General features: G+C 63.4%; 37 protein-coding genes and 1 tRNA gene (1 of these 38 running past the window's edge). 7 read left to right on the top strand and 31 right to left on the bottom strand.

Going from position 1 to position 45,717, the window contains the following annotated elements; translation table 11 throughout:
* Nucleotides 1-256: 256 nt before the first annotated feature.
* Complete coding sequence (locus tag DOM56_RS15415) at nt 257-1,045, top strand: GntR family transcriptional regulator (RefSeq protein WP_110601221.1); 789 nt, start codon at nt 257-259, stop codon at nt 1,043-1,045.
* Between the two features lie 16 nt (nt 1,046-1,061).
* On the opposite strand, the gene DOM56_RS15410 is transcribed toward DOM56_RS15415, so the two are convergent.
* Both DOM56_RS15410 and DOM56_RS15405 read right to left on the bottom strand, forming a co-directional pair.
* A complete protein-coding gene (locus tag DOM56_RS15410) occupies nt 1,062-1,595 on the bottom strand; it encodes a gamma carbonic anhydrase family protein (RefSeq protein ID WP_110601222.1) in 534 nt (177 codons plus the stop codon).
* 51 nt (nt 1,596-1,646) lie between these two features.
* Nucleotides 1,647-2,987: a sodium-dependent transporter gene (locus tag DOM56_RS15405; RefSeq protein WP_110601223.1), complete on the bottom strand. Its 1,341-nt coding sequence runs from the start codon at nt 2,985-2,987 to the stop codon at nt 1,647-1,649.
* 219 nt (nt 2,988-3,206) lie between these two features.
* Here DOM56_RS15405 and prlC point away from each other — a divergent pair, with 219 nt between their 5' ends.
* On the top strand, nt 3,207-5,258 hold the full coding sequence (gene prlC / locus DOM56_RS15400; protein WP_110709964.1) for an oligopeptidase A: 2,052 nt from the start codon (nt 3,207-3,209) through the stop codon (nt 5,256-5,258).
* A gap of 76 nt (nt 5,259-5,334) precedes the next feature.
* Nucleotides 5,335-5,592 carry a YheV family putative zinc ribbon protein gene (locus DOM56_RS15395; RefSeq protein WP_110601225.1) on the top strand — a complete coding sequence of 86 codons (258 nt, stop codon included), beginning with the start codon at nt 5,335-5,337 and terminating at the stop codon, nt 5,590-5,592.
* A gap of 18 nt (nt 5,593-5,610) precedes the next feature.
* Here DOM56_RS15395 and DOM56_RS15390 read toward each other — a convergent pair whose 3' ends face one another.
* The 5 genes from DOM56_RS15390 to DOM56_RS15370 form a co-directional block, all read right to left on the bottom strand.
* Nucleotides 5,611-6,273 carry a haloacid dehalogenase type II gene (locus DOM56_RS15390; RefSeq protein WP_157958251.1) on the bottom strand — a complete coding sequence of 221 codons (663 nt, stop codon included), beginning with the start codon at nt 6,271-6,273 and terminating at the stop codon, nt 5,611-5,613.
* A gap of 128 nt (nt 6,274-6,401) precedes the next feature.
* Entirely contained in the window at nt 6,402-7,073 is a 672-nt protein-coding gene (locus tag DOM56_RS15385; RefSeq protein WP_110709951.1) for a metal-dependent hydrolase, read from the bottom strand.
* Nucleotides 7,074-7,235: 162 nt separating this feature from the next.
* Nucleotides 7,236-7,769 (bottom strand): superoxide dismutase family protein, encoded by a 534-nt coding sequence (gene sodC, locus DOM56_RS15380; RefSeq protein WP_110709950.1) that lies wholly within the window; start codon nt 7,767-7,769, stop codon nt 7,236-7,238.
* Between the two features lie 130 nt (nt 7,770-7,899).
* Nucleotides 7,900-8,736, bottom strand: coding sequence for a methylenetetrahydrofolate reductase [NAD(P)H] (metF, locus tag DOM56_RS15375; protein WP_110709963.1), 837 nt, complete (start codon nt 8,734-8,736; stop codon nt 7,900-7,902).
* A 209-nt stretch (nt 8,737-8,945) separates the two neighbouring features.
* Entirely contained in the window at nt 8,946-9,935 is a 990-nt protein-coding gene (locus DOM56_RS15370) for a cation diffusion facilitator family transporter (RefSeq protein ID WP_110709949.1), read from the bottom strand.
* 204 nt (nt 9,936-10,139) lie between these two features.
* Here DOM56_RS15370 and DOM56_RS15365 point away from each other — a divergent pair, with 204 nt between their 5' ends.
* A complete protein-coding gene (locus DOM56_RS15365) occupies nt 10,140-10,685 on the top strand; it encodes a ferritin-like domain-containing protein (RefSeq protein WP_110709962.1) in 546 nt (181 codons plus the stop codon).
* A 52-nt stretch (nt 10,686-10,737) separates the two neighbouring features.
* Here DOM56_RS15365 and DOM56_RS19765 read toward each other — a convergent pair whose 3' ends face one another.
* From DOM56_RS19765 to DOM56_RS15290, 16 genes are all read right to left on the bottom strand, one after another.
* Nucleotides 10,738-10,878 (bottom strand): hypothetical protein, encoded by a 141-nt coding sequence (locus DOM56_RS19765; RefSeq protein ID WP_157958250.1) that lies wholly within the window; start codon nt 10,876-10,878, stop codon nt 10,738-10,740.
* Between the two features lie 523 nt (nt 10,879-11,401).
* A tRNA-Sec gene (locus DOM56_RS19760) sits at nt 11,402-11,497 on the bottom strand.
* A gap of 80 nt (nt 11,498-11,577) precedes the next feature.
* Entirely contained in the window at nt 11,578-13,533 is a 1,956-nt protein-coding gene (gene selB, locus DOM56_RS15360) for a selenocysteine-specific translation elongation factor (RefSeq protein ID WP_110709948.1), read from the bottom strand.
* The gene (selA, locus tag DOM56_RS15355) at nt 13,530-14,969 is read right to left on the bottom strand and encodes an L-seryl-tRNA(Sec) selenium transferase (RefSeq protein ID WP_110709947.1); all 1,440 of its coding nucleotides are present in this window, start codon (nt 14,967-14,969) and stop codon (nt 13,530-13,532) included. Before selA ends, selB begins: the two co-directional genes overlap by 4 nt.
* A gap of 152 nt (nt 14,970-15,121) precedes the next feature.
* The gene (gene fdhE / locus DOM56_RS15350; protein WP_232822322.1) at nt 15,122-16,081 is read right to left on the bottom strand and encodes a formate dehydrogenase accessory protein FdhE; all 960 of its coding nucleotides are present in this window, start codon (nt 16,079-16,081) and stop codon (nt 15,122-15,124) included.
* A complete protein-coding gene (locus DOM56_RS15345; protein ID WP_110601236.1) occupies nt 16,065-16,712 on the bottom strand; it encodes a formate dehydrogenase subunit gamma in 648 nt (215 codons plus the stop codon). The genes fdhE and DOM56_RS15345 overlap by 17 nt, the downstream gene beginning before the upstream one ends.
* Nucleotides 16,709-17,695 (bottom strand): formate dehydrogenase subunit beta, encoded by a 987-nt coding sequence (gene fdxH / locus DOM56_RS15340; protein ID WP_198655810.1) that lies wholly within the window; start codon nt 17,693-17,695, stop codon nt 16,709-16,711. The genes DOM56_RS15345 and fdxH overlap by 4 nt, the downstream gene beginning before the upstream one ends.
* 10 nt (nt 17,696-17,705) lie before the next feature.
* On the bottom strand, nt 17,706-20,780 hold the full coding sequence (fdnG, locus tag DOM56_RS15335) for a formate dehydrogenase-N subunit alpha (RefSeq protein WP_280951296.1): 3,075 nt from the start codon (nt 20,778-20,780) through the stop codon (nt 17,706-17,708).
* Nucleotides 20,781-21,028: 248 nt separating this feature from the next.
* Entirely contained in the window at nt 21,029-23,218 is a 2,190-nt protein-coding gene (locus tag DOM56_RS15325) for a TRAP transporter permease (RefSeq protein ID WP_110709945.1), read from the bottom strand.
* Between the two features lie 24 nt (nt 23,219-23,242).
* Nucleotides 23,243-23,737, bottom strand: coding sequence for a DUF1850 domain-containing protein (locus DOM56_RS15320; RefSeq protein ID WP_110709944.1), 495 nt, complete (start codon nt 23,735-23,737; stop codon nt 23,243-23,245).
* A gap of 47 nt (nt 23,738-23,784) precedes the next feature.
* Nucleotides 23,785-25,107 carry a TAXI family TRAP transporter solute-binding subunit gene (locus DOM56_RS15315; protein ID WP_110601243.1) on the bottom strand — a complete coding sequence of 441 codons (1,323 nt, stop codon included), beginning with the start codon at nt 25,105-25,107 and terminating at the stop codon, nt 23,785-23,787.
* A gap of 126 nt (nt 25,108-25,233) precedes the next feature.
* The gene (locus tag DOM56_RS15310; protein WP_110709943.1) at nt 25,234-26,481 is read right to left on the bottom strand and encodes a sodium:proton antiporter; all 1,248 of its coding nucleotides are present in this window, start codon (nt 26,479-26,481) and stop codon (nt 25,234-25,236) included.
* A gap of 91 nt (nt 26,482-26,572) precedes the next feature.
* A complete protein-coding gene (metK, locus tag DOM56_RS15305) occupies nt 26,573-27,793 on the bottom strand; it encodes a methionine adenosyltransferase (RefSeq protein ID WP_110709942.1) in 1,221 nt (406 codons plus the stop codon).
* 165 nt (nt 27,794-27,958) lie between these two features.
* Nucleotides 27,959-28,810, bottom strand: coding sequence for a hypothetical protein (locus tag DOM56_RS15300; RefSeq protein ID WP_110709941.1), 852 nt, complete (start codon nt 28,808-28,810; stop codon nt 27,959-27,961).
* A complete protein-coding gene (locus DOM56_RS15295; protein ID WP_110709940.1) occupies nt 28,807-30,633 on the bottom strand; it encodes a glycerol-3-phosphate dehydrogenase/oxidase in 1,827 nt (608 codons plus the stop codon). The genes DOM56_RS15300 and DOM56_RS15295 overlap by 4 nt, the downstream gene beginning before the upstream one ends.
* Nucleotides 30,630-32,192, bottom strand: coding sequence for an FGGY-family carbohydrate kinase (locus DOM56_RS15290; protein ID WP_110709939.1), 1,563 nt, complete (start codon nt 32,190-32,192; stop codon nt 30,630-30,632). The genes DOM56_RS15295 and DOM56_RS15290 overlap by 4 nt, the downstream gene beginning before the upstream one ends.
* A gap of 311 nt (nt 32,193-32,503) precedes the next feature.
* On the opposite strand from DOM56_RS15290, the gene DOM56_RS15285 reads away from it, so the two are divergent.
* From DOM56_RS15285 to DOM56_RS15275, 3 genes are all read left to right on the top strand, one after another.
* The gene (locus DOM56_RS15285; RefSeq protein WP_198655808.1) at nt 32,504-33,628 is read left to right on the top strand and encodes an alcohol dehydrogenase catalytic domain-containing protein; all 1,125 of its coding nucleotides are present in this window, start codon (nt 32,504-32,506) and stop codon (nt 33,626-33,628) included.
* On the top strand, nt 33,625-34,428 hold the full coding sequence (locus tag DOM56_RS15280) for a DeoR/GlpR family DNA-binding transcription regulator (RefSeq protein ID WP_198655807.1): 804 nt from the start codon (nt 33,625-33,627) through the stop codon (nt 34,426-34,428). Before DOM56_RS15285 ends, DOM56_RS15280 begins: the two co-directional genes overlap by 4 nt.
* A gap of 500 nt (nt 34,429-34,928) precedes the next feature.
* Nucleotides 34,929-35,366 carry an Lrp/AsnC family transcriptional regulator gene (locus DOM56_RS15275; RefSeq protein ID WP_198655806.1) on the top strand — a complete coding sequence of 146 codons (438 nt, stop codon included), beginning with the start codon at nt 34,929-34,931 and terminating at the stop codon, nt 35,364-35,366.
* Between the two features lie 20 nt (nt 35,367-35,386).
* Here DOM56_RS15275 and DOM56_RS15270 read toward each other — a convergent pair whose 3' ends face one another.
* The 8 genes from DOM56_RS15270 to DOM56_RS15235 all read right to left on the bottom strand — a co-directional run.
* Nucleotides 35,387-36,637, bottom strand: coding sequence for an amino acid permease (locus DOM56_RS15270; protein WP_110709936.1), 1,251 nt, complete (start codon nt 36,635-36,637; stop codon nt 35,387-35,389).
* Nucleotides 36,638-37,296: 659 nt separating this feature from the next.
* A complete protein-coding gene (locus tag DOM56_RS15265; RefSeq protein ID WP_110601258.1) occupies nt 37,297-38,253 on the bottom strand; it encodes a D-ribose ABC transporter substrate-binding protein in 957 nt (318 codons plus the stop codon).
* A gap of 51 nt (nt 38,254-38,304) precedes the next feature.
* On the bottom strand, nt 38,305-39,459 hold the full coding sequence (locus DOM56_RS15260) for an ABC transporter permease (protein WP_110709935.1): 1,155 nt from the start codon (nt 39,457-39,459) through the stop codon (nt 38,305-38,307).
* 28 nt (nt 39,460-39,487) lie between these two features.
* On the bottom strand, nt 39,488-41,044 hold the full coding sequence (locus tag DOM56_RS15255; protein ID WP_110709934.1) for a sugar ABC transporter ATP-binding protein: 1,557 nt from the start codon (nt 41,042-41,044) through the stop codon (nt 39,488-39,490).
* Nucleotides 41,044-41,694, bottom strand: a complete 651-nt coding sequence (locus tag DOM56_RS15250; protein WP_110709933.1) for a DUF2291 domain-containing protein — start codon at nt 41,692-41,694, stop codon at nt 41,044-41,046. The genes DOM56_RS15255 and DOM56_RS15250 overlap by 1 nt, the downstream gene beginning before the upstream one ends.
* Nucleotides 41,695-41,770: 76 nt before the next feature.
* Nucleotides 41,771-42,883, bottom strand: a complete 1,113-nt coding sequence (locus tag DOM56_RS15245; RefSeq protein WP_110709932.1) for an alcohol dehydrogenase catalytic domain-containing protein — start codon at nt 42,881-42,883, stop codon at nt 41,771-41,773.
* A gap of 438 nt (nt 42,884-43,321) precedes the next feature.
* Nucleotides 43,322-44,281 carry an ABC transporter permease gene (locus tag DOM56_RS15240; protein ID WP_110709931.1) on the bottom strand — a complete coding sequence of 320 codons (960 nt, stop codon included), beginning with the start codon at nt 44,279-44,281 and terminating at the stop codon, nt 43,322-43,324.
* Nucleotides 44,271-45,717, bottom strand: the 3' portion of a protein-coding gene (locus DOM56_RS15235; RefSeq protein WP_110709930.1) for a sugar ABC transporter ATP-binding protein. It continues 53 nt past the right edge of the window; the window shows 1,447 of its 1,500 coding nt (coding positions 54-1,500); its start codon lies beyond the right edge, outside the window — the gene reads right to left on this strand; its stop codon occupies nt 44,271-44,273. Before DOM56_RS15235 ends, DOM56_RS15240 begins: the two co-directional genes overlap by 11 nt.

Raw genomic sequence — 45,717 nt, 5'->3', positions numbered from 1 at the left:
GCCGCGTTGGCAAGCCCTCGAGTCAAAAAAACTGAAATCGATGACGTCCGACATCGGAGGTCCGATACATCTCAGGACAATCCGGGCCGATTGTCAGCGTCGTCCCTGGCGTGGCAGCGCACGATTGAAGCCTGGCCGCTTCATACTTTGGTCCGAATCGAGGCCCGTCAACCGCTACCACGGCAGGCAGCGCTTTGAGCGATGCCAGAACATTGGTAAAACCAATGACTGCAATCGTTATCGGGAGCTTCATCGCGTGAACTACCCAACCGTCAGGCAGCCTCGTCTTGCCGATGTCATCACCGAACGCCTCGAGACGATGATCCTCGAGGGCAGCCTCAAACCGGGCCACCGCCTGCCGGCCGAGAGGCAACTGGCCGAACGCTTTGGCGTGTCGCGCCCCTCGCTACGTGAAGCCATTCAAAAGCTGGCCGCTCGAGGCCTGTTGATCAGCCGGCAGGGTGGTGGCACCTACGTCAGTGAGCGTCTCGCCGCCAGCTACGGCGATCCCATGCTGGAGATGCTGTCGCGTCACGACGAGTTTCACCTGGATGTGCTGGAGTTCCGCGATGCAATGGAGGGGATCACGGCCTACCACGCGGCGATGCGGGCAACCCCGGCCGACAAGGAGATGCTGCAGCAACGGTTCGAGGCGCTGGACAGAAGTTATCGGGATCCCGTTCAGCAGGGCGACCCACTACGCGAGGCCAAGGCCGATGCCGCCTTTCATCTCGCCATTGCCGAGGCCGCCCACAATGTCCTGATGCTGCATACCATTCGCGGCCTCTTCCATTTGCTGGAGAAGAGTATCGTCGGCAACCTGGCACATCTGTTCGAGCGTCCCAATGCCCGCCAGCGTCTGATGGCACAGCACCGCGCGCTGCTCGAGGCGATTCAGGAAGGGAGAGCCGAGGATGCTCGCACGTTGGCCCACGAGCATCTCGACTACGTCAAGGCGGGGCTGATCGACATGCAGCGTGCCGAATCGAGGGCCCGGCGCGCCGAAAGGCGCTCGCAGCTGCTGAGCGACCGCCTCGAGCCCTGAGCGCGCCAGCCTCCGATCATTCACCGCTCAGGTGCTGGTCCTTCAGCTTGACGTAATTTCCCGCGGAGTAACTGAAAAACGTCCGCTCGGCGGCCTTGAGCTCGCGTAGCGGCTTGGCCGGGTTACCGGCGTAGACATGGCCGCTCTCCAGCACTTTGCCCGGCGGAACCATGGCGCCCGCGGCGACGATCACCTCATCTTCGATCACGACCCCGTCCAGCACCACGGCGCCCATCCCGATGAGAACCCGATCTCCGATCCGGCAGCCGTGCAGCGTGGCCTGGTGGCCGATCGTGACCTCGTCCCCGATGATCAAGGGATGGCCGCCGGGGTTGTAGTCGCTTGCGTGGGTACAATGCAGCACGCAGCCATCCTGCACACTGGTGCGCGCGCCGATGCGAATGCGATGGACATCACCCCGAATGACCGCCATCGGCCATACCGAGCAGTCGTCACCCAGCGCCACGTCCCCCAGCACGACGCTGGTATCATCGATGAACACTCGTTGACCGAGGCTGGGCGTCACACCCTGAAATGTTCGAATTGCCATGAGTTCTACTCCTGTCGCTATCCAGAATCGGCTTGTCCCTCGCAGCACGGCCTAGAGAAGGCTGGACGCCAGCACCACCACCGTCAGCGGGATCGACACGTAACGCACCAGCCATTGCCATAGTCGGAAGCTGCCGGCGCCGACGCCCAGCGCCGCCACGGCGGCCTCCCTCGACATCACCCAGGCCGCGAAGATGGCGATCAGCAGACCACCGACCGGCAGGAATATATCGGGCGGAATGGTCGACACCAGCGTGAAGAAGTTCATCTCGCCGACCCAGTGCACGTCTGCCAGGGTGGAGAACGAGAGCACCGATAACAGCCCCACCAGCCACACCAGCGACCCGATCAGAATAGCAGCGCGGCTGCGACGCCACCCGGAACCGACCAGCATCGACACCATCGGCTCGGCAAGATTGATCGACGACGTCCAGGTCGCCACCAGCAGCAGCAGAAAGAAGGCGCCCAGCCAGACCTGTCCGCCCGGCAAATCGCTGAAGGCGATCGGCAGCGTGACGAACATCAGCCCGGGCCCTTCGCTGGGATCGAGACCATGGGTGAAGACCACGGAGAAGATGGCGATACCGGAGAGCAGCGCCACCGTGATATCGAGCAGAGCCACGGCGAAGACGGCCTTGGGCAAGCTCTGCTCCTCGGGCATGTAGGCGCCATAGGCCATCAGGGCACACGCCCCCACCGCCAGAGTAAAGAAGGCGTGTCCCATGGCATTGAGCACGACACTCCACGTAATGGCAGCGACGTTCGGCGTGAACAGCCAGTGCATGGCGGCCCCGAAGCCCGGGGTGGTCACGGCGTAGCCCGCGAGAACGATCAGGATGCCGTAAAGCAGCGGCATCATCACGTTGTTGAGCTTTTCGATCCCGTTGACGATACCGGCCGCCACCACCGACATGGTCAGCAGCATGAACAGGGTATGGTTGAAGGTCATGCGCAACGGGTCTGCCAGGAAGGCATTGAAGCTCGCACCGACCTGCTGGGGAGAGAGACCGACGAAGTTGCCATTCACGGCACTGACCAGGTACTCGATCGACCAGCCGGAGACAACCGAGTAGAACGACAGGATGAAGAAGACCGTGATCGCGCCGAACAGCCCCAGCCATTTCCAGTGACGACTGACATCGGCCTCGTCGGCCAGGAACGCCAGCGCCTGCATCGGGCTGCGCCGACCGGCGCGACCGATCATGATCTCGGCCATCATCATCGGCAGCCCCAGCAGCAGTACGAAGACGATGTAGAGCAGCAGGAACGCCGAGCCGCCGTTCTCGCCCGTCATGTAGGGGAAGCGCCAGATGTTGCCCAGCCCCACGGCGGCGCCGGTGACCGCCAGGATAAAGGCACGGCGGGACTGCCAGCGCTCCAGAGTTTCACTCATCATTCGGGACCTTTAGCGAACGGATTGCGGCCGCGGACGACCCACCCGGGACAGGCAGGGCTGGCGCGAAAACGCGAAGAGCCTATCAGCACCGGGGCGGCTCGCCAATCTGGCCCGGGCCAGCGTCCAACAGCGGGCGCTACCAACTGGAGCCCGGATTGAAAGCTGCCTCGGCTTCCCCCATATAGAATGACACTGATTCCATCGTCCGAGGTGACCATGTCGAATAACCCGCTGCTCGAGCATCATACTCTGCCACCGTTCGAGGCGATCCGTCCCGAACACGTCGTACCGGCCATCGAAAAGATCATTGCCGACAACCGGCAGGCCACCGAGACCCTGGCCCGGCAGCAGGACGTGAGCTGGCAGACCCTCGCCGCGCCGCTGGAATCGCTCGACGACCGCCTGTCCCAGGCATGGTCTCCGGTGTCCCATCTCAATTCGACGATGAACAGCGACGCGCTGCGCGACGCCTATCAGCAGTGCCTGGCCATGCTTTCCGAGTACGGTACCTGGGTCGGCCAGCACACCGCGCTTTTCCAGGCATTCGAACGTCTGCGGCAGAGCGACGAGTTCGCCTCACTCGAGACCGCTCAGCGCAAGGCGATCGACAACACCCTGCGTAACTTTCGCCTTGCCGGCGTCGATCTACCAGCCGAGGACAAGAAGCGCTACGGCGAAATCCAGGCTCGCCTATCGGAACTCGGCAACACCTTCTCCAACCAGTTGCTGGATGCGACCCAATCCTGGCATCTCGATCTTGCCGACGCCGACCGCCTGGGCGGCCTGCCCGAGAGCGCCCTGGAGACATTGAAGGCCAATGCCGAAGCCAAGGGCGTTACCGGTTACCGGATTACCCTGGACGTGCCCAGCTTCCTGCCGGTCATGACTTTCGCCGAAGATCGCGAGCTGCGCCGGGAGGTCTATACCGCCTATGTCACGCGAGCTTCCGACCAGGGCCCCAAGGCCGGCGAGAACGACAATGCACCGGTGATAGAGGAGACGCTGCGGCTGCGTCAGGAGCTGGCCCGCCTGCTCGGTTTCGACACCTACGCCGACTACTCGCTGGCCACCAAGATGGCCGAAACGCCCGAACAGGTGCTCGGCTTCCTTGACGACCTCGCCGAACGCGCACATCCGCAGGCGCAGCGCGAATTCAACGAGCTCGAAGCCTTCGCCAAGGAGACCCTCGGCCTCGATGCATTGAAGCCGTGGGACACCGGCTTCGCCAGCGAGAAGCTGCGCCAGGCGCGCTACGATATTTCTCAGGAGCAGTTGCGGCCCTACTTCCCCGCGCCGCGTGCCATCGAGGGCCTATTCCGCGTCACCAACAAGCTCTACGGCATCCGGATGGCGGAGAATCCGGAAGCGCCCTGCTATCACCCGGACGTGAAATACTTCGACGTGCTCGATGGCGATCGCCCCATCGCCGGCTTCTACCTGGACCTGTACGCCCGAGAAGGCAAGCGTGGCGGCGCCTGGATGGACGTCTGCCGCACGCGTCTCCAGCGCGAGAATGGCGAACTGCAGCTGCCGGTGGCCTATCTCACCTGCAACTTCACGCCCCCGGTGGCAGGCAAGCCGGCACTGCTGACCCACGAGGAGGTGCTGACGCTGTTCCACGAGTTCGGCCATGGCCTGCACCACATGCTGACGCAGCAGACGGTCGCCGACGTTTCCGGCATCAGCGGCGTCGCCTGGGATGCCGTCGAGCTGCCGAGCCAGTTCATGGAGAATTTCTGCTGGGAGCGCGAGGGTCTCGACCTGATCGCCGGCCACGTCGACACCGGCGACAAATTGCCGGACGAGCTGCTGGACAAGCTGCAGGCGGCGCGCAATTTCCAGTCGGCGATGCAGATGATGCGCCAGCTCGAGTTCTCGCTATTCGACTTCCGTCTCCATCACGAACTCGAGAAGCCGAGCGCCAGTGACGTCCAGCATCTGCTCGATGACGTGAGAGCCAAGGTCTCGGTCGTGCCGACCGTCGACTTCAACCGCTTCCAGAACGGTTTCGCACACATTTTCGCCGGTGGCTACGCTGCTGGTTACTACAGCTATAAATGGGCCGAAGTACTGTCGGCGGATGCCTACAGCGCCTTCGAGGAAGCCGGGATTTTCGATCACGAGACCGGCCGACGCTTCCGCGAGACGATTCTCGAACAGGGTGGCTCACGGGAAGCGGCAGAACTGTTCGAAGCCTTCCGTGGCCGTGAACCGAGCATCGATGCGCTATTGCGCCACTCCGGTATCGACGCCAAGGACGCTGCCTGATCCTGGGCGGTGTCTGATCCCACAGTGAACCGGGCGGGCGCCAGTCAGCGCCCGCCCACTGCTTTCGAGGTAATGCATGTCCCAGACGCCGAAACGCTTCATTGCCGGCGCAATCTGCCCTCGCTGTGCCGCCATGGACCGCATACGTTCGTGGGAGCAGAACGGCATTCGCTACCGCGACTGCGTCAGCTGCGACTTCTTCGAGCAATTACCGATCGAGGACGACACGCCGCAGGAAATTCCGACTCGCGTCAATCAACCGCGTGACAAACAGCGGCCAGCCAGCGACGAGGTCCGCCCGGTGCGGATCATCGACCCCGGCAAACTGCATTGACGTCACCGGCAAGAGTCGTCACTGCGCGACAGCGCGCTGAACCAGACGGGCAAGGTCGTCATCCTGCCAGTCAGGCACGCTGCCGAGCTGTGGGTCCATTGCCTTGCCTGGCCGTGCGATGAACCCGGTTCGCAGCCCGGCCGCATTGGCACCGATCAAATCCCACCCGTGAGCGGCGATCATGATCAGCTCGGCGGTGGCGACGCCCCAGTGGCTCGCCGCATGCCGATAAGGCTCTGGAGACGGCTTGTATCGCCCCACGCTCTCGACACTTAGAATGGCATCGAAATAACCGCTCAGTCCGGCGTTGTCGAGCTGCCGATGCGCTGCCTTCAGCGCGCTATTGGTCAGCGCCGTCAGCGTATGCCCCTGCTCGCGCAACTGCGCCAGCGCCGGCGCCGAATCGGCGTGGGCCGGCATCGAGAGAATCGCCTCGACCAGTGCCTGCTCGTCACCCACAGCGATCGCGACGCCATGTTTGGCACCGAGTTGGCGCAGCGCACTTCTGGCGAGATCTGCAAAGGGCTCGAACTCCCCCACCAGATTGGTCGTCATCCAGGTCTCCTGAAGCGTCAGGAACCATTCAGAGCGCGCGGCGTCGGTGCCGAACCAGCGCTTGAACAGCGGATCGAGCGCCCCCGTGTCGAGCAGTGTTTCATTGACGTCGAATACCAGATGCATCGCGGACTCCATGCCATCATTGGGGCTGATGATTCAGATCGGATAGGAAAAGCGTAGCGAGGGATAACGCCTAACGCTCGCAAGGTTCTCGATTCGGCGTCATCGATTGGCGGCCCCGCACCAGCGCCTCAGTGCCACAGCGCCACACCCTGCATCACCAGTTGCCGCAGCACCGAGAAGGACGGTAGCCAGCTCAACAGGTGCGCCGATATCAGCGCCAGCATCAGCGCACTGCCCGGAGACTGCCAACTGAACGGCTTGAGGGCCGTGCCGAACGAACGCTTGAAGCGCGCCCCGGTGAGATCGACGCTGTACAGCTCGTCCAGCGTCAGATGGATGACGAAGCCCAGTGTCATCGCCAACCCGTGGATCCAGGCCAGGCGTTCAGGCTGACCCAGCAGGGAGAAGCTGATCGCTGCCGTCGACAGCCCGCTGATCGACGCTGCCAGCAGCGAATGCCACACCCCGCGATGAACCGTGAAGCGTGCGAAAATCGCACCGGCCAGGTAGCGCACGCCGAGATAGATACCGCCGCAGGCCGCAAAAAGATAGGCCGGCGTGACTCGATGCTGCAGAACCAGCACTGCCAGCACGACCGCGACGACGGCCAGGATATTGAAGATCAGACGAATGGCCTGGGACTGATCGGCATCGATATCCGGAAGAATCCCGCCGAACGCCACCAGCATCGCGACCGCCAGCGACTGCCAGCCGCTCCACTGTCCCGCCTGCCATCCGGCCTGAGCGACCGCGACTCCCCCGACGGTCGCCACGCCGAGATGCGTTCGAAAATTGGCCATTGGCCGGGCGCCCCACACTGGATAAATGAACAGATTATGGCGCGCCAGCCAACCAGAAAACAATAGCTTAAGAAAACAGCCTCAAGACGAACCGGCTCCGCAACGAAACGAAACGACTCCACCTTTGGTGGAGCCGTCGAGTTGCGTGCCGCTCAATGTTCGCTAGCTACCGTCGATGACGCCGCAGGCCACTCGGCTCCCGCCCCCACCCAACTTGGGCTCGTCGCTGTAGTTGTCGCCACCTTGATGAATCATCAGCGAGTGACCGTCGAGATCGGCTTCGGTGAGTCGAGGCGCCAGCACTGGCGTCGTCGCTTTGCCGTCGTCCCCGACCGTGAGGACCGGCAGATCCCCGAGATGGCCCTCGTCGCTGTAGGGCCCTTGGTGTGTGCCGGTCTCGTCAGGGTCGAAATGGCCCCCGGCAGCGCCACCGGGCGTGACTTCGCCATCGGTCTCGCGGGTCTCGCAGCTGGCATTGGTATGCAGGTGGAAACCGTGAAGTCCGGCCTTCAGCCCCGACAGGTCCGGCGTCAGCAGCAAACCATATTCGGTGTCCTTGGCGACCACCGTACCAACGCTATCGCCGACCCCGTCGGCGGACACCGTATGCATCTCCACCGTGGTTTCCGCCTGTGCCCACCCCGACAGGGCTAGAGCGACCCCCGCGGTCAGACCGATCAATCCATTGCGTTGCATGGCGTTCTCCTCTACGTGAGTGACGGGTCCCGATCGACGACTTGCTTGATCGGGACTGGTTTCAACGTAGCCAACCGGCGGCCCTAACGCGAACGGCAGGGCTTCGGCGAGGCGAACTCGGCGGCCAGATTCAGCTCAGGTTGTCGAGCACCTTGAGCACCGGCACGGATTGATTCAGCGTATAGAAATGCAGGCCAGGGGCCCCGCCCTCCAGTAACCGCCGGCATAGCTTCGAGATCACCTCGGTGCCGAAGGCCTGGATACTGTCGCTGTCATCGCCGTAGGCCTCGAGCTGCTTGCGGATCCAGCGCGGGATGTCGGCGCCGCAGGTATCGGAGAAACGAGCCAGCTTGGTGTAATTGGTGATCGGCATGATGCCGGGAATGATCGGCGTCTCCACCCCCATGGCGCGAACCCGGTCCACGAAGTGGAAATAGGCGTCGGCGGTGAAGAAGTACTGGGTGATCGCGAGATCCGCGCCCGCCTTGGCCTTGCGGGCGAAGTTTTCCAGGTCACGTTCGAAGCTGGCTGCCTGGGGATGAGCTTCCGGGTAGGCGGCCACCGCGATCTCGAAATGATCGCCGGTCTCGTCGCGAATGAACTCGACCAGCTCGTTGGCGTAACGCAATTCGCCTGCGCCCCCCATGCCAGATGGCAAGTCACCACGCAACGCCACCAGGCTATCCACGCCATCCTCCCGGTAGGTGTGCAGCAGATCACGCAGCGACGACTTGTCGCTACCGACACAGGAGAGGTGTGGCGCCGTGGTGACGCCGCTGCGACGGACCGTCTTGACAGTGTCGAACGTGCGCGCCTGGGTGGAGCCACCGGCCCCATAGGTCACGGAGAAAAACCGCGGCTTGCGAGCAGCCAGCGCATCGCGGACCCCGCCGAGCTTCTCGCGCCCCGCGTCGGTATTGGGAGGGAAGAATTCGAAACTGAACCCCAGTGGAGGCTGCGTGCTCATGACAGTGCTCTCTTCGATGCGGGCCCGCGCGATCACACGCTGGGCGAGGTCTCGCTCTCGAGCGCCGATGTCCCGGTAGCGACGACCGACGATGGATTGACGACCGTATGATGGCGATTCTGCCTTTCCGGGGCGATCACGGCCAATGAAACCTTCCTGCCCTTCTCATGAACAAGGCTCATCACGAAGCGACATCCCGCGCGACGGGCTCAGGGATGCACGATCATGCCGTGGTTGCACTCGCCCCCGGTGAGGCAGTCTCGCGTCTCGACCTGCAACGTGGCGTGCTGGATCCCGAAGCGGGACTGGAGCATGGCGTAGGCACGCTCGATGACACCGTCGTGTAAGGCGGGAGACTCGATCACCAGGTGCGCGCTGAGCAGCGGGTCCTGCGGCGTCAGGCCCCATACATGAATGTCGTGCAGGCTCTTGACGCCCTCGACGTCGAGTAGCGCCTGCCGGATCTGGCCGACATCGACACCCTCGGGCGTGCCCTCGAGCAGGGTATGCGCCGAGCGCCCCAGGATCTTCCAGGCGGCGCGCAGAATCAATGTCGCGGCCAGCATCGACAGCAGGGGGTCGATCGGCGTCCAGCCCGTGATCAGGATCACCACGGATGCCACGATGGCCGCCACCGATCCCAGCAGGTCGCCGATCACATGCAGCAAGGCGCCGCGCAGGTTGAGGTTTTCCTGGTCGCCCCCGTGAAGAATTCTGAAGACCACGATGTTCACCAGCAGCCCCAGCACGGCCACCACCATCATCGGGCCTGCCAGGACCTCGACCGGCTGGGTGAATCGCTGGATCGCAGCGATCACGATCCATACCGCGATCGCCAGCAGCGTCAGCCCGTTGACGAAGGCGGCCAGCACCTGGAAGCGCTGATAACCGAAAGTGCGAAACCTGTCCGGTGCCTTGTCGCCCATATAGAAGGCGAACAGCGCCAGGCCGAGCGAAAAGCTGTCGCTGAACATGTGGCCGGCGTCGGCCAGCAGCGCCAGCGAGCCGGAGATCCAGCCGCCCACCACCTCCGCCAGCATGAAGCCGGCGGTCAGGATCATCGCCAGCCTGACGCGCCGGACGCTGTCTGCCGTCACCGTTGGCGCATGATCGTGGGAGTGACCATGGTCGTGGTCGTGAGAATGCCCCTGCCCGGCGTGATCATGAGGGTCGTGATGCGAGTGGTCGTGCGAGGCCATGTCATGGATCCTGACGGGTGTGTCCCCGGATCTTAGCTCACGACCCCGACGCTATTGTATTACACGCTGCTGGCGCGGCGAGCGCACTCGGCTCCCGAGATATCCCTGGGACAACGGGGTTCGATCGACTACGTTGAGATCACGACCGGGGCGTGCCGGTGCCTGGCCGCCACCCATCGCACCATCACCATCAAGGAGGAAGTCATGAGCGAGCAGACCTTTTTGACCGACATCAAGACGATTCGCGAACGGGCCCGCCAGCATATCGAGAATGGCGCCGTCACCGAGGGATATAGCGCCGACCGCGAGACCGTCATCAAGATTCTCAACGAGGCACTGGCAACCGAGATCGTCTGTGTCCTGCGTTACAAGCGTCATTACTACATGGCCGACGGTCTCAGCGCGAGCATTGCCAAGGACGAATTTCTGGAGCATGCCCAGGAAGAGCAGCAGCACGCCGACCAGCTCGCCGAACGCATTACCCAGTTGGGCGGTGCCCCCAATTTCTCGCCGGAGGGTCTGCTGAGCCGCTCGCACTCGGAGTACGCCGAGGGGGAAACGCTCGAAGAGATGATCAAGGAGGATCTCATTGCCGAGCGGATCGCGATCGACAGCTACCGCGAGATCATCACCTACCTTGGTGACAAGGATCCGACCTCTCGCCGAGTGATGGAGGACATCCTGGCGCAGGAAGAGGAGCATGCCGACGACATGGCGGCGCTACTCGAGGGAGTGAAGACCCGCAACTGATATCGCCATCGGGCCATTTCGACCCATCGAACTGGCCCGAGCCGCCAACGCCTCAGTCGTCATGCCGCGAACGTTGGCGCCAGAAATCCCAGGCAATTCCCGAGGCGATGCCTGCACCAATCCCCCACCCCCATTCGGCAGAGGCCATCCAGACCACCAGCCCTACCACGATACCGATCAGCGAACCCTGCATGGTGTCTCCATCGATGGCGACGTTGTCGTCAGGGCATCATTGTAGTCACGACTTGCACGGAAGCGGGAATCACGATCACGCAGGGGGTTACGCAACGGGCGAGGCCGGCGACAGGGAAAAGCAGACATCAGCGTGGCTGAGCGTCGAATACACCGAAATACGAGGTGAGAAGCAAGATATCGATGCCACCGAATCGTGGTAACCGATAGACGGGTAAGAAGAGAGAAGAACCCACTCCCACGTTCCTTCGCGGTGAGAGCCACTTGGCTAAGTGGGCAGTGTCAGAGTGGACCTTCATCGTCGCCACGCCAACGTTTTTCTCGTGATATCTTGATCGTTTTTGCTAATAACAAAACTTAAGTGTTCTTAATCATGCGTTTATAAGTAACTGACTATTCAATAAAACACGTAAATTTTTGCAACACCCGGAAAATGGCCATTTTCGTGTCGCCGGTACCAGGCAAAGCACTGGAACCCGGCAGCCGCCGACACCGGTAAGCCTGCGCGTCTTCAGGAAAGATGATGGCGGAAGAGAGTGGGAGTCGAACCCACCAGAGACTGCTGGCAGCCCCTACAGGAGTTGAAGTCCTGGCGCCCCACCGGGGAACGATTCTCTTCCTGAAAAAGGATTCGTAAAATGCCCTCACCGGCCGACCTTGCAACCCCCTCGGGCGCTCGACCGCCGAGGTTCGAGCCCAATCACTCGAACAGCATATCTTCCCGAATGACCTTGTGACCATCCCCAACCCGCCGGGTGAATCCGATCCGGTCGAAAAACTCGAGAATCGCCACCGCCAGCTTCCGGCCACAGCCGATCCGATCGCGAAATACCGCCGCTGTCGCCCCGGCTGGCGACTCGCCATCGATTTGGCGAATCAATGCTGCCAGTTCGGACACTCGGCTCGCCAGGAAGAAGTGATCATGTCGCAACTGATAGACATTACCCAGTAGCGCGCAGTCATGCAGGAGCTGGCGCACGTCGGTTTCGGCCCAGCCGAGCTGCCCGGCGATATCGCGCACCCGAGGTGGATCGTAGGGCAGCGCCATGAGCAGCGGGCGTACCGCATCCCAGCGCTTTTCGTCCTGCGCCGACAGCGACGCCGTATGCGATGCCAGCGCCACGAAGGGGCCGTGCTGGGCGAGATCTCCACGCGCTTTCCAGTGTTCGAGCAGCGGCCGAAACAGGTCGGCGGGAAGTCGCGGCGCCACCATGCGACGCAGACGATCGATATCGACGCCTCGCATTGCCGGCTCCTGCTCGTGGATCGACGCCAGACGTTCGATCGCGTCGTCATACAGCGATCGCTCATGGATCGGCGCCAGGGCATGCTGTTGCGTCGGGTTTGACAGCACGAGCCAATGCGCCGCTGACGCGCTCCGCTGCACATCGTCGACCGGCACATCGAGATTCACCGCCAGCGCCGCGAGATCCACGCTGGTCATCTCGAGGTTCGCGAGCTCCCGCCGTGGGGAAAACAGCGGCTGCCAATCCGGCGGCCCGGCCCCATCCGACAGCACCTCTCGCAGTCGGCTCAACCAGGTCAGCCGATCCGGTTTCCGGGCACCGCGGCGTGGCGGATCGACGTCCAGCACCCTGGCGCCTCCCAGGGTACGGCTGGCGCCATGATCGCGGATCACGATGCGGTCGCCGTGGATCGCCTGCAGCGGCGAATCCAGCACCAGCTGCGCCAGCGCCGAGCCGCCGGCGTCCAGCGTATCCGCCTCCAGCAGTGCAGCCCGCCCCGTCACATGGGCGCTGCCGTGATGCAGATGGACCGGCGTCCAGTGCCTGAGCGCTGGCGCTTCCGGCAGCCAGTCCAGGGCGACGTCGAGTCGTGTCCGATCGGCTGCGCGGGAGGCCGCCGCCACGACCCAGTTCCCTCGGGCGAGCCGGCTCCGCTCGATGCCCGGCCCGCTCAGATTGATGGCGCAGCGCTCGCCCGGCCGCGCCAGGTCGACCTCACGATCCTGCGCGCGCAGCCCGCGCACTCGCGCATCCATGTCGGCAGGCAACAGACGTACCGTGTCGCCGAGGGCGACGCGGCCGCTGCGCACCGTGCCGGTCACCACGACGCCAGCGCCCTGCTTGACGAAGACACGATCGACGGCGAGCCGGAAACGCCCCGCCTCATGAATGGGCAAGGGCTGCGCCGCCTGCGCCCAGAGCGTGCTCTCGAGCGGTTGCAACCCGGCCCCCGTAACGCTGGAGAGCGGAAAGATCGGCGCCTCGGCGAAAGCTGTCGTGTCGAGCCAGGCGGCAATCTCGCGGCGTACTTCGTCGATGCGCGCCGGCGTCACCCGATCGATCTTGGTCAGCGCGACCCAGGCCTGGGTCACGCCCAGCAGCTCGAGGATGCGGGCATGTTCGAGCGTCTGCGGCATGATGCCGTCGTCTGCCGCGATCACCAGCAACATCGCCTGGATACCCACGGCGCCGGAGAGCATATTGGCAACGAAACGCTCGTGCCCCGGCACGTCGATGAACCCCAGCACGGCCCCGGCCTGTCCCGGTGGTGACTCGGGATAGGCATAGCCGGCCTCGATGGTGAGTCCCCGAGCCTGCTCCTCCTTCAGGCGATCCGTCGCCACGCCGGTCAGCGCGTGGATCAGGGACGTCTTGCCGTGGTCGACGTGACCGGCGGTACCGACGATCATGGAGTGGCGCGCCACAGCGGCTGAATGCCCGAGAGCTGCGCCAGGAACGACCGCTCGTCCGCCTCACGGCACAGGCAACGAAGATCGAGCCACAGCGCACCTTCGTGCAGGCGACCGATCACCGGTCGCGGTAGCGCGCGCAGGGTGCGCTCGAGCCGGGCGAGCGCCGGGCCCTCGGTGCAACGCATGACCAGCGCCCGGCTGTCGAGCCGATCGACGGGCAGCGAACCGCTACCGAGCTGACTTCGGCAAGCGCGAGTGACGACCTCGGCGATGCCGTCCAGCGCCGCCTGCATCCGAGGCAGCAGTCGCGCCGCCTGAGCATCGATCTCGTCGACGCCACGCGAGAGCATCGCCAGCGTCGGCAGATGCCGGGCCGGCTCGGCACTATCGCGATAACACCGGAGCGTGGCTTCCAAGGCCGCGAGGGTGAGCTTGTCACAGCGCAGTGCCCGCTTTAGCGGATGCTGCTTGAGACGCTCGATCAACTCGCGCTTGCCGACGACGATACCGGCCTGGGGGCCGCCGAGCAGTTTGTCGCCGCTGAAGGTGACCAGATCCGCCCCGGCGGCAATCGCCTCGCCCGGCCGCGCTTCGTGGGGCAGGCCAAGCTCGCGAAAATCGGTCAGCGCTCCGCTGCCGAGATCGATCATGAAGGGGATGCCGTGGTCGTGGGCGATCGTGGCCAGCTCCGCCTCGGGCACGCTGCTGGTGAAGCCGGTGACGGCATAGTTGGAGGTGTGCGCCTTGACGATCAAGCCACTGTCGTCACCGAGAGCCTGACGAAAATCCCGCCCGTGGGTACGGTTGGTGGCACCGACCTCGACCAACCGACAGCCAGCCGCGGTCATCACGTCCGGCATCCGGAAGGCGCCGCCGATCTCGATCATCTCGCCGCGGGATATCACTGCCTCGCGGCCGGCGCCGAGCGCCGTCAGGGCCAGCAGTACGGCAGCGGCATTGTTGTTGACCACCGTCGCCGCCTCGGCGCCGGTGAGCTCGATCAGCAGTCCCTCGACCAGGCGATCGCGATCCCCGCGCCGCCCCTTGTCGAGATCGTATTCCAGCGCCACCGGATGGCGTGCCGCCTGAACCACGGCATCGATGGCCGCTTCGGAGAGCGGTGAGCGGCCCAGATTCGTGTGGATGACGGTGCCGGTAAGATTGAAGACGGCGCGAACGTTGAGCCGTGCCTCGGCGGCCAGCGCGCGCTCCACGGCCGCGAGCAGCGCCGCTTCATCGATCGTCGGGAGCGGCGACATCGCCGGATCGCCCAAGCGGCGTCGCCATTCGGCCAGAGTCGCGCGGATGGCGCGAATCACGAGACCATCGCCATGCTCGCGGCGCGAGGCTTCGAAGCGGGGGTGATTCAGCAGTTGGTCGACCGCCGGCAACTGGCGACGCAGGTCATTCGGATTGGCAGCACTATCGGACATGAACGGCTCGCGGTAACCGGCGGGAGGAGTCTCGATTTAATCGTTACCGGCGAGCGGGAACAAGGGTGACGAAAGCAATGACACCTGGCGAGCCACGGCAAGGGTACGCCGTGGATCGCCATAGGCACCGCCACCTCACGAACTGCGCGGATTCAGGCCGGTTCGCCCAGCACCAGTAGTGGATTGAAGGCGCGTCGCGCCAGATCGCGGTCGGCGATCAACATGTCGAGCGCCAGGCTGGCGAGGTCGTCGGCCAAGGGGTCGGCTGCGGCCTCCCACTCCCGGTTGACCCGTTTCAGATAGCTGTGGCAGTGATCGCAGGTCTCGGCCTGGATGGGCAACACCCGCTCGCCCTGCTCATCCTCCAAGCCGCAGTAATCCAGGTCTTTACTGTTACCACACTGCGCGCATCTGGCACGCTCGGCGTACCATTCGCTGGCGCACAGCCCGCACTGCAGATAGCGCACCCGGGAGCGGGCCATGCCGATCTGGACCAGACTCCCCACCGCCGGGGCACCACAGCAAGGACACAAGGTGCCAGCGGCGCCCGCCGGACGCGGCGGCGGCACGGGGAGCGAGCGTGCCTGGCGCGTCCAGGCCACCTGCAGTGCCGCGCCCATCAGCGGCGCCATCCCGCGTTGCTCCAACGCCAGCGGCTGGCCGGCCAGTATGGCCCGGGCCAGTTCGACACGTTCGGCGGCGGAGAGATCGCAGAGCGCGTCGAACCACGCCCGCTGGGGCGCTACGACCTGGCCGTCCAGTTCCGCCAGCAGTGCATCGAGGTCTTCCGCCCAGGACATGTCCCGCCACAGCCCATCCAGGGAGAGGGGCGGAATGCCATGGGTCATCGCCAGCTGTGCTCCTCCCACCAATGAGGGCCGGGGCAACTGGATGACGCGATGCTGGGCCTCGACGATCATCGCCATGAAGCGCAGGTAGGCGGTCATCGTCGGCAGCCGGTCGGCCAACTGCCGCAGCCGCTGGGCACGCTCGGCGAAGACCTTGCGCGAAGGCAGCGTCACCATCGGCGGCGCCCCCGGGGAAGGGGGCGCCTGACCGAAGGCGTGGTCGCCGTTCGCGCCTGGCGTCGAATCGTCAGGGTTGCTGTTCACGGCGCTGCGCCTCCTCCTGTTCGCGGGCCCACAGGCCATGGTGATGACGCGCCCAGGCGCGGGTCACCCAGCCTCGCGTCATCGAGCGGACCGAGCCCTTGACCCAGATCGCGGCATAGACGTGAACCACGATGGTGACGATGGCAACGAAGGCCGACACCGCATGGAGCAGGCTGGCGAACCGAATCAGCGGAATCGGGAAGTAGCCGGCGAACCACGGCCGCCACATGATTACGCCGCTGATCAGCAGCAGCGCGATCGATACCACCAGCGACCAGTAGACCAGCTTCTGACCGGGGTTGTACTTGCCGATGGGTGGCAACTTCTCGTCGCGATTGTCGAGCACGTCACCGATCTGGCGCATCCACTGCACGTCGTTCTCGCCGAGCAGATTGCGACGCACGTGTCGCGCTGCCATGGCGTAGAACAGCAGAACCAGCACCACACCGAGAAACGGGTGGAGAATCCGCGCCCATACCGGCCCGCCCAGCGTGTGGCTGAGGAAGAAGAATGCCGGGTGGAAGAACGCCAGTCCGGAGAGTGCCAGCAGCACGAAAACCATGGCCATGGTCCAGTGATTGGCGCGATCCAGCGGCGAGTAGCGAATCAGGCGATCCCGAGGCATCTTCATCGATCTTCTCCCTGCGAACGATCGTCCGCATTCCGACCGGCTCCGGGACGCCGCCGGGTAGCGTCATAGCCCAGTGAGGAAGGCGGAACGCTGCCGTCGCGCGTCGCTCGATGCTCCTCTTCGGGCGAATCTTCCGGTTCCTCCTTGGGCCCCTTGGTCATGTAGTGGATCACGCCGGCAAAGGCGGTGATGCCGATGATCGCGGACATGATCGGCTTGGTCACGCCCTTCCACGCCCCAACCAGCGGCGAGATGCGGGGATCCTTGGGCAGTCCGCTGTAGCGATTGGGATCGTCGGCGTGATGCAGCACGTACATGACGTGGGTACCGCCGACCCCGGCCGGATCGTAGATGCCAGCGTCGCGGAAACCCAATGCCTTGAGATCGCCGACCCGCTTCTCCGCCCGTGCCAGCATGTCCGTCTTGGTGCCGAACTCGATGCAGTTGGTCGGGCAGGTCTTGACGCAGGCCGGCTCCATCCCCGCATTGACCCGGTCCGAACAGAGCGTGCACTTGTAGGACTTCTGGTCCTTGGGCGAGATGCGCGGAATGTCGAACGGGCAACCGGTGATGCAGTAACCGCAGCCGATGCAGTGGTTGGAGTCGAAGTCGACGATGCCGTTGGCGTACTGCACGATCGCGCCGGGGGCCGGGCAGGCCTTGAGGCAGCCCGGCTCGGCACAGTGCATGCAGCCATCCTTGCGAATCAGCCACTCGAGATTGCCGTCGGCGCTTTCATGCTCGCTGAAGCGCATCACCGTCCAGGACTCGGCGGTGAGGTCGGTGGGGTTGTCGTAAGTGCCGTGGCACTCGCCGACGTCGTCGCGCAGGTCGTTCCACTCCATGCACGCCACCTGGCACGCCTTGCAGCCGATGCACTTGGAGACATCGATCAGCTTGGCCACCTCCTCCACATGGCTGCGCACCTGGGGAGGCTCGGTGGTCGTGGCGGAGCGGGCGATGATGTTTTGCGAATTGATCATGGCGAGCTCCCTATGCCTTCTCGACGCGGACGGTGAACGACTTGTATTCCGGCGTCTGCGTGTTGGCGTCACCGACGAACGGCGTCAGGGCATTGACCAGGTAGCCTTTCTTGGCCACGCCGGTGAAGCCCCAGTGCAGCGGAATGCCCACGTGGTGGACCTGCTTGTCGCCGATCATCATCGGCCGCAGCCGTTTGGTCACTACCGCCACCGCCTTGATGAACCCACGATTGGACGACACCTTGACCCAATCCCCGGCGACGATGCCGATCTCGCCGGCCAGCGCTTCGCCGATCTCGACGAACTGCTGCGGCTGCACGATGGCATTGAGCTCGGCGTGCTTGGTCCAGAAGTGGAAATGCTCGGTCAGACGATAGGTCGTCGCCGCGTGCGGGAACTCCTCCGGTTTGCCCAGCGCTTCGCGGTCCTCGTCGAATATCCGGGCGGCCGGATTGTTGCGCGCTTTCTCCTTGCCCGGGTGCAACAGATTCTGCGGCACCGGCGACTCGAACGGTTCGTAGTGCTCGGGGAAGGGTCCATCGACCATGCTCTGCCCGGCGAACAGATGGCCGACCCCCTCTGGTTGCATGATGAACGGCATCTGCCCCTGGGACGGCGGCGAGTTGGTCGGGAAGTCCGGCACGTCCGCGCCGACCCAGGCCCCCTTCTTGCTGTCCCACCAGATGAACGCCTTGTCGGCGCCCCACGGCCGGCCCTGCAGATCGGCACTGGCGCGGTTGTAGAGGATGCGGCGATTCATCGGCCAGGCCCAGGCCCAGCCCAGGGTATTGCCGGTGCCGTAGGGGTCCGAGTTGTCGCGATTCGCCATCTGGTTGCCATCTTCGGTCCAGCAGCCGGTGAATATCCAGCAGCCGGCCGCCGTGCGACCGTCGTTGGTCAGTTCCGCGAATCCGGCAAGCTGCTCGCCGGCACGCCGGGTCACGTTGCCCTGTTCGTCGGTGAGATCCTCCAGCGCGCGACCGTTGTACTCCCGCGCGAGCTCCTCCGCCTTGGGCTCCGCGGGGATCTTGTAATCCCAGGTCAGGTTGAGGATCGGATCGGGAAAGACACCGCCCTCATCGAGATAGAGCTGCTTCAGCTTGAGAAACAGCTCACCCATGATCCGGGTGTCCGGCCGGGCGTCACCGGGCGGCGGCGCGGCCGCCCAGTGCCACTGCAGCCAGCGCGCGCTGTTGACGATCGACCCGTCGTCCTCGGCGAAGCAGCAGGTCGGCAGACGGAACACCTCGGTATCGATCTGGCTCGGGTCGACATCGTTGTATTCGCCGTAGTTCTTCCAGAACTCGCTGGTCTCGGTATTGAGCGGGTCCATCACCACCAGATACTTCAGTGACGCCAGCGCCCGGGTCACCTTGGCCCGGTCGGGGAAGGAGGCCAGCGGGTTGAAGCCCTGGCAGAAGTAGCCATTGAGCTCCCCCTTCGACATGCGCTCGAAGGTATCGAGAATGTCGTAGAGCGGCCGCTCGAGCTTGGGCAGCCAGTCGAAGCACCAGTTGTTGCCCTCGTTGGCGGCCTCGCCGAACCATGACTTCATCAGACTGACGTGGAATTTCTCGTAGTTCTTCCAGTAGGAGACCTGCCCCTCCACCGTCGGCTGCTTGGTTCGCTTGTCGATGTAGGCGCGGTACACCTGCTCCTTGGCATTGGCCAGCGTCATGTAGCCCGGCAGCAGTTGGGAAAGCAGCCCCAGGTCGGTCAGCCCCTGGATGTTGGAGTGCCCGCGCAGGGCGTTGACGCCGCCGCCAGGCATACCCATGTTGCCCAGCAGCAGTTGGACCATGGCCGCGGTGCGGATGATCTGGGAGCCGATCGAGTGCTGCGTCCAACCCAGCGCGTAGAGGATGGTCATGGTCTTGTCGGGCACCGCCATCGCCGCGATCTTCTTCCAGATTCGCTGGATGGTCTCGACCGGAATCCCGGAGATGCTCGAGACCATATCCGGCGTGTAGCGCGAGTAGTGCTCGCGCAGCAGCTGGTAGACGCAGCGGGGATCGCTCAGTGACTCGTCGCGGCGCACGAAACCATCGTCGCCCATCTCGTACATCCACGACTGCTTGTCGTAGCTGCGAGTCGACTCGTCGTAGCCTGAAAACAGGCCATCCTCGAAACCGTAATCCGGGCGCACGATCAACGCCGCGTCGGTGTAGTTCAACACGTATTCGCGCTGGATCTGGTCAGTCTCGATCAGATAGCTGATCAGCCCGCCGAGAAAGGCGATATCGGTGCCGGTTCGGATGAACGCCTTGTCCTGCGCCACGGCGCCGGTGCGGGTGAAACGAGGATCGATGGTGATCAGCTCGGCGTGGTTGTGCTCGATGGCCTCGGTGACCCAACGGAAGCCCACGGGGTGTGCCTCGGCCGAGTTGCCGCCCATCGACAGAATCAGATTGGCATTGCGGATGTCGACCCAGTGATTGGTCATGGCACCGCGACCGAATGAAGGGGCAAGACCTGCCACCGTCGGTCCGTGTCAGACGCGTGCCTGGTTGTCGAACGCCACCATGCCGAGATTGCGCACCACCTTGTGGGTGATGTAGCCGGCTTCGTTGGAGGAACCGGACGCCGCCAGGAAACCCGTCGTCGTCCAGTGATTGACCGTCTGCCCCTGGGCGTTGCGCTGGACGAAGTTGGCGTCGCGGTCATCCTTCATGTGCCGGGCGATACGCCCGAGCGCCTCGTCCCAGCTGATCCGCTTCCACTCGTCGCTGCCGGCCTCACGCACCTGCGGGTAGGCCAGCCGCCCCTTGCTGTGCACGAAGTCCAGCAGACCCGCCCCCTTGGGGCAGAGCGAACCGCGGGATACCGGATGGTCCGGGTCGCCTTCGATATGGAACACGTTCTGCTCGACGTTCTTGGAACCGTCACCCTTGCTGTAGATCAGGATGCCGCAGCCGACGGAGCAGTAGGTGCAGGTGTTGCGAGTCTCTTTGGCGTGGGTCAGCTTGAATTGACGAATCGACGCCTCGGCGGGCTCCGGGGCGAACCCCATCATCGCCAGGCTCGAACTCGCCAACCCCGCCCCGCCCAGTTTGAAAAACTGGCGCCGAGTGACGTTGATAGCCATCAGTTGTCCTCATCGGTCGTTGACTGACACCTCTGCTGCCGGACGGGTGCCTTGAATTCCTTATAGCAAACCTCGGCCAGAAATGCCCGCCGACGCCACTCGATGGATCGTTGCCGCCGCCGGCGACGTGCCCGCTAGCGCCAGGCCCAGCCGACCGCCCACCATCGAAAACGCCCGCCCTCCCTGGCGGGAGCGCGGGCGTTGCCGTAGAGCTCGACGGCCAGAAGCAGGCCGCTGTCGGGTAGCCGTCAGTTGCCGACCGGTGCCTGCTGGGGCGGCTTGGCCTTGGCCAGCAGGAACAGCACCACGGTAATCCCCGCACCGACGACATCGCTGGCCAGCCCCGGGAAGATCAGCGCCAGCGCGCCGACCGCCGCCAGTATCCGCCAGAAGGGATTGAGCGGCCGGCGCAGGTAGCCCTCCACCGCCACCGCCAGCAGCAGCACGCCGACCACACCGGTCACGATGACCCACAGCGTGTTCCACAGCGTCGCATCGATCATCAGCATGCTGTGGGCGAACACGAACATGTACGGCACCACGAACCCGGCGATCGCCAGCTTCATCGCCTGGAAGCCGGTGGCGTTGGGTGAACCGCCGCTGATGCCGGCGCCCGCATAAGCGGCCAGCGCCACGGGGGGCGTCAGGTTGGCGAACAGCCCGAAGTAGAATACGAACATGTGAGCGACGAAGATCGCCGTCTCGTTGCTGCCGGCCAGCTCGCGGAACAGCGGCAGGTTGAGCAGAATCGGCGCCGCCATGGTGCTGGTGATGATGTAGGTCGGGATACTGGGCAGTCCCATGCCCAGCACGATCGAGGCGATCATGGTCAGCACCAGCGTGACCAGCAGTTGAATCATCGGAATGGGAATCTGCTGGCCCAGTGTCACCACGGCATCCGCCGCTTCCAGCGCAATGCCGGTGAGCGTGGCAATCCCCACGATGACCCCCACCGCGCCGCAGGCCACCGCAACGGGAATCGCGTTGCGCACGCCGTCGTGCATGGCATCGCGGCAATCCCCGACATCCATCTTCTCGGCCACCATCCCGAGCCTGGCCCGGAGCGCATTGATCGCCACCGGAACCGCGATGATCAGGAACAGCATCCAGCGACTGGCCGGGAAATTGGGCAGCGCATGACCACCGATCAGCGCCCGCAGTTGCGGCTCGAAGATCAACAGCGCCAGGATCAGGCTCAGGCCGATGGTCACGCGACGCGTACCGCAGATCAGCACCGTCGCGGCGATCGACCAGAAGGCGGCGAAGAACGGCGCACGGCCCTCGAACAGCAGCCACAGCAGCACCGCCATCGGTATCAACAGATGACCGCGCTTGAGCATCACCTCCTTGAGCGGGGTCAACTGCGAACGGGGGATCCCCTCCAGCCCATTGCGCATGGCCCGCAGGTGCACCTGGAACAGTACCCCGAGGTAGTAGAGCAGGGCCGGGATGATGCCGGCCAGGATCACCTGGGTATAGGGCACCGCGAGCACCTCGGCCATGATGAACGCCGCCGCGCCCATGATCGGCGGCAGGATCTGCCCACCGACGCTGGCCGCGGCCTCCACCGCGCCGGCGAAATTGGGCTTGTAGCCGGTCTTTTTCATCAGCGGAATGGTGAAGGCGCCGGTGGTCACCACGTTGGCGATGGCGGAGCCGTTGATCGACCCCAGAAAGCCGCTGGCGATGACCGCCACCTTGGCAGGACCGCCCCGGGTATGCCCGGCGATGGCCAGCGCCAGGTCGTTGAACAGCTGCCCCAGGCCGGACTTGCCGAGGAAGGCACCGAACAGGATGAACAGGATGATGTAGCTCGCCGAGACCCCGATCGCGGTGCCCAGCAAGCCCTCGGTGATATATACCAGATGCGAGACGATCTGCTTGCACGTCGCGAGAACGATCGCCTCGTTCAATTGCGGATAGAACGAAAGCTTGGCGTAGAAGCCGTAGAGCAGAAACAGCGAGGCCAGGATCGTCAGCCCCCAGCCGGTCACTCGACGCGTGGCATCCAGCACCAGCCCGATTGCCACGAAGCCAATCACCATGTCGACATTGTTGATGCGCCCGGCGGAGGCGATGACCCGATCCGACACCGTCAGCATGTAGACGCCGATGCCGAAGGCGACCAGCGCGAGGATGGCGTCACCCCACGGCACGTGGTCCCGCGCGCCCTTGCGAGTCAACGGGTAGAGGATGAACGCCAGCCCCAGCAGCGTATAGAGATGAATACTGCGCTGGGCGACGTCCACCAGCGGCCCGGAAAACGAGGTGTAGAGATGGAACAGCGCCAGCAGTACCGACACCGCGGTAACGAACTGGATCACTCTGTGCGGCAGTCGATCCCGGACCAGGCTCTCGCGATCGAATTTCTCCAGCGCCTCCTTGACCGACGGATCCTCGGGAGCATCGGCGGAAACCGTGACTTTTTGTTCGGACATACTTCTTCCTCGCCAGGCGGGAATCTACGATAACCAGGGACGCAACAGTGCCGGCAGTGCTTGCCACAACGGCACCCTGATGATGGAAAAGTTGAGAATCGGCGGCGGGTCACCCTGAGACAACGCGATGGTGTGGCCGGCGAAGATCAGCCTGTAGTGCTCCTCTGCCGCAGCCTGGACGGCCAAAGGATCGACGTCGCGATCGATCCCGGTCATCACCACCCAACCGTCCTCGAGATGGGTTTCGGTGCCGGCATCCGACGGCACACCGGCGCCGAAGGTCTTGAAGCGCGTCCCGGTGATCTCGATGGTGTCGGCATCGGTCACCCTGAACCACTCTTCCCAGTCCTCTTTCTCGACCGAATGCATCCAGCGAATGGTGAAGGTCGTCCCCTGCCAACCGGGAAACGCGAACCGCCACTGTGGCCCTTCGCGGATGACCAACCACGGCAGCGGAACCGAAGCGGTGGCGATCAAGAGGATCGCCACCGCTGCCAGACTCAACCAGGTTTTACGCATCGGAATCACACGTCATCGCAATGCTTGCCGGTGACGCCCGCCGACGCTCAGGACTGCGGTTCTTTGTCCTGGGCGTTCTCGCTGCCGCTGGTGTCGCTACCTTCGGTCGTGTCGATATTGTCTTCTGGCGTCTCGGCGCTGGTCTGCTTGGCCGGTTCGGATTCGGCGCCATCGGCTTCGGTCGTGGCCGCCTGCTCGTTGGCCGGCATGGAGGCGGTCTCTTCCGAGAGATCGCTGTTGTCGCCAGTGGTCGCGGCGGCGTCGCCGGACTTCGCATCCGCGGAGCCAGCCAGCGTCTCGTAATACGCCTCGGCGCCCGGATGCAACGGCACGACCAGATTCTGGTCCATGGTCGCAGGGTCGAACTGCTTGAGTGCGCCGACGGAAACGTTGCCGGATTCCAGATAGTCGTGGAAGCGTTTGGCCAGGTCCTCGGCGACATCATCGCGCATCGAGGAGGGTACGATCAGGATGTTGCGGATCGCCACCGTGTCCACGGCATCGCCCAGGTTGTAGCGCTCGGGGGCACCGGCCGGGATCTCGTAGTTCTCGTAGTACGGGTATTTCTCCAGTAGCTTGGAGGCGACGTCACCGCTGACCGGTACGAAGGTGATGTCGGTGCTCTGCATCAGACCGGTGATGCTGGAGTTGGGAACGCCGGAGGTGAAGAACGCGGCATCGAGATTGCCGTTGCTCATCTCGGTGACGCTGTCGGCGTAACCGGTATGGCTGACCTGGGCCAGATCGTCGTAGCTCAGACCGGCAGACTCCAGCACCTTGGCGGCGCTCTGCTCGACCCCGGAGCCGACCTTGCCGACGCCGACGCGCTTGCCTTTCAGATCGGCAATGCTGTGGATATCGCTGTCGGCGGTGGCGACGACCTGCACCACGTTCGGATACATCCCGGCGATGGTCTCGATATCGGCGGGCTGGCCGTCGAACTGGTTCTGGCCCTTGACCGCGTCATAGGCCACGTCGCTCATCACGATGGCGACCTGGTTGAGGCCGTCGGTGATGTTGTTGATGTTCTGCACCGAGGCGCCGGTCGAGACCACCTGCACGCCATTGACCAGATCGCTCTGCTCGAACACGCTCTTCAGCGCGCCGCCGATCGGATAGTAGGAGCCGCCGGTACCGCCGGTGCCGAAGATCAGGTTCACCGGCTCGCCGCCACTGCTGCCTTCGCTGCCGGAGGAGTCGGAAGCGGCCATCTCCTGGGAATCGGAGCCGGAAGACTGGGTTTCCTGCTGGGAGGATGACGGTTCCTGAGTCTCGCTCTTCGCCTGATCATCGCTGTCATCGCCGCAGCCCACCAGCAGCGCGCCGGACAGGCCTAGTGCCGCGACCAGCATCCCTGTGCGTAACATCATGGTTCACCCCGTCATTTTTGAATACCATCGGCCGGTCGGCCGAAGAAGAAGATACAACACGATGACACAAGAGTAAGGAACGCCCGGCGCCGATACCATGCCTGAGCCGTCATATACCACTAAAGTCTAAGACGGGTCGGATCCCTGTGCCAATACCCGCTGCACGACGCCTCCAATGGTCAAGCCCTGGACCAGAATCGAGAACAGCACGATAAGGTAGGTCACCATCACCAGCGTATTGCGGTAATCGCTCTCGGGAAGGCCCAGCGCCAGCGCTACCGAGATTCCGCCCCGCAACCCGCCCCAGGTGAGCACCCGCGTGGTTCCGTGGCGGAAGTGGACCCAGCGACTCAAGACGACGATGGGCAGGCCGATGGTGGCCAGGCGCGTCAGCAGGATCACGCCGATCACCGGGCCCGCGACGATCAAGTACGACCATTCGAAGGGAATCAGCAGTAACTCGAGGCCGATCAGCACGAACAGTACCGCGTTCAGGATTTCGTCGATCAGTTCCCAGAAGCCATCGACGTAGCGGCGGGTGGTGTCCGACATGGCGTATTCGCGCCCGCGATTGCCGATGAACAGCCCGGCGATGACCATCGAGATGGGCCCCGAGACCTGCAGATGCGTCGCCAGCGTGTAGCCACCCAGTACCAGGGCCAGGGTCACCAGCACTTCGATCTGATACTGGTCGATGCTCTTCATCAACCGGTAGGCGACATACCCCATCACCAGCCCGAGCAGCATCCCGCCCCCGGCCTCTTCCAGAAACAGCATCGCGGAGTGGGTCACCGTCAGCGCCTCCGTCGCGGTCGCTGCTCCCAGCAGCATGGTGAACACCACCACCGCGACCCCATCGTTGAACAGCGACTCGCCGACGATCTTGATCTCCATGTCCTCCGGCGCACCGGCACTGCGCATGATGCCGAGAACGGCGATCGGATCCGTCGGCGAGATCAAGGCGCCGAAGACCAGGCAGTAGAGATAGGGCACACCGATATGGAAGGTGCGGAAGAGCCACCAGGCGGCGCTGCCGATCGCCACCGTCGAGATCAACACCCCGGCGGTGGCGAGCAGGCCGATCGAGTAGCGGTAGCGCTTCAACTGATGAAAATCGACATGCAGCGCGCCCGCGAACAGCAGAAAGGAGAGCATCCCGTCCATCAGCAGGGCGTTGAAGTTGATCTGTCCCAGCCAGGCTTCGGCCCAGTCGGTGATTACGTCGAACCCGAGATGGCTCGAGGCGATCAGCAGCACCGATGTCACCAGCGAGATGAACATCACGCCGATCGTCGCGGGCAGCTTGATGAACCGATAGTTGAACCACGCGAACAGCGCGGTGATCGTGATGAAGATGGCTGCAATTTCCAGCATCGTCCCCTTCCCTGTCGTCGCCGCTCCATCAAAAAAGCGGACCCGGTGGGCGGGTCCGCTTTGTCCTGTACCGCTGGCCGGTCCGGACTCGTCACAGCCCGGCGGCGGCCCTCAGGGTCTCTGCCCTGTCCGTCTTCTCCCACGGGAAGGCGGTGAAGGTCTCGGTCTGCGTTTCACCGTTGACGTCGGTCCAGGTATAGCTGGACTCGAACGGCTCACGGCCGAAGTGGCCATAGGACGCGGTCAGTTGATACATCGGATGGAGCAGGTCGAGCATCCGCGTGATCGCGTGCGGGCGCAGGTCGAAATGCTCGCGCACCAGTTCGATGATCTTGGCCTCACTGACCCGGGCGGTACCGAAGGTATTGATCGACACAGAGGTCGGCTCGGCGACACCGATGGCGTAGGAGACCTGAATCTCGCACTTGTCGGCCAGCCCCGCGGCGACGATGTTCTTGGCCACGTAACGCCCGGCGTAGGCCGCGCTGCGGTCGACCTTGGAGGGATCTTTGCCGGAGAACGCGCCGCCGCCGTGACGTGCCATGCCGCCGTAGGTGTCGACGATGATCTTGCGCCCGGTCAGACCGCAATCGCCCACCGGGCCACCGATAACGAACTTGCCGGTCGGATTGATATGGAACCGGGTGTTGTCGTGAATCCACTTCGCCGGCAGCACATCGCGGATGATCAGATCCTCTACCGCCTTGCGCAGGTCATCCTGGGAGATGTCCGGATCGTGCTGGGTCGAGAGCACCACGGCATCGACCCCGTTGGGCTGGCCCTGGTCGTCGTAGCTGAAGGTGATCTGGCTCTTGGCGTCCGGGCGCAGCCACGAGAGCGTGCCGTTCTTGCGCAGCTCCGCCTGGCGCTCGACGAGACGATGCGAGTAGTGGATCGGCGCCGGCATGAACGACTCGGTCTCGTTGGTGGCGTAGCCGAACATCAGGCCCTGATCCCCCGCGCCCTGGTCCTCGGGCTTGCTGCGGTCGACACCCTGGGCGATATCGACACTCTGCTTGCCGATCAGATTGATCACGCCGCAGGTTTCACCATCGAAGCCGACCTCCGACGAGGTATACCCGATATCCATGATCACCTTGCGCACTAGCTCTTCCAGATCGACCCAGGCGGTGGTGGATATCTCACCGGCGACGATGGCCACCCCCGTCTTGACCAGCGTCTCGCAGGCGACGCGGGCCTGCTTGTCGCGGGCGATAATGGCGTCCAGCACGGCATCGGAAATCTGGTCGGCGATCTTGTCCGGGTGCCCCTCGGACACGGATTCAGAGGTAAACAGAGAGTATTCACTCATGGCGTACGGGGATCCCTTCGTTCACTGGTTGCGGCCCGCGCGCGCGGCCCGCCTGACAAAACGCAGCGCCGCCGGTCGGAAGGACGGATGAAACGACGCACGACATCGCTGCCCCGAGCGGGTCAGGGCAGGGTCCAAAAGTCTACACACAGAATAGCTAGCTGCCTACGTTTTGCCACCGCAGCCATCGCTTTCGCCGCACGCCGCGTCGTCTCCGTCGACGACACGCCCGTGAACGATGGAGACCAGCCGCTCGATGCCCCCGGTCACGCCCTCGCGCTGCCAGGCGTTGCGGCCGAAGATCACCCCGCTGGCGCCATTGTCCAGCGCGCCCTGGGTAAATCGCGTCAGCGCCTCGTCATCGTTCATCGCGGCCCCACCCAGCACGAGCACCGGCACCGGACAGCTCTCCGTCAGAGCCCGCATATCGTCGGGATCGCCGGTGTACTGCGCCTTGATCAGGTCGGCCCCCAGCTCGGCGGCGATCCTCGCGACTCGCGCGATACGCTCGCCATCGAGCAGCCCTTCCTCCCTGGCCCCCCACACCACCGCCTCGACGATAAGCGGCAACCCGATCGCCTCGCACTGACGCGCCGCCTCCGCTACCGCCTCGAGATTGTCGGCCTCACGCCGAGGGTCGTCGTAGCCGGAGATCAGGCACATCACCACGGCATCCGCGCCCATCGCCTGGGCCTGAGCGGGGGTGGCGATCATGCGGTGGTGCTCCTCCCCCGCCAGGGTGAAGTCGCCCACCATCGGATAGTCGATTCGCAGCACGATTCTAGGGGCGCGGCTGTCGGCGAACAGACCCCCGCAGGACTTGAGCACACCCGGCGATAGCAGTACCGCGTCCGGGCGCGACCTGACGATGGCTTCGCAGGTGCGGCGCGCATCGATCGCATGCGCCACCGGGCCCGCCAGCAGCGTGCGGTCGAACGCCACCATGCAGGTCAGGCCGGTCTCGCGGCGGAACAGCCGCCCCGTTCTCAATCCGGCGGCGGAAAGCCTGTGGGTCATGATGCTGGCTCCTGGGTGAAGGAAGGCCCCTCTCGCGGGACGCTTGCCGATGTGGAAGGGGACGGTTCGGTGGCGCTGCCCGTGGTGTCGTCGGCAGCCGGGGCGAGCGAGACACCGTGCGTGCGCACGGCAATCTCTCGCACCCTGTCGGCCTCATCCCGACAACGGGCCTCCGACCACGCCAAGGCCCCGCCGCACAGTGTCGCGACCTCCTCGATCACCGCACTGTCGAGCAGGCCGGCCAGCGCGATCGGCAGGCGCCGGAACAGCACGTCCGCCAGATGCTCGACGCGCTCGAAGCGGCAGACGAAATCGATCTCCCCGACCCGATAACCGGCCAGCGAATCCAGCGGCCGCTGGCGGCAGGCACCGCCGGCGTTCATCCCCGTGCAGTGCCGTGCCACCGCTTCTCCCCGCGTGCCATAGCGATCCAGCAGGATAATGGCCCGATGCCGGTCGCCCTCGCAGAGGGCCGTCACCCGGGCGAGCCACGCCTCCCGCGAGGCCGCATCGCGGGGAAAGTCCCGCCCACCGCCGATGGCCAACTGCCGGGTATCGATCTCGCGCCGACGCCCCAGCCTCGCCAGCAGGTCGTCGGCCGCCTCTTCGGCGAACCCGCGAAACGTGGTCCACTTGCCACCCACCAGGGACAACACCGGCCAGGCGTGGATGCGATCCTCGACGATGGCGTGATCGCGGCTGATCTGGCCCGGATCGTCGGCATCGCTGCGCGGTAATGGCCGCACGCCGCTATAGCGGTAGCGAACCTGATCCGGACCGATCGTCACCTCGGGAAACAGGTAATGCACCGCTTCGAGCAGGTAGTCGCGCTCGTCATCGTCGCAGACGGCCTGGTCCGGGTCGGTGCAGCGGATGTCGGTGGCGCCGACCAGCACATGGCTCATGAACGGATAGATCAGGCAGATGCGGCCATCGGGCGTGCCGAAATAGATCATGCGCCCATCGAGCTGATCGCGGATCCGTGGCACGTCGACGACCAGGTGCCCACCCTTGGTGCCGCCGATATGCCGCGTTTCCTGGCCCAGCTGGCGGTTGATCTCGTCGATCCAGGCGCCGCCGGCATTGACGATGATCCGCGGGCAAACCTTGAAGGCGCTGCCCTCTTCATCGACAAAGGTTATCGCTTCACCGTCACTCCCGGTCAGGGTGACGTGATTGAGCGCCATCGCGCCGCGATGGGCACGGCAGCCGTCGTCGATCAGCTCGAACCCGAGCCGCTCGGCCTGGCTGATCGCGGCATCGTAGTAGGTGTGCAGCGCCTTGACGTCGTGGCGCACGTCCGGCAGCGACTCGCGTACCCGGCGCCCCAGCGTCACCGAGTGACGTGGCATGCTGCGGAAATGGCGCCCGAGGAAATCGTAGAGCGTCAGCCCAACTTCGCTGATCAGGATGCCGCGATCGTCGATCTTTGCCGGACGACGCAGGAACCGCTGGAGCGACGGCCAGATCCCGCCCCACCAGCTGTGCGCCGGCATTGCCGTGCGCAACGGATGCACCACGTGCGGCGCGTTGCGCAGCAGCAGGTTGCGCTCGCGGGTCGACTGCGCCACCAGCCGAAACTCTCCGGTCTCGAGATATTTGAGTCCGCCGTGGATCAGTCGCGACGGTGCGGCGCTGGCGCCGGCACAGAAGTCCTGCTTGTCGACGATCAGCGTATCGACGCCCTGCAGCGCCAGGTCGCGGAACAGCCCGGCACCGTTGATTCCGGCACCGATAATCAGTACTGACACCGAGGGATCCGCGCGCAGGCGATCCAGGGTCTGCCGACGCGTCAGCGGCGCGGCATTGGCGGGTTCCGTCATTGTCCTGCTCCCATCGTCGGCGTGGATTCCGCCGAAGTGTCGGATGAATCCGGGGGCGACGCCTCGACGTCCAGCGTCGCCCATAGCGTTCTCATCCCTTCGATCAACCGCTGGTAGCGCTCGAAGCCCTGCTGACACACTGCCTGACGCTCCGAATCGGGGGTATAACGGTGGTCGACCTCGCAAAGCGACGTGGCCGACTCGATGGAGGGAAACACTTCGGCTGCCACCCCGGCGCAGATCGCAGCGCCCCAGGCCGCGGCCTCCTGGATTCGCGACGTTTCCAGCGGTCGCCCCAGCGAGTCGGCGAACAGTTGGGCCAGCCGCGGCGAGTGACTGCCGCCCCCGGTGATCCGGATGCGATCGATTGGGAACGTCGACGCCAGCGCATCGACATGCACCCGGTGATTGAACACCACCCCTTCCAGGATCGCGCGCAGGACATGGCCACGGTCGTGCCAGCCCTGGAGACCGAACAGCCCGGCACTGGCCGGCTCGTCGTAGGGCGAACCGTAAAGGAACGGGTGATAGACCAGCCGCGACGGACTGCGGAAAGCGGCGTCGAGTGCCACCTCCATGTCGGCGAGGAAGGCCCCGGTGCCGCCATCTCCAGGCTGCCCCCACTGACGATGAAACCACTCGAGATTGCTCGACGAAGCCGGTGAAATCGCCATGTTGAGCCACTGGCCAGGGCGCAGCCCGTTGCGTGTCGCCCAACGCGGATCGGGCTTGGGCGCGTCGGAAAAGACTTCGTTGATGCTGAACGTCCCGGCCGCGATGGTCAGCGTGTCCGATGCGATATTGCCCAGCCCCACCGCGCTGGCGGTAACGTCATGCAGCCCCGTGGCAACCGGTGTACCGACTTTGAGGCCGGTGACGCGCGCGGCGGACTCGCAGACCTGGCCGGCGACCTCCTCGGGCAGTCGAACGTCGGGCAGGGCCTCGAAGACCGAGGCGATACCCAGCATCGACAGCGCGTCGCGGCTGTAGCGCTGGGTGTTGACGTCGGTATAGCCGGTGCTGGCCTCGGTGAAGTCGGTGGCGATCTCGCCGGTCAGCTTGAATCGCAGCCAGTCCTTGCAGGTCAAGACGTGGCCGAGAGCGGCGTAGCGCTCGGGCTGATTGGCCTGCAGCCACGCCAGCAGGGTCACCGGTGAAAAGGCGAAAGGCGTCTGCCCGATCCGCGCCAGCGCCTCCTCGCGCAGGCCCTGCTCGCACCACCGCTCGACGATACCCGCCGCACGGCTATCAAGTGAGGTGATGGCGTGGCCAAGCGGCTCACCCTTGCGATCGAGTGGGTAAAGCCCATCGCCGTGAGCCGTGACCCCCACCGCCAGAATCTCACCGCCCTCGAGACCGGCAGCCGCCAGGGCGGCGCGTATCGATTCGGCGGCGCTCGCCCAGGCGACGTTCATGTCACGCTCGACCCAGTGCGCCTGGGGATGCTCGAGCCGGGACGCTTCCCGCCCGATTCCCACGACGTTGCCCTGGGTATCGAAAATCACCGCCTTGGTGGAGCTGGAGCCACCATCCAGCCCCAGTAGATAACCGCGTGACATGGCTGCCTCCCGTGTATTGGCTCCGCCGGCACACTTGCCTATCGCTGCGAGAGCTCCATGAGCGCCATTTCTAACACCACCTTGTTATAATTGGGCGTTAGACGATGGTGTTAAATCAAAACTTAAAAACTAAAAATATATTTAATTTCATGACCTTAATAAGATATCGATGACGAAAGAATTATATCGAGACCAAAGTCATAGGGCACATCGTCACGTTTTGATGTTATTTCTTCACCACTCACCGCTGTCATCGCTGTGTTCAGCCATGCCCTTGCCAGGCTTTCATTTAGCTATCGCCGGAGTCTCCGATGTCCGCCACCCAACCCGCCCGTCCGGAACCAACGCCGCTACCCGATGACATGCAAGCCGTGGTCTGTCGTGGCCCCGGCGACTACCGGCTGGAGCGCGTGCCCACGCCCCGACCCGGCCCCAACGAGCTGATTCTCGGAATCCAGGCCTGCGGCATCTGCTCCAGCGATCTCAAGTGCCGCGACGGCGCCGCCATGTACTGGGGCGACGGCGACCGCTTCGCCCCTTTCGTCAAACCACCGATGATCGTCGGCCACGAATTCGCGGGGGAAGTCGTCGCACTGGGCGAGGGTGCCGGGGAACACTTCGGCGTCTCGCTCGGTGATCGCGTCGTGCCGGAACAGATTCTTCCCTGCGGCAAATGCCTCTACTGCCAGCGCGGGCACTACTGGATGTGTGAAGTGCATCATATCTTCGGCTTCCAAGGCGGTGTCGCCGATGGCGGCATGGCCGAGTACCTGCGCGTGCCGGCCAATGCGGTACTGCACCCGGTCGACCCGCGCCTGAGCGTCGAGGAAGCCGCCTTTCTCGAACCGCTGGCCTGCGGCATCCACGCCGTCAACCGCGCCGAGATTCAGTTCGACGACACCGTAGTGATCGCCGGTGGCGGCCCGATCGGCCTGGCCATGGTGCAGCTCGCCAAGCTCAAGACGCCCAGGCAGTTGATTCTGGTCGACACCCACGACGATCGCCTCGCAATGGCCTACGACTACGGTGCCGATCACGGCTTCAATCCGCATCGCGACGATATCGCCAAGGAGATTCGGGCACTCACCGGCGGTTACGGCTGCGAGGTCTATATCGACGCCACGGGCTCGTCGAGCGGCGTGGCCCAGGGCCTGGAGTCGCTACGCAAGCTCGGCCGCTTCGTCGAGTTCAGCGTCTTCAAGGAGCCCACCAGCGTCGACTGGTCCACTATCGGCGACCGCAAGGAGCTGGATATCCGCGGCTCTCACCTCTCTCCGCATACCTACCCGGTGGCGATCGACCTGCTGGCCCGCGGGCTGGTGACGACTCGCGGCATCGTCACCCACCGTGTTGCGCTGACCGACTTCGAACGCGGCTTCGAGATCGCCGCCCGGCGCGACTCGATCAAGGTCGTGTTGACGACGGGAGCGTCATGACCTCTCCACCAGACATGACGACGCGTGCCGTGACCCGGGGGGCGCCAGCGCGCCGCCAGGCGATGCTGGACTACATCATCCAGGCCGGCTCGGCCCAGGTCGACGAACTGGCCGAGCGCTTCGGCGTCAGCCGGATGACGGTGCACCGCGATCTCGACGCGCTCTCCGAGCAGGGCATGGTCAACAAACAGCACGGCGGAGTCACCACGCGCTCTTCCAGCGTGTTCGAAAGCAACTTCGCGCTGCGCTCGCATATCGCCACGCGAGAAAAGCAGGCCCTGGCCCGCGCGGCGCTGGAGGAGATCGCCCCCGGCGAAGCGGTGATGCTGGACGACTCCACCACTGCCGCCGAACTCGCCCTGCTACTGCCGGCGCGGGAGCCGCTGACCGTGATCACCAATGGCCTGGAGAGCATCGACCGGCTCAAGACCGCCAGCGGCATCAAGCTGATCACCCTGGGCGGCGACTACCAGCCCCGTTTCAATGCCACCTTCGGCCTGCTCTGCGAACAGACGCTCGCCAACCTGCGTGCCAATGTCGCGGTGCTTTCCGCCTCGGCGATCCTCGGCACTACCGCCTACGTGCAGGACCCGACGGTGACCCAGATCAAGCGCGCCCAGATGGCGGCGGCAGAGCGCCGGATACTGCTCGTCCACAGCGCCAAGTTCGGCCATGGCGCGCTGCACCGGCTCGCCGATCTCGACGAGTTCGACCTCGTACTGATCGATGAAAGCCTTGCCGCCGAGCATCGCACCACGCTGGACGAGGCCGGGATTCCCTATCGACTGATTCGGCTATGACGGGCTCGACCTGAGTAGGCGAAGGTCAACTTCGAGCAGCGCTGGGAGTCACCGAAGACCGTTCTTGCGAGAGCAGCGGCGGGAAACTCCCGGCTCAGCTCGAAGCGTCAACGGCTACGGATCCGCTGATGGACATCGAACTGCTGATAGGCATGGCGGCCACCGATCGAACGAGGAGGACCAATTATCTCGAGATGGTGCCAATGCCGGCGTCAATCGGGCGAGGCCACGGTGGAAAATGCCAGGGTCGAGAACTCCCATAAGTCGACACGCCCCATCGGGTTTATCGTCCATGACAGTGCATTCGTTATGTCTGATATTAAGTCATCCGCAGGACTCGTGAGCGGGGTATTCTCCTCGATCGTGACTTGTTGCTAAGATACAGAGACTGAAACCACTTCAGGCCGCGCCTGAAAATTGATTGGCAATGACAGTGTCAAGGCCTCCGCAAAGGTTGAACGCTAAAATAGCTGGCATTTTTGATGAGGCGAAGTAAGAGCATGGGCATCAAAGACAACGTTGACTCGCAGATCATAGAGCTATTGAAAAAGAATGCGAGAGAGAAGCTCTCGAACATCGCCAGGTTGGTGAACCGCTCCAGGACTTCGGTAGAGAAGAGAATCGAAAGACTCGAGGCAGACGGAACCATTCAAGGTTACAACGTAATATTAAATACAGACAAGGAGAGAAGCTCAAAAAAGCTGAGAGGCTTCGTCATCGTCAATCATGTCGATGGCTCGCAATGCGAACAGCTGCTGAAAGAACTCGAAACTTTCGATATCATCAAAAGCAAATACTCCGTTTATGGCGACCTTGACCTGATTTTAGAAATATCTTATGACTCACTTGAGGAGATGATGAAACTCAAATACTTCTTGACTGAACATCCAAAAGTGAAAAGCTCGTCAATCTCCCCAGTGATCAAAATGTGGGACTAGGTCTCCTTGACATCTTACTGCTAAGGCACACTCTTAATCTCGCCTTTCCAGGAGTACACGAAAATGGAAACCGCAACGATCAGGATCGGATAAATAACGCTTAACCCCTGCAAAAGCACGATTATCAAGCACACGCCAGCGCCAAGACAGGCAATCATTTTCTCAGCCATTCCTTGCGCCAACTTGAAAAGCACCAGCGCCGAAAACCCATACAGGATCAGAAAATTCTGGCCCGCCAACTTGAGAAGATTATCGATACCCAAAAGCCCAATCCAGTCAAAGACGATAACGGTGCTGAAGATGAGAATGATCGTTATCAATGCATGATATGGCTGGCCTTTGGTGAGATTAAGCAGATAGGAGGGCGCGACCCCTTCCTGCGCCAGAGAGTAGACCATCCTTGACACTCCCCACCCGGCAGCACTGAGATTCGCAAAGATCAAGGTGATAGCGATGAGACCGACAATCACGCTTCCATAGGCGCCAAGGTGATTATTGATGATAGTCGCGAAGGGCGCTGCGTAACCGTTCTGCAAATTCGCACGCTGAGCCACATAGGCCATGATCAGATATAGCGCAATGGCTACGAAGAAGGATATCCACATGGCGATGGGGAGATCTTTTCTGGGGTTCTTGAACTCGCCGGTGATGCTGGCTCCCACTTCCCACCCGGTAAAGGCAAAGAAGATCATCGGAACCGCCAACCAAATGGTGCGGAATTCGTCAATAGAACCTGGAGCTGCGATGGCATGGTATGCAGGCTCATTCGAGACCAGGTAGAGCGACAGCAGTGCCAGGCCAGTCAAGAAAACCACCAGCACCCATGATAGAACCTGATTGAGCTTGCCCGCGGCCTCGACTGACTGCAGATTGAGCAGCAGCACGGCCCCCATGATCAACAATCCATAAATGTGTGCGGAGCCGCCAAATGTCGTACTGGCGTAGTAGCCTCCCGTCAAAGCAATCGCAGGGAGGCCCAGAACGACGGCGCCCAGAAACATCAATGAGGCAACGACATAAGCGAACCTGCCGTAAGCTTGTTGCACGTATGCGGCCAACCCTCCTGGTCCGGGGTGTCGGCAGCCCAGGATAATGAAGATGACGAACAGAGGAGTGGCCAGCACGGCACAAATGATCCATGAGACCAACGAGAGATCTCCAACTCTTTGCACCGTGAGACCGGGTAAAACGAGCAGCCCTGCACCCAGAACTATATTGATGAATAGCGCTGCCCCCCTCCAGGCGGTAAGGGTTTTTTGTAGTTCAGCCATGAGACGACTCCTGAAGCTCTTCTAGAAGATGACTGATGCCCCGAAAATATATCGCACAGATGCGCTATCATTCGAAGAAGTGAGTTTGTGATGGGTGCCTGCGGAGAGGATAATTTCGTCGCCTTTCCCGCATTCAACTTGCCCAAAATTACACTAAATACAGACATGCCGGGATAATGACCAGTTCCTGACCCGGCTGATGGCCACGCCACTCGTGGACAGGAATCAAACAACCTCTTTATGCTCGAGAAAGCCCTGATCACTCAATGCCGTGATGGTTATGCTACAGAGTCAGAGAGGTTAAAAACATTTCACATAGTGCAAATGACTACACGAAGTACCTAAACAGGACTTCAATTTCCACGGCTCTTAGGACTATTCACTAACGTGCTTGGGAAATTACCCACCGCGGGCCTGTGTGATGTGCGGTGACATTGTCTCTCGCCGGGGCACCACCCAAGCCACGCTGGCTCTCCATCGTCTTGCCACCCTTGTTCCGGAGATGGCTCTGTCACCGCTGAGCAGGTCACCGAGATTTTACAGACCGGGCATTTGACGGTGTTCCTACTCTTTCACCGCCAACGCCAACGCTCGGACCTGGCCTCAATCGAGACGAAAAACACCGCCGCGGCGGTGTTTCGGGGGAACGGCCTTGCGTCTTACTGCTTGAGCACGAACGGGGAGACGTACTTGTCGACGTTATCCGGCGTGATCAGGATGCAATCGAAGAGGTGCTTCTCACCCTGGACACCGGTTTCACCGGTGGTGATGAACTTGTCGGCCATCTGCACCGCCGCCTTGGAGAAGATCGCCACCGGCTGTAGCACGGTATAGGCGAGCTCGCCGGACTTGACCGCGTCGACCGCGTCGGGCGAACCGTCGAAGCCACCGACCACGACATCGTCCAGCTTGCCGGCTTCCTTGAGTGCGGCGATCGCGCCCAGCGCCATCTCGTCGTTGCCGCTGATCACCCCTTGGATGTCAGGGTTGGCCTGCAACAGGCTCTGCATTTTGTTGAATCCCTGGGTACGGTCCCAGTTGGCGACATCCTCGCCGACCTTCTTGAGATCCGGGTACTGGCTCAACACCGTCTCGTAACCGTTGGAGCGGGTCGCGGCGTTGTTGTCCGACGGCGCGCCCTTTAGCTCGACGTAGTTGGCCGAGTCGCCGACCGCCTGTACCCACTGCTGGGCACCGAGGGCGGCACCCTGGGCGTTGTTGGAGACCAGTTGCGCCTTGGCCAGCCCCTGCTCGTTGATTTCCGCGTTGACCAGGAATACCGGGATGCCGGCGTCGACGGCCTTGCGTACTGCACCGACGGAACCATCGGCATTGGCGGGATCGAGAATGATCGCCTTGGCCTGGTTGGTGATCGCGGTGTCGATCTGGCGGCTTTCGGTATTGGTATCCCCCTTGTGGGCGCTGACGTTGGCGCGATACCCCAACCCCTCGGCCGTTTCCCGGGCGATCTTGCCTTCGGTGAACCAGTAGGGGTTGGAGGTATCGTTGACGATGACCGAGATCAGCCCCTTGTCCTGCGCCATGGCGGTCCCGGCGAGCAACGGCGCGCTGACGGCGAGGGCTGCGATCAGCAGGCGTTTTCCTGTCTTGAACATGATGGATCACCCTTCTTTTGCGATTGTGATGACTAGCGTGCAGCGGTGAGGCTAGTGCTGTGTTGCCGGTTTACCGGCCGTACTTTCCGCCTCGGAGGTCACGCGCGCGGCGTTGCCGCTCGAGGCCGGAGAAGAGGGATTGTCGGGTGCCTTCGGTTCCGCGGGCGTGGCCACGCGCTTCCGGCGCCCGCCGTACTGAATGCTGTTGAGCAGCACCGCCAGCACGATCACCGCACCGGTGAAGACGGTCTGCCAGTATGAGGAGACGCCGATGATGACCAGGCCATCGGACAAAAAGCCGATCACGAAAGCCCCCAGCAGCGTGCCGCGCACGGTACCGCGGCCACCGGTCAGCGCCGCCCCGCCGATGACCACGCCGGCGATGGCGGTCAGCTCGTAGGTGGTGCCGGCGGTGGGGCCGGCGGAGGTGAGCTGCGACGACAGCACCAGCCCGGCGATCGCCGCACAGATGCCGGAGAGCACATAGACCGAAACCTGGACCCGCTTGACCGGCACCCCGGAGAGCTCCGCGGCGCGGGCGTTGCCGCCGGTGGAGTAGACCCAGCGCCCGAACGGCGTGCGCGCCAGCGCCAGCAGGGTGACGACCGCGACGATCGCCAGCACCCAGACCCCCACCGGCACACCGAACAGGCGGTTGAAGCCGAGCCAGTCGAAACCGGTATTGCCCAGCGCCGGATCGCCGCCGAGGTTGTTGTAGGTCAGGCCGTCGGTCATCAGCAGCGCCACGCCGCGGGCCACATAGAGCAGGCCCAGGGTGGCGACGAACGCCGGCACCTTGAAGTAGGCGATCAGCACGCCGTTGATGGCCCCGATGAAGGCTCCCACCCCACAGGTGAGGAGCACCACCACCCAGACCGGCGGATAGAGGGTCACACCGAACGCATCCAGCGTCACGCCCTGCATCAGAAAGCCGGCGACCACCCCGCACAGGCCCAGGGTCGAGCCCACCGACAGATCGATGCCGCCGGTCAGGATCACCAGCAGCATGCCGATGGAGAGCAGCCCGAAGATCGCCACATGGGACGACATGGTCAGGAAATTGTTGGTCGAGAAATAGACCGGCGACAGCGCCGAGAAGATGATGATGATCGCGATCAGGGCGAAGAAGGCGCGACCTTCGAGCAGCATTCGCCCCAGATCGAAGCCACCACCCTGGCGCGCTGGCGCTTGGCTGTGCTTGGACATAATCAAAACTCCCTTCGAGTAAAAGCGCTCACGCGACCACGGCCTCGCCCGAGGCGGCCATGATCTGCTCCTTGGAGGCATCGGCGCCGAACTCCGCCGCGATGTGTCCGCGGCTCATCACCACGATGCGGTGGGCGATGCTCAGGCATTCACCGACTTCGGAAGTGGAAAAGATCACCGCCAGCCCCTGCTTGGCGGCCCCTTCCGCCAGCAGCTTGAACACCTCTGCCTTGGCCCCGATGTCGATACCGCGGCTCGGCTCGTCGAGCACCACTACCCGAGGATGGGTCGCCAGCATCTTGCCGATTACTACCTTCTGCTGGTTGCCGCCGGAGAGTGAGCCGATCTCGGCCCTGGGCCCGTCGGTCTTGATATGGACATTGGCGATCGACTCGTCGACCACGCCGCGCTCGCGGCTGCCCGAGGTCAGCAGCCAGCGGGTGAACGCCTTGATGCTGGCCAGCGACAGGTTCTCGCCCACCGACATGGTCTGCACCAGGCCATCGCGCTGCCGGTCTTCCGGCACCAGCACCAGGCCCTTGGCGATGCGCTCGGCGATGCTCAGGTGCGAGACGTCCTCGCCTTCCAGCACCACCCGGCCTCCGCTCAGCGGCACGCGGCCAGCCACGCACTCGAGCAGCTCGGTGCGCCCGGCGCCCATCAGGCCATAGATGCAGACGATCTCGCCGGCGCGCACCTCCAGCGACAGATGGTCGACCACCGAGCGATCCGGCACCGCGGTATCGGCGACACTGACATCCTCGAGCGACAGCGCCACGTCGCCCATGACGTGACCGGTCGGCGGCGAGCCGAGATCGAAGTTCTCGCCGACCATGTTGCGCACGATCCACTCCAGGTCGATGTCCGCTCGCCGGGCATAGGCCGTCATCACGCCGTCACGCAGCACCACGGCGTGGTCGGTGATGAGAAGCGCTTCCTCCAGGTGGTGGGAGATGTAGACGATCGAGACGCCGCGGCTCTTGAGGTCGCGAATCACCCGGAACAGCACCTCGACCTCGGTCGCCGACAGCGCCGAGGTCGGCTCGTCCATGATCAGGATGCGCGAATTCACCGACAGCGCGCGGGCGATCTCGACGATCTGCTGCTGGCCCAGGCGCAGGTCCTCCACCGGCGTCAGCGGATCGATCGGTTCGTCGAGCTCCTCCATCAACGCCCGGGTCTGACGCGCCTCCTCGGCATAGTCGATACCGGCAGGCCCCTTGATCTCGCGGCCCATGAAGATGTTGTCGCGAACGCTGAGATTGGGCGCCAGGCTCAACTCCTGATGGATGATCGAAATGCCCAGGCGCTGGGCATCGGTGGTCGAGGCGAACCGTACCGGCTCACCCTCCAGCACGATCTCGCCGGAGGTCGGCTGGATCACCCCGGACAGGATCTTCATCAGCGTCGATTTGCCGGCCCCGTTCTCGCCGAAAAGCGTGGTCACCTGGCCGCGATAGACGTCGAAATTGACCGTCTTGAGCGCATGCACGCTGCCGAACGATTTGGCGACATCCCGCGCCGACAGCACCACATCGTCGACCGGTTCACCGGCAGGAGCAGGCCGATTCGAGGAGGAAGCCATCACTGCACCTCCATGCTGACGGGTGTCACCAGCCAGTTCTTGGGATTGATCAGCTTGAACACACCGGTCACGCTGACGGTCTTGCCGCTCAGATCGGCGGTATCGATGTCCGCCAGCACGGCTTTCTTCATGGCGTCGTTGATCGAGGCGCCGGCGTTCTGATACTCGATCTGGTTGGCAAACTCGCCGAACGAGATCTCGCCGGTGGCATCGCGCAGGTCGGTACCATTGATCGCCGGGCCGGTCTGCACGCGCAGCGTGATCTCGTCGGGCACGCCCTTGGCGTCGACGGTATAGATGCCTGAACGCGCCTCACCGAATGTCCCGCTGAAAGTGACCGGCACCACCGGGCCGAAGCCGTCGCCGACACCGTACTTCTGACCCGCCGCCGTCGAATCCGCGAGTACCGCCGACGCCAGTTCAGCGGCATCGACGGCGCGCTCCTCGACGCTCGCCTGAATCGCCGGGAAATGCTCCCCGCCATAGGTCTCGGCAGAGAAGCCGCCGGCCAACTCCGCCTCGTGGCCGATCTCGACCACCGTGGTATCCCAGGCCATTGCCGCCAGCACCACGACCACGCAGGCGCCGATGATCAGGCGCCCTTTCAGCTTGCCCGGCGCTGCTGGCCGACTGGCAACTGTTGTACTCATCGCTTCGAGCCCTCTTTCCTGATACCGCTGTCTTCGTCTGCACGGCGCCGAGGTAGCTGTCGCCGCCACGCTGAAATCAAGGGATCAGCACGATCTTCAGTGACTTCGATCCGCTCTTCATCAGCTCGAAGCCTTCCTCGTATTTCTCCAGCGGCAGCTTGTGGGTGACCACGCCTTCGGTCGGGAAGTCGCCATTGCGGATCCCCTCGATGACCAGCGGATAGCAGTACGGACCGAGGTGGGAACCCAGCACGTCGAGCTCCTTGCGGTCGGAGATGATGCTCCAGTCGACGCTGACAGGATCCTTGAACACGCTGAACTCGACGAAACGCCCCAGCTTGCGAATCATCGACAGCCCCTGCTCGACCGACTTGGGATGCCCGGTCGCCTCGATGTAGACGTCGCAGCCGTAGCCCTCGGTCATCTCCTTGATGATCGAGACCACATCGTCGCGCTTGGGGTTTAGGGTCAGGTCGGCGCCGAATTTCCTGGCCAGTTCCAGGCGGTCATCGAACAGGTCGAGCACGATCAATTTCTCGGCGCCCGCTTTCTTGGCCGCACCGACCATGCCGAGCCCCAGGGTGCCGGCGCCGGAGAGCACCACCACGTCGCCCAGTTCGATCTTGGCGCGCTGCACCGCATGCAGCGAACAGGCGTAAGGTTCGATCAGGATCGCCTTCTCCAGCGGCAGCTCCTCGGGGACGTGGTAGTTGATCGCCTCCTTGGTGAACTTCATGTACTCGGCCATGCCGCCGTTGACGTTGTTCTGGAAGCCGTACAGGTCATGCTTTTCGCACATCCAGTACTGGCCCCGACCGCAGAAGCGACAGTTCCAGCACGGCACGATCTGCTCGGAGATCACCCGGTCGCCGACGGCGTAGCCTTCGACCTGGGAACCGACCTTGACCACCCGGCCGATGAACTCGTGCCCCGGAATCATCGGTGCCTTGATATAGGCGGGCTGGGTCTCGTCACCCCAGAAGCTGGGCGCGCCGTCGTAGGACTTGATGTCCCCGGCGCAGATGCCGCAACCCTCGACCTTGACCAGGATCTCCTGGTCGTCGATCTCGGGGACCGGTACCTCTTCGTAGCGATAGTCGTTGGGTGCGTAGGCGACCACCGCTTTCATCGTGCGGGGGATGTCGTCGTGGGAAGTCGCTTGGGTGGATGTCGCAGTGGCGTCGCTCATGGAAGATCTCCTGCGCTTAAACACATGATCAATATTTGGTCATATGTTTTTAGCCCAGCAGCGGAAAAGACATCAATACGCAGAGCGGGAACACACCCTAAGACTTTAGCCAAATGATTTTTATCGTATTGATAAATATCGATTTAAAATGAATTCATTTGACTCCGTACGACTAAAGTTATCGTCGGGTTGGCGGCAAGATTCGAGAAATCGATCAGAAGCAGAATGCGTTAGAATGATCTAAAACAGATCATATGATCACCACGAGGATCGAAACGCACGATCGTGATCGTGGCCGACGGCTACGAAGGGGCTCGGGTGGAGCCACTACCCATGAAAGAAGTCATTACCCATGAGAAAGGAGGAGGTCGGCGCCGGGCATCCAGCCGGGGGCCGTGCCACAGCCGGACCGCGACAGCGGCCCGGCTGCCGGGCCGGTCAATCGCGCTTGAAATAGCGCCGGGAAATGGAGTCCAGCGAGATCGCGATCACCACGATGGCGCCGCTCACCATAGACTGCCAGTACGGGGAGATGCCCAGCAGCACGATCACGTTCTCGATCACTCCGATGATCGCCGCGCCGAAGATCGCCCCCAGCGGCGTACCGATGCCGCCCGTGGTCGGCACCCCGCCGATCACCGAGGCGGCGATAGGCCCCAGCACCCACGAATCTCCGATGGAGGGCTGTGCCGAGCCGAGCCGGGCGACCATCAGCATGCCGGCCAGCGCCGCCAGGAAGCCCGCGAAGGCGAACACGCCCAGACGAACACGATCGGCGCGAATGCCCAGCATCCTGGCGGCCGACAGGTTGCTGCCGACGGCATACATGTAGCGTCCGAACGGAGTCTTCAGCGTGATGAAACAGGCCACGACCAGGAACAGCAGCATGATCCAGAACGGCACCGGCAGGCCGGCCCACTTGCCGCTGCCGAGAAATCCGATGTCGGCGGGAATGCCTGTGATCGCCACCCCCTTGGTGATGACCAGATTGAGTCCGCCGTAGACACCCGCCATACCGATCGTCAGCACCAGCGAGGGCAGCCGGAGCAGCGTCACCAGCAGGCCGTTGAGCAGCCCGAACAGCGCCCCGACCACCAGGCAGAGCGCGAATGCCAACCACGGATTCAGCCCCAGCTTGACCATGAGGATGCCGCCGATCACGCCGCAGAATCCCCCGATGGCGCCGAGCGACAGGTCCAGCTCCCCCAGGATCATCAGCATCGACTGCGCGATGGTGATCATGCCGATGAAGGCCAGCGACCTGGCGATGATGACCAGGTTGTAGCTGTTCAGGAAGTTTTCCGACAGCAGCGACGCCACCACCACGATGAGCGCCAACACCCCCACCACGCCACTCAGGGGGTTGCTGACCATGAACCCCATTGCCTTACGCAGCATGCCCGCTTCCCCCGTGACCGTGGATGGCTCCGACCAGCGCGTCCCCGCTGGCCTGATCGATATGAAACTCTCCGCTGACCTTCCCTTCGTAGAGCGTGATGATGCGATTGGCGCAGCGCCGCAGCTCATCCATCTCCGAAGACACCAGGATGATTCCCACGCCACGCTCCGCCAGCACCTTCATCAACCGGTAGATCTCCATCTTGGTGCGGATATCGATCCCCTTGGTCGGCTCGTCGAAGATCAGTACGCGAGGGTCACAGGCCATGGCGCGCCCGATGATCGCCTTCTGCTGATTGCCGCCCGACAGGAAAGCGATGTTCTTGTTCATGGTCGGCGTCTTAATGTCGTAGTCACGCACGATGTCGCCGACCCGCGCCCGCTCCTGGCGGGCATCGATCACCCCGTGGCGGGCGGTGGCGCGCAGCAATGCCATGCCGATATTGCGGCGCACGCTCTGGCCGGGAAAGATGCCGTGATACTTGCGCTCCTCGGAGAGATAGAAGAGACCGTGGCGAATGGAATAGTGCGTATCCCCCAGCCGCCACGCCTCCCCCTCCAGCTGGACCGTCCCGGACCGGGCCGGCAGAAAGCCGAACAGCGTCTGCATCACTTCGGAGCGGCCAGCTCCGACCAGGCCGGCAAATCCCAGAATCTCCCCGCGCCGCAAGGTGAACGAGACATCCTCGAATCGTTTCCCGCAGAGCCCCTCGACTCGCAGCATCACCTCCCCGCTCCCGCCCTCCGGCTGCAGGCGACTGTCCGTCTTGACCTCCTGCCCCGACATCAACGAGACCAGTTGGCGGTCGTCCAGTTGCGACGCCGGCCGCGTCTCGATCTTGCGACCGTTACGCAACACGCTGATGGTGTCGCTGATGGCGAACATCTCGTCGAACTTGTGCGAAATGAAGACGACACCGCACCCCGAGGCCACCACATCCCGCACCACGCGAAAGACGCGCTCGACCTCGGTCTCCGTCAGCGAAGAGGTCGGCTCGTCGAGGATCAGGATCTTCATCGACTCGTTGGTGCAGGCTCGCGCGATCTGCAGCAGCTGCTGATCGGAGATCGAGATGTGGCGAACCTTGTCGCCAGGGCTGGCCGCGATCTTGAATCGATCGAGCCAGGTCTGCGCCGCACGCTCCAGCTCGCGACGCCTGAACAGCCAGCCGCCGCGTCGGGAGCGCGAAAACGGCATGAAGAGGTTCTCGGCCACGGTCATGTTGCCGAACAGGTTGATCTCCTGGGGGACATAGGCAATGGTCTTGTGCAGGTGGTCGTGACTCGACGCATCCTGACCGTCGATCATCACGCGCCCCTGGGATGGCTTCTCGGTGCCGGTCAGGATCTTGACCAGTGTCGACTTCCCCGCGCCATTTTCCCCCGCCAGCGTATGCACCCGGCCCATCTCGATCTCGAGCACGATGTCATCCAGC

The sequence above is a fragment of the Salinicola sp. CR57 genome, from assembly GCF_003206585.1.
Lineage (GTDB): Bacteria > Pseudomonadota > Gammaproteobacteria > Pseudomonadales > Halomonadaceae > Salinicola > Salinicola lusitanus.
This window is presented reverse-complemented; position numbering and strand designations above follow the sequence as displayed.

Coding starts and splice junctions, on each gene's coding strand:
- DOM56_RS15410 (WP_110601222.1), bottom strand. CDS start 1,595: ATGGCAATTCGAACATTTCAGGGTGTGACGCCCAGCCTCGGTCAACGA.
- DOM56_RS15405 (WP_110601223.1), bottom strand. CDS start 2,987: ATGAGTGAAACTCTGGAGCGCTGGCAGTCCCGCCGTGCCTTTATCCTG.
- prlC (WP_110709964.1), top strand. CDS start 3,207: ATGTCGAATAACCCGCTGCTCGAGCATCATACTCTGCCACCGTTCGAG.
- DOM56_RS15395 (WP_110601225.1), top strand. CDS start 5,335: ATGTCCCAGACGCCGAAACGCTTCATTGCCGGCGCAATCTGCCCTCGC.
- DOM56_RS15390 (WP_157958251.1), bottom strand. CDS start 6,273: ATGCATCTGGTATTCGACGTCAATGAAACACTGCTCGACACGGGGGCG.
- DOM56_RS15385 (WP_110709951.1), bottom strand. CDS start 7,073: ATGGCCAATTTTCGAACGCATCTCGGCGTGGCGACCGTCGGGGGAGTC.
- sodC (WP_110709950.1), bottom strand. CDS start 7,769: ATGCAACGCAATGGATTGATCGGTCTGACCGCGGGGGTCGCTCTAGCC.
- metF (WP_110709963.1), bottom strand. CDS start 8,736: ATGAGCACGCAGCCTCCACTGGGGTTCAGTTTCGAATTCTTCCCTCCC.
- DOM56_RS15370 (WP_110709949.1), bottom strand. CDS start 9,935: ATGGCCTCGCACGACCACTCGCATCACGACCCTCATGATCACGCCGGG.
- DOM56_RS15365 (WP_110709962.1), top strand. CDS start 10,140: ATGAGCGAGCAGACCTTTTTGACCGACATCAAGACGATTCGCGAACGG.
- DOM56_RS19765 (WP_157958250.1), bottom strand. CDS start 10,878: ATGCAGGGTTCGCTGATCGGTATCGTGGTAGGGCTGGTGGTCTGGATG.
- selB (WP_110709948.1), bottom strand. CDS start 13,533: ATGATCGTCGGTACCGCCGGTCACGTCGACCACGGCAAGACGTCCCTG.
- selA (WP_110709947.1), bottom strand. CDS start 14,969: ATGTCCGATAGTGCTGCCAATCCGAATGACCTGCGTCGCCAGTTGCCG.
- DOM56_RS15345 (WP_110601236.1), bottom strand. CDS start 16,712: ATGAAGATGCCTCGGGATCGCCTGATTCGCTACTCGCCGCTGGATCGC.
- fdxH (WP_198655810.1), bottom strand. CDS start 17,695: ATGATCAATTCGCAAAACATCATCGCCCGCTCCGCCACGACCACCGAG.
- DOM56_RS15325 (WP_110709945.1), bottom strand. CDS start 23,218: ATGTCCGAACAAAAAGTCACGGTTTCCGCCGATGCTCCCGAGGATCCG.
- DOM56_RS15320 (WP_110709944.1), bottom strand. CDS start 23,737: ATGCGTAAAACCTGGTTGAGTCTGGCAGCGGTGGCGATCCTCTTGATC.
- DOM56_RS15315 (WP_110601243.1), bottom strand. CDS start 25,107: ATGATGTTACGCACAGGGATGCTGGTCGCGGCACTAGGCCTGTCCGGC.
- DOM56_RS15310 (WP_110709943.1), bottom strand. CDS start 26,481: ATGCTGGAAATTGCAGCCATCTTCATCACGATCACCGCGCTGTTCGCG.
- metK (WP_110709942.1), bottom strand. CDS start 27,793: ATGAGTGAATACTCTCTGTTTACCTCTGAATCCGTGTCCGAGGGGCAC.
- DOM56_RS15300 (WP_110709941.1), bottom strand. CDS start 28,810: ATGACCCACAGGCTTTCCGCCGCCGGATTGAGAACGGGGCGGCTGTTC.
- DOM56_RS15295 (WP_110709940.1), bottom strand. CDS start 30,633: ATGACGGAACCCGCCAATGCCGCGCCGCTGACGCGTCGGCAGACCCTG.
- DOM56_RS15290 (WP_110709939.1), bottom strand. CDS start 32,192: ATGTCACGCGGTTATCTACTGGGGCTGGATGGTGGCTCCAGCTCCACC.
- DOM56_RS15285 (WP_198655808.1), top strand. CDS start 32,504: ATGTCCGCCACCCAACCCGCCCGTCCGGAACCAACGCCGCTACCCGAT.
- DOM56_RS15280 (WP_198655807.1), top strand. CDS start 33,625: ATGACCTCTCCACCAGACATGACGACGCGTGCCGTGACCCGGGGGGCG.
- DOM56_RS15275 (WP_198655806.1), top strand. CDS start 34,929: ATGGGCATCAAAGACAACGTTGACTCGCAGATCATAGAGCTATTGAAA.
- DOM56_RS15270 (WP_110709936.1), bottom strand. CDS start 36,637: ATGGCTGAACTACAAAAAACCCTTACCGCCTGGAGGGGGGCAGCGCTA.
- DOM56_RS15265 (WP_110601258.1), bottom strand. CDS start 38,253: ATGTTCAAGACAGGAAAACGCCTGCTGATCGCAGCCCTCGCCGTCAGC.
- DOM56_RS15260 (WP_110709935.1), bottom strand. CDS start 39,459: ATGTCCAAGCACAGCCAAGCGCCAGCGCGCCAGGGTGGTGGCTTCGAT.
- DOM56_RS15255 (WP_110709934.1), bottom strand. CDS start 41,044: ATGGCTTCCTCCTCGAATCGGCCTGCTCCTGCCGGTGAACCGGTCGAC.
- DOM56_RS15250 (WP_110709933.1), bottom strand. CDS start 41,694: ATGAGTACAACAGTTGCCAGTCGGCCAGCAGCGCCGGGCAAGCTGAAA.
- DOM56_RS15245 (WP_110709932.1), bottom strand. CDS start 42,883: ATGAGCGACGCCACTGCGACATCCACCCAAGCGACTTCCCACGACGAC.
- DOM56_RS15240 (WP_110709931.1), bottom strand. CDS start 44,281: ATGCTGCGTAAGGCAATGGGGTTCATGGTCAGCAACCCCCTGAGTGGC.